Genomic DNA, 57,414 nt, shown 5'->3' on the forward strand with positions numbered 1-57,414 from the left:
CTCCGGGTCGCTCCCGCTGACCAACACCCACACCATCAATGCCTGTACGAACACGGTGCCGGCGAGCACCACCACGAGCACGGCGCGCAGCGCACTTACGGTCAGCTTTCCCATCGTCCATCCTTCCATCGAATTGCGATGGGAATCTATCGAATTTCGATAGATCGGGCAAGGGTCGGTGTGGAGGGTGGTCTTGAGCGGCGCCTTCCCCCGCTGCGCCCGCGGGCTCCACAGCGGTCACTGTGTTGGAGGCCGGGAGCGGTCTTCGGGTGAGGGTCAGTTGCCGCCGGCGGCCTTGAACATGTAGCTCTCGGTCGTCTCACGGCTGGCGTTCCAGTACGAGACCGCGGGGTTGTCGTCGATGTTCAGGAAGTCGGCCTCGTCGGGCAGCGGGACCTCGATCGGTCCGCTGTCCGGATCGGCGTTGGAGACGCGGCCCTGGAGGCTGACGGTCATCCTCTCCACGGCCTCGGTCGGCGCGCCGGTACGGAAGAGGAGCATGCCCGCGTACGCCTTCTTGCCCGGCCCGATCTTGACTGCCTTCATCTCGGACTCCATCGGGCCGACCTGATCCTCGCGACCGTTGTCGAAGCGGACGATCGGGTAGCGGTAGAGAGTGCATTCCTTGTCGCCGGTGTTGGTGGCCGTGAGGAGGAGGTGCCGGGCCGAGTCATGTGCGTAGAGCGTCGTAGCGATCGAGATGTTCGCGTCGCTGCAGGCGGTGGCGCTCTCGCCGACGGTGCTGCTCGACCCGCCGGAGTTCCCCGAGCCGCCGCCCGAGTCCTGCGAGCTGCCGCCCGTGCCGGTGCCCCCACCGGGCTGAGTGGAGACGGTCGCGCTCGGGGCCGTGCCCCCGCCGCCGGGCTGGGCGGAGACGGTCGCGCTCGGGGTGGCGGACGGGGCGATGGTGCCCGTGCCGTTGTTCGTGCCGGCCGGCTCGCAGGCCGTGGCGGAGAGGAGGGCGGTGAGAGCCACGGCTCCCAGGGCGTAGGTTTTCCAGCTCTTGTGCGCAGAACGCATGGTGATCCCCCGTGTGCAGTCATGTGGTCCGAATCTGCGACCAACCAATGTGATGAGGCGGCGGGCGGTCCGCGTCCGGGGCCAGCGGGTCCCTGAGGGCCATCACGGCGTGAGGTTCTGGACCGTGTTGTAGAGCAGTTGGTCGTTGTCCTCGAAGTGCGGAGCGATCATCCAGATCCCCTCGCCGCTGACGAAGTTCGGGTACTTGGTGGAGCTCACCCCGACCTGGGTGCCGGTGCCGCTGACCGGGTCGAAGTCCTGGAACCAGGGGCCGCCGCTGGCGCCGCCCGTCATGTTGCAGGTCATCTCGTAGTCGGTCTTCAGGATGAAGTCCTTCCAGGTGCTGCCGTTGCACTCGACGAGTGAGCGCCCGTCGTAGCGGTAGCGCGAAATCTGGCGGGTGGTGCCCGGTACCTGGCCCGGTGCCGGAACGGGTGTGCTGACGGTGTCCCAGCTGCCCTCGTTGGGGTAGCCGAAGGCGAACATGGTCTGGTTGTAGGGCTGGTTGAAGGCCACGTGCTGGGAGCCCACGACATCGGTCAGGCGCACGCCGGGTCTGGTCGGGTCGGCGACGGTGAGCGCCGAGACGTCGTAGTTGAAGTTGGACAGGTTGACCGTGTTGGGGTTCAGCGTGGCGAAGTCGTTCCACTGCGCAGTGGTGTAGGCGGCGGTCGCGGGCCAGAGCCCGTAGGGGGCCTGGTCCAGGCCGACCTTGGTGCCGTCATAGCCGGGAATGAACATCCAGGCGTCGTCGGTGGCGCTCACCGAGCCCTTCTGGACGGTGCCGAGGAGCGAGCCGAGCGCGACCACGGCCAGTGGGTTGGCCACGCAGTGGCCCGCGGACAGGACGGTGCTGCCGTTGGCGCTGTCCACCGCGTTCGCCGAGCACTCGGTGGGGTAGGCCACGGTGCGGACCGTGGTGGTGGTCCCGTCCGCGACAGCGGTCACCGTCGTGGTGTCGTTGAAGATGTGCTGCGCGGTGGTGTCGGCCGGTACATAGGCTCCGGTGGAGTCGACATGGAACCACTGCGTCGAGTCCACCGTGCCGATCGCGTCGCCCGGCCGGCTGGGTCGGGTGGTGGTCGGCCAGGTCAGCGTCTGACGGTAGTACAGTCGCCCGACTGTCCGGTGCACGGCACCGGGGCGGCTCCAGATGCGGCCCTCGTCGAGATTGCTGTAGTTGGGGCCGTCGACGCCGTAGTCCGTGTTGTTGGCGTTCCACAGGGCCATGTCCTCGCTGGTCCAGTACGCGATCACGGCGTTCTGCCGGTCGATGCCGGTGGCCCAGGCCGCCTGGTTGACCGCGACCGGCGGTCGCACCGTGGCCGAGTCGGTGTCGGCAGCCTGCACTTCCCCGGCACCGGCCGCCAGCGTGCCGAGCGCGAGTGCTGCTGCCACGAGCGTTCTGATCGTTCTCTGGATTCGTCGCATTGGGTGTTCTCCCTATCTGCCATGCGATGGCAGGTCGGCCGGGTTGGCCGCCGAGGTAGCCCCGCCCGAGGCGATGTTGCCCGGGTGTATGAAAGCTAGCCGGAAGGGCTGTTCCCTCTCGCCCAACCATGGGTTGAACTGCGTCTGCAACCAGGGTGGTTGGCGCTGTACAACCTGGGGTGTAGCTGTGGCGGAATGCGGGGTGGAGCGGTCGCTCGGGGCCTACGCTCGGACGATGTTCGCGCAGCGCATGTGGAGCGGGACGGTTCGCCAGGCCTTCCCACAGGTGGCGGACATCGTCTACGCGGTGGTGTCGGTCTGGATCTCGAGCACCGCGCTGCGCAACCTGCCCGACCCGCACGGCTACTGGCGGCAAACCGACGTATGGGCCTACGTGCTGATCGCCCTGGACTATCTGCCGCTGGCCGTGCGCCGCCGGGCTCCCTTGACCGTGTTCATCAGCACGGTGTCCTGTGTGCTGTGTTACTTCACCCTGGCCTACTACCACGTGGTCGTCGTCAGCGGACTGGGCCTGGCGCTCTACACCGTCGCGGCGCAGTGCCCGCGCAGGGTCGCGGCGCAGTGCGCCGCCGTATCCCTGCTCGTGCTGCTGTGGGGCGCACGGCTCGCCGAGCCCGGGAGCGGCCCGTTCAGTGTGGCCTTCGTGACCGTGATGGTCGCCGTCGCCTGGGTGACCGGCGACCGGGCCCGCCGGCTCGTGGAGCGCGGCGAGCGCCTCGCGGTGCTCACCGAGCAACTGCGCATGGAGCAGGAGGAGAGGGCCCAGCGGGCCGTCATCGCCGAGCGCATGAAGATAGCCCGTGAACTGCACGACGTCATCGCCCACCACGTATCCGTGATCTCCGTGCAGACCGGCCTGGCCGGATACGTCTTCACCTCCGATCCGAAGACAGCCCGCGAGGCGCTGGAGACCATCGCGGGCAGCGCCCACGAGGCCATGGCGGAAATGCGCCGCATGCTGCTCGTGCTCAGGGAAGGAACCGAGCGCGCACAGGAGGAGGAAGGAGCGGGCGACCACACCGCGACCCCCGGACTCGGGCGACTGGACCAGCTGGCCCGGCGCGTCGAAGCCGCGGGCGTCTCCGTCGACGTCCGGATCACGGGCGCCCCGTTCGCGCTGCCGCCAGGCGCCGACCTGTGCGTCTACCGAGTCATCCAGGAAGCTCTCACCAACGTCATGAAGCACGCGCCGGCGGCGAACGCGAGCGTCACGGTGCACTACGACGAGGCCGCGGTCCGCGTCCGGGTGATCGATGACGGACAGGAGGCAACTCCCGTCGGCACCACCGCGGGGCCCGCCGGCCATGGTTTGATCGGCATGCGCGAGCGGGCCGGTATCTACGGCGGGACGGTGACCGCCGGCCCCGGCCCGCAGGGCGGGTTCGAAGTCGCACTGACCGTCCCCGTGTCCCGCGACAGGTGAACAGGAAAGCCGGGTGGAGCGGTCACTTGGGGCCTACGCTCGGACGATGTTCGCGCAGCGCATGTGGAGCGGGGCGGTTCGCCAGGCCTTCCCACAGGTGGCAGACATCGTCTACGCGGTGGTGTCGGTCGGCATCATGGGCGCCATGCTGCGCAACTGGCCGAACTCGCAGGGCTACTGGCGGCAAACCGATGTATGGGCGTACGTGCTGCTCGCCCTGGTCTATCTGCCGCTGGCCGTGCGCAGGCGGGCTCCCCTGACCGTGCTGGTCAGTACGGCGGCCTGCACGCTGTGCTATATGACCCTGGCCTACTACCACGTGGTCGTCGTCCCCGGACTGGGCCTGGCGTTCTACACCGTCGCGGCGCAGTGCCCGCGCAGGGTCGCTGCGAAGTGCGCCGCGGGATCGCTGCTCGTGCTGCTGTGGGGCACACGGCTCGCCGAGCCCGGGATCGGCCCGCAGAGTGTGGTCTTCGTGACCGTGACGGTCGCCGTCCTGTGGGTGACCGGCGACCGGTCCCGTCGGCTCGCGGAGCGCGGCGAGCGGCTCGCGGTGCTCAGCGAGCAACTGCGCCTGGAGCAGGAGGAAAAGGCGCAGCGGGCCGTCATGGCCGAGCGCATGAGCATAGCCCGTGAACTGCACGACGTGGTCGCCCACCACGTGTCTGCGATCTCCGTGCAGACCGGCCTGGCCGGCTATGTCTTCACCTCTGATCCGAAGACCGCCCGCACGGCGCTGGAGACCATCGCGGGCAGCGCCCATGAGGCCATGGCGGAAATGCGCCGCATGCTGCTCGTGCTCAGGGAAGGCACCGAACGGGCCCAGGAGGGGGCGGGCGACCACAACGCGGCCCCCGGTCTCGGGCGGCTGGACCAGTTGGCCCGGCGCGTCGAAGCCGCGGGCGTCTCCGTCGACGTCCGGGTCACGGGCGCCCCGTTCGCGCTGCCGCCAGGCGTCGATCTGTGCGTCTACCGGGTCATCCAGGAAGCTCTCACCAATGTCATGAAGCACGCGCCGGCGGCGAACGCGAGCGTCACGGTGCACTTCGACGAGGCCGCGGTCCGCGTCCGGGTGGCCGATGACGGACAGGAACCAGTTCCGGCCGACACCACCGCGGGACCCACTGCCCATGGTTTGATCGGCATGCGTGAGCGGGCCGGTATCTACGGCGGGACGGTGACCGCCGGCCCCGGCCCGCAGGGCGGGTTCGAAGTCGAGCTGACCGTTCCGGTGGCCCGGGACAGGTGAGAAAGCGTCTCGGCTGCCGACCGGGCAGCCGCGAGGAAGGCGGAAACCACGCATGCCCACAGTGCTCGTCGCGGACGACCAGTTCCTCATCCGCTCGGGACTCGTCGCACTCCTGCGGGCCGCGCCGGGAGTCGAGGTCATCGGAGAGGCGCAGGACGGCGAGGAGGCGATCGAGTTGGCAGCGCAGACCAGACCCGACGTCATCCTGATGGACATTCGGATGCCGGGCATCAGCGGAATCACCGCCACCGAGCGCATCCTTGCCCAGGCGTCGGCCCCGCCCCCCAAGATCCTCGTCCTGACCACCTTCGACCTCGACGAGTACGTCTACGGCGCGCTGAAGGTCGGCGCCTGCGGCTTTCTGCTCAAAGACACCCCACCGGACCGGCTGCTCGCCGCCATCGACACCGTGCACGCCGGAGACATGCTGTTCAGCGCCTCAGTGATCAAAGGGCTCATCGAGACCTATACCCCTCGCCCGGCCGCACCCGAGCCGCACTCCGCGCTGGACACGCTGACTCCCAGGGAGTTGGAAGTCCTCGGGCTGGTCGGGGCAGGCATGTCCAACTCAGACATCGCCCAGCGACTCGTGCTCAGCACGGCGACCATCAAGACACATGTCCACCGCTGCATGCGCAAGCTCACGCTGAACAGCCGGGCACAAGCGGTCGTCTTCGCGTACGAGACCGGACTGACCTCCCGCGGCCCCGCAGCCTGGGGCACGGACAACACCTGAGGTGTTGGAACTGCCATCCCCTTCCCGGCATTTCGAGCCGCCGGGAAGGGGCACTTCGCGTTCTACAGCTCCACTCCGTAGTAGGTCCGGGGGTTGGCGAGTGAGGAGTTGTAGCTCGTGCAGTATGCGTAGGACGTCGTCCCGGAAGCCGCAGCGGCGCCATGCGCAGTCTTGCCGTTTTTGCACTTCGCGGCCGCGTAGAAGGTGCTGCCGGTGCACTTGATCCCGGCCGTGTTGCCGTCGTCGAACACCACTTTGCAATCGAACGCGGACGGCGCGGCGGACGCGCTGTTCGCCGTGGCCACGAGGCCGGAGCCGGCCAAGGTCAGGATGGCGAACGTACTGATGAGCAGTCGCTTCATTTCCAGTTCCCTTCAGTTCCCGAATGCAGGGGAGTCCGTCCCCAGCGGTAGTGCGGTTGCCCGCCCGGGGCGATGCTGTCCGGGTAAAGGGAAAGCTAGTTGGAAGGGCTGTCCCCTCTCGCCCAACCAGGGGTTGAACTGCGCCTGCAACCAGGGTGGTTGCCGGTGTACCACCAGGGGTGTAGCGGTGGTTGAAGGTTTGACCGCCAAGCCCCCCTGACCGAGTGACCGGTCAGACGACGCTGCTCAGCCACTGACGCAGCGATGCCGGTCGGGGAAGACCGACGTCCCCGGGCAGGCGGCCGGACCTGCGTCCGGTGGCACGCTCCAGGACCTGACGTACCGACAGCTGACGTCCGCCCGGTGCTGTATGAGGGTTGTAACCGTTGGTGCGGAAGATGCAGAAGATCCGTGGCTCGTTGGCTTCATACGGGCCAAGGCGCTGGACGTCGACCCCGCCCGAGGTGTCGGTGATGTCAAACCGCAGGTGCAGATCGTCCTGGCGAGGGTAGTTGTTGTCGTACACCCACAGCTCGACCGCCTGGCCGTTCTGCTGGTATGCGTAGGCCAGCACCTGGTGGTTCTTGCCGATATCGAGTGAATCGGTCTGGATCAGCCCGATCGGTGACAGGTGCCCCGAGTCGATGTCGTCCCGGATGCGCGGCCACTCATCGCGGCAGGTCACCCAGGCGCGGCCACGGGCCAGTCCGGCCACCTGGATGAACCCCTCATCCCCGTTGGGATAGGCCGGCGAGGAGTACCCGAGCCACCGGTGCCCGGAACCGGTGATGTCGAAGCTGTCCAGGAGCCGGTCCCGGATGAACTGGAAGACCGGGTCGGCTTCGGAGTCCGGCGCCGTCTTCTCGGCGGGCGGGAGTTCGCCGGCGGCGAAGTAGTCCATGGCGGCGAACGTCATTCCGCCGCACATCCCCGCACTGGCCTGAGTGAGGGGCAGCCATCCGTCATCAACCCGGGCGATGCCCAGGGCCTCGGCGGCGTCCCCGCCGAGTTCGTCGAGCAGCCGATTCCAGAGGAAGCCGACGGTCATCGCGGGAAGACCAGGACTCCAATGATTGGAGAACTGGAACCCGTTGACCGACGGGGTGAACCCACGAACCTGGCGACGTGCGGTCTCCCGAAGGCGGATGACGAGCCGAGCCTCGTGGCCCTGACCGCCGTTGTATGCCGCCTCGAAACCCGGCGGTGCCCAGACGTGGAACGTGTTCCCGTACTGCGACTCGATGAGCGGACTGTTGAAGTGTATGTACAGCTGCCGCCCTGGGTCGCCGTCGACGTTGTACCAGACTCTGCCCTCGGTACCGGACGTCGGTGCGACGAAGAGGTCTCCCTCGGCCCGCCACTCCGCGGTCGCCCCGGGGACGATGGTCCCGGCGCGGGAGGGGTACCACGGGTCGGTCCACTCTCCCGAGGCCAATTCGTCCCGCGCCCAGACGAGCGGCACGGGCGCCTCGTTGCGAATCTCGACTGCCATGCGAATACGCGACATTGCGATCGCCTCAACTCGCTGTCACCAAGACGCGAACGAGTCCACGTCCTGAGGGAAGGTCGGTGAGAGCCTTGCCAATGATCGCTCCGAAGGCGCGCGACCGGTCGGTCACGAGCTGGGCGTGCCCGGACCGCCCGGAGGTGGTGAGCATGTCCCCGGCGCGTATCGGATGCGTGCCGGCATCGGCCAGTGCCCACACTTTCCCCATCAGTGCCACAGGCGCGCCCTCGTCATGACGGTCCAGCACCAGGCTGGACTTCACGCCGCGGCCACCGGACACGACACCGGCGACACGTGCGTCGTACTCCTCGGTGCACGGGCGAATCCGACCAGCTTCGTCGAGGACGACGACCGTTCCCGGGGGCACCTCGTCGGACCCTGTGGTCAGTTCCTCGGCGTAGTCCGCGCCGGGCAGCACCAGGTCCCCGGTGACGACGACGTCACCCTGGAAGTGCCCGGCGGGAGCGCCCTGCCCGTAGACGCCGGGTCCAGAGTTCCCCAGTTGGAATCCCGCGACCCCGGCCTTGCCCGGCGCCTTGGCGTGTCCCTTCACGCCGTCGCCGGAGTCCTTGCCGTCGCCCCAGATTCCTGAGGCGCCCACGCTCGGGTCGGCGTTGGTCTCCCCGTACACCCCGATCCACTTGCGGCCGACCCCGGAGACACCCACGTCCCCGTCACCGCTCACTCCATGGCCGCCGGTTGTGGATGTGGTGTGCCCGAACACACCGTGCCACGTCGTCGACTCCCCGACGACTCCGGTTCCCGGACTCTGTCCGTACACACCCGGCCCGGCTCGCGGAGTGTCGTTGTCATTTACGCCGACGACTCCACCCTTGTACTCGGCGTGACTCACTCCCCGCACGCCGTCACCGATCTGTGCCTCACCGACGACGCCGGGTTCCTCCGGTTGGTCGCCCTTGCCCTGGATGCTGGTCACAGCGGTTCCCTCCTTCGGAGTAGTTCTCCTTTTCAGGGTCCAATTGCGGGGTGGGGCCCGCAACTCGGTGCTGTGTCAGGGTGCCGCGCTGGTCGGTGACTCAGCCGCGGCAGACGACGGGGAGACGGGCACACGGTTGCAACTTCCTTGGTGCGGTCCCAAGCTGGAAGAGAGCGGAAGGCACGCTTCTGACAACCCATACTCAGAAACAGGGGCATTCACGGCCCTGCTGCACCTGCTGCACCTGCTGCTCAGTGCAGAGCAACGCGACACCAGATTTGATGACGCTCAGCCAAAACTGCGGCGTTGCCTGCCCGCGTACGGGTGCCTCGGATTCACACAGCTTCGCCCGCACCGCTTGTTCAGGGCGAGGAAACCGGCCTCGGGAAGGTGGACCGATCCCTGACGCCATGTCAGCCTGCCCCGTTCATGGCTGAGCAGGGTTTGGCCGCCCGGGAGTCGGCCACCTGTCAATTCGGAAGAGACCCTTCGCTGCGGGTTGCAGCGGTGCGAAGCGCCAGAGATCAGGCCGTGCAGTGCCCTCTGCAAGGAGAGCATCATGAATGCAATCGAAGGTGTGACATCCGACCCCGGGACTCCCGGTATCAAGGGTGACAGCACGCAGTGGAACGGCGTCCTCGGGCTGAGCCACGCGGCAGGTCAGGCCGGCGTCGCCGGCGTGAACGAGGACAGCGGCAACGGGCTCTACGGTCGGGGCACGGGCAACGGCGTCTGGGGGCACGGGTTCTCCGACGCCAATGCGATCGGCGTCGTGGGAGTGAGCGATCACAACGACGGCGTCCGGGGTAACGCGTCCACCGTCGGCAAGTCCGGAGTCACCGGCGTTCACGACGGAGCCCAGGGCCAAGGGGTCTGGGGACAAGCCGACAACGGCACGGGGGTCGTAGGACTCAGCAAGATCGGCGCAGGCGTCTACGGCCGGTCGGACAACGGCGAGGGAATACGGGGAGAGTCACTGAACCCCAACCACGGTGGTGTCGTCGGCATCAGCTCGTCTGCGGGCGGCCACGGGGTGTACGGCACCTGCGACCAGGGCACCGGCGTGATAGCCGTGGCCAAGAACGGTACCGGCCTGTTCGCGAGAGCGGAACAGGGCACTGCCGGGCACTTCGCGGGAAGTGTCCTTGTAGAGGGCAACATCGAGGTGCGCGGTGACCTCGTCCTCCCAGGAGCCGACTACGCGGAGGAACTGACGGCGAGTGCTCCTGCGATCTGCCCCGGCACCGTGGTGGTCATTGACGACGAGGGTCGGATCCGGCCGTGCGAGCAGGACTACGATCCACGTGTCGCCGGGATCGTCTCAGGAGCGTGCGGGGTCCGCCCGGCACTGGTCCTGGACCGTCACGAGGGAGGCGCCCCCGTCGCCCTCATGGGCAAGCTGTGGGCGCTGGCGGACGCCTCCACCGGCCCGATCCGCTGTGGGGACCGGCTCACCACGTCCTCCAGGTCCGGCCACGCCCGTCGCGTCACCGAACACGAACGTGCCACCGGCGCGATCGTGGGCAAGGCGCTCACCAATCTGGAATCCGGCACGGGGATGGTCCGGGTACTCGTGAGTGCGGGCTGACGCCGCCGTACACCGCCCAGGTGGCGGCTGCCGACCACTTGAATCCGCTGGGTCAGGCCCCGCCGTAGGTGAGACCCTCGGCGCGCATCACGCAGGGGAACCCCGTCTGCTTCAGCCGCGACCAGGCAAGCTGACGGGTTGCTGAGTGGACGGAAATTGATGTTATCGGGCGGGGTGGCCGCCTGTCGGCTTTATTGGGAAAAGAGCGCACGCGTGTCGTCTGCGGCCTAGCGTTCCGGGTGATCGGCTGGTGGACACTTCCGGAAGGGCAGATACATGGCGGAATGGATGATCGACGGGCCGGGAATCGCTCGTCCATCCGATGCAGTGCTGCTTGACGAGGCGCGGCACGGTGCCGTCCGACGTACACCTCGTCCACGTCTGGCGATCCGGCTGCTTGAGATGGTCGTCCATGAGAACGGGCGATGGTTCGGAGAGTCTCATGTGCGCCTCGACGTACTGGTGGTCCATGGGGGCAGCGCCTCGGGGACCGAGTACGCGCCGCAGACCTTCGCCTTTCCCCGTGTCGCTGATGGTGACCGACTGCCCATCGGGCAGGGCGGACTGTTGCTGTTCCACGGCAGGCCGAAGTGGTTCCTCAGCATGTTCGTCGCCCTCTCGCGTGACGTACCGGGCGCGCCGGGCCTGCCGGCCCTCCTCAACGACATCGCCGCCTCTGACCCGGCGGTCGAGCTGCAGGCGCAGACGCTGTCCCTGGCGACCGGGTTGCCTGATCCCGACATCCTCGGCCTGGCCGTGCAGGGTACGTGGGCTGTCGGAGGTGCCGCGTTGGCTCGGCTGACCACGGAGACCCGCTCCACTATCGGGGTTTACCGGGACTCGTGGCTGCGCGGCCGTGACAGGTGGGGGGTCGGTCGTCACCCTCACGAAGGCCTGCTGAGGGCCAAGGACGTTTCGTTCGCCTTCGAGATCATCGAGGAAAACGAAGAGTGAACCACAGCGGGTCACAGCTCACCTCCTCTCAACGCCGTCGGTTCCTCCTGCTCCTCGACCTTGCCGCGACCAAGCTGCGCGACGCGCTCTCGCAGACGGAGTCGTCGGACCTCGCCGAGCTACGCAGACGGCTCCGCGCCCGCAAGAAGGGGACGGACGCCGCGGTTGTCAGCAGCTTGTGGCTGCTGAGCGCCCGGGCGGCGGAGAGGGGGTACTCGGATCTGGCCGCCTACCTGTACCAGGGGTTGGTGGAGGTGGTACCGGGTGAGGCCGATTTCTGGTACAACCTGGGCAATCAGTGGGCTCGGTCAGGCGAAAAGGACCGCGCTCTGAAGGCGTACGACGAGGCGCTTCGCCTCAACCCCGCCTTCACGTGGGCGCTGTTCAACAGGGGCTGTCTGCAGTACGACCGGAAAGCGTACGAGGCCGCTGTCAGTGACTTCCTCGACGCCGCACGCCACGGATGCGATCTGGAACAGTTCGCCTACTCAGTCCTTCGCAGACTGGTGCCCCTGCGCGGCTTCGTCACCGCACTCGACATGGTCTCCGATCCCTCATTGCCGGAACGCATGCGCGGACGGTTCGCGGGCGCCTTGGGCGAGGTGATCGACGAGGCGAGGGAGCTCGACGGCTGGTTTCTGTCGCGGTGGCCCGGTACCGCGCGGACAGCTCACGACCACGCAGCGACCCTGGTGATCCGCGCAGTGCTCGCGGATGTCCTTCGGGACAGTCCGAGGGCACCGGGCCTCTTCTTCGGCCGGGACCATGAGAGGTACGACGTCCGGGAGCTCGATGAGAGCGACCTGCGCGAGAGTCTGTGGTACTTCCCGCCCGAAGGGCCGTCTGCGCCGCCCGACCGCACAGAGCAGCTGGCCGTCCTTCGAGAAACCCTCGCGTCAAGCACCCTCACGGCGTCGGAAGCGACCTGGGCGCTGCACTACGCCAGTGGTGCCATCGCGCTCTCCCTATTGATGGACGGCGCCAATGACTGGCCTACGCCAGTGTTGCGCTTGGCGGTTCCGGGCCGGACCGTCGAGGGAGGCCGCCGTGCCGATGAAGAAGCCCGTGTCGGGCTGGAGGAGTGGATCAGCAGCAACGACGGTACTTCGGTGACCGACTTCGCCCTGGGCCACTTTCGTAGCGCTTCCGACGCCTTGACCACACTGATCCTCAGCCACCGTGAACCCGACAGCCATGTCATCATGCTCATGGGTGACGACGGTCCGCTTCTTACAGACCAGGGTGACGTGGTGACCAGGCCCGGGTCCTTGCACCTCGCTCAGGCGCTGTGGTGGCACGTTGAACCGGTGTACCGCGAATGGGTCCTTGCTGCCGCATACACCGACAGGGCGGAGGAGCGACTGGCTGCCTTGTGCCATGCACGTCGTTTCAACGCACTGGCCGCGACGGAACTGTGGTCACAACTGGCACCTGAACGCTGGCGGAGATACCGCGCCCAGATCGCCGCCTTGCACGACGCACACATCTGTCTGGCAGACATCCAAGCGGCACTCGGTGAAGAAGCTGCCCTGGTCGACCAGTACACATACGAGGTGTTCGGTGAATCCATCTCAGGACTCACCCTGACCTCCCGCGATTCCGCGGTAAAGACCCACGAGGTCAATGTGATAGGCGGCGAACTACGCGCACTGTTCGATGCGGGGATGGCTTCGCTGTTCCCCGCCGCGGGTCTGCCTCCGGCCGTCGGTCAGCCTCTTCTGCTTCCGTCGGGGCCCATCCCGAAGACCTTGTTGATCGTCCCTTACGGATACCTGCGCAAGATCCCCGTACACAGTCTCCCACTGGTGCTTCAGGCCGTGGACGACGGAACGCTCGAGCGGATCGTGTACCTGCCCACCGCGTCCTTCGCGGGCCGCCCTCACCTACCGGCCACTCGTCCGCGTCGGATCCTGTTCATCGGCCACGACCCGGCGGGCGACATCGACTACGCACACGACTTGGCGGCTCTCCGAGCCTACGGCGGCGACGTGACCGCTGTTCTGGGCCAGGAGGCCACCTGCAGCCGAGTACAAGCCGAACTGCCGCACCACGACCTCGTGCACTTCGCCTGTCACGGGGACATGGATGCGCACCTCGCCGCCGGCTACCTGAGCCTCGCAGGCGGCCGCCTGTATCCCTGGGACGTGTTGGAGGGCGCCGTTCCCGAGACCGTGGTGATGAACTCGTGTCTTGGGCTGTCCACGGAGAGGTTCGAGGCCACTTCCGACGGAGCCGTCGGCTTGCACGACGCCTTCCTTGCCGCTGGAGCGCGAAGCGTCATCGGCAGCATGTGGGCACTTCCTGAGTGGACCGGGCGAACCTTCGCTGACATCTTCTACCGCAGACTCGCTACTGGAGAAGATTCACCGCAAGCCGTCATCTCGACGCAGCGGGAGCTTCGTTCCTTGACCAAGGATCCATTCTATTGGGCCGCCCACGCTTGCTTCGGCGCTTGGCGTTCATGACGTCCGTGGCGGCAATGCGGATGATGACGGTCTCCGGGGGTTGTCCATCTGCCACTGGGTGAAGCAGAACTCATCCACTTCGCTGAACCGGGGGAGGACGTTCTCTGTCGGCCCTGGGTTCGATGACCCTGGGCAGGGTGCCCCGCCGACCCAGGTCGGCGGGGCGTACCGGTTGTGGTTACTTGCGGTTGCCGGTGTCAGAAGGTGACTGTCTGGCCCTCACGTTGGGCTTGTCGTGCGGTGTAGGAGACGCCGTGGACTTTGAGGCCGTTGGGGTCGAGGAGGGTGATGGTGCCCCCTCGGTTGCCGAGGTGGAATCCGTTGCCCGCCGGGACGGTGAGGGTGGTGCCGGGCGGGAGCTGGCCGGCGGGGAGAGGGAGGGTCTGCAGGTTCTGGTCGGCGAGGTGCCATCCCTGGAGGTTGACCGGGGCGGGCGAGGCGTTGAGTACGGTGACGGTCTCGGCCTCGGGCGCAGGGCCGAGGGGGTTGACCAGTGCGGCCATGATCCGCAGTGGTTCCTCGTCGTCGCGGGGGCGGGGTGGTGCGGTGTCGATGGGGTGGCCGGTGGTGTCGTCGGTGTGCCAGGCCTGGGACTGGAAGGCCAGGAAGACGGCGACCCAGCGGTCTTCGGCGGGCAGGTGCAGGAGCAGGGCTCCGTCCTGCCAGACTCCGTTGTCGGGGCGGAAGCGCCCGCTGCTTCCCTGGTTCATGTGGATGTCGTGGACGCCGTTGCCTGGCCGGAACCCGAACACCTTGTCGGCCTTGCCCGACTCGGGCCCCCACCGTTCTCCGAAGGCATAGACAGCAGCGGTGGGATCGGCGATGGTCCGCTGCACGTAGTGGTCGAGCAGATCGGCCAGGTCGTTGTCGGCGCCCGGAAGGTCGGGCGGGAGTGTCCGCATCGAGGCGGGATCGAAGAGGTTGCCGCGGATGAAGTCCAGGCTGGAGGCGCCCGGCTGCGACGGCAGGGCGGTCCATCCGCTGCCGGCGGGTGGAAGCAGCTCCGTCACGGGGTGGCGGAAGTTGTCGTCGGCCAGGTACAGCAGCTCCGAGGGGGCCTGCTGGGACTCGACGTTGACCGCGGCCCGGTAGTGGGTGCCGGCGTCGTCGGTGAGGTGGATCTGGTAGTGCGGGGTGTCACTGGATCCCTCCCGGCGCCGGTCGACGGCGCGGGCGGCCAGCACACCGTAGTTTTTCAAAGGCATGGCTCAACTCCGAATGCGGTGGGAACGGCACGGCCGGGGGTGATCGTGCCGACGACGGGAAAGGTCTGGGGCGTGCAGTTGCCTGCCGCGGTGGCGGAGCCGTGGCCGCACGCCGACTGACCGGCGTCGACACCGTCCTGGTCAGGGGTTGGCACGGCTTCGGCTGCACATGCAGCCTGTCGTGGAACCGCCGGGTTCCGGGCCTGGGCCCAGGACATGGCGGCCAGTGAGCGCGGATGTTTCAGGGGTAGCGGAGGGTGGCGAGGACGGGGGCGTGGTCGGAGGCGGGCTTGTCCCGGCGCTCGGTGGGATCGGCGTCGACGGACGGCAGGGGGTGTTCGGCGCCGGTGAAGGCCTGCTCGACGCGGGCCAGGAGGGCGTGGCTGACCAGGATGTGGTCGATGAGTTCCGGTTGGCCGGCGTGGACGCGGGAGTGTCGCTGGTCTTCGGGGATGCTCGGCGCGAGGTTCCAGAGCCGGGCCGCGTCGCCGTGGTCGGGGCGATCGAAGCCGGAGGCACCGATCTGGGAGCCGGTTGGGCCGAGGAGGATCTGGGTGGTGGCCGCCGCCGGCTCGTCATTGAGGTCGCCGAGCACGGCCACGTCACGGGCCTCGCCGTCACCGGCCAGGAGTTGGTCGGCCAGGCCGCGGACCGTGACGGCTTCGGCACCGCGTCGGAACAGGGCGTACGCGGCGTAGCGGGCGCGTTCGCCCTCGTCGCGAGGGTTGAAGCGGCCGTCGGGGAACGACAGCAGCTTGGATTTGAGGTGGCACACCACTACATCGAGGGGGTGTCCGGGAGCGGGTTCGAGGCGTACCGCGAGGGCACCGCGGCCCATCCTGGCGGTCGGCTCACTGTGGTCGTCGGCTTGGACCGGGGACAGCGAAGAGGGGAAGTCGGTGACGTCGGCCAGTGTGGTGAGCGGCAGTCGGCTGAGGAAGCCCACTCGGATGCCGCGCCCGTCCGGATGCGCGGACAAGGCAGTGTGCCACCGGCCATCGAGGGTGTCGGTCAGATCGGCCAGTGCCTCCGGGTCCCCGACCTCCTGGACCCCGAGCAGGTCGGGCTCGAGCCGGGTGATCGTACTGGCCAGGGCCTTGAGTTTCGCCTCGTACGCGTCCTCGTCCTTGGGTCCGAAGCGGCCGCCCGGCCGGTAGAGGTTCTCCAGATTCCAGGTGCCGATGATCGCCATTTCCTGCCCTCGCGGCTCACGGAGGAAGCCCTTGCCGACCGCCATCCACTCCTGGCGTTATCCCCGGTCCAGCCCTGGTCGGCCGGACATCGCCTGATGTTCACCCGCCTGGCGTGCCGCTCGGAGCATGGCCATGGCGTCCGGCTTCGCGACGGTGACCAGGGGCGGCCCGACGCAGGCGAACGGGAACGCCTCGCCGTCGTTGTCGACAGCCGGCCGAGCTCGCCCCCGGTGTGCCGGACGGCTTCCACCGTGACGATGGGCGACCGCATCGTCGAATGCGCCGACCCGGCGTTCACCGCACCACAGGACCAACTGGTCGACCGCGTGCTCCACAAGGGCGATCTAGACGACGTCACTCGTCGGCCGAACCGGTGGCGCAGGGTGCAAGGCGGCAACATCGTGGAAAAGCAGCACCATGGGAGAGACTTCAATGACCATGGCCACGGCTGCGGAAATCAAGATCAGCTTTTCCGGAGACGAGGCCCGCGAGGCGACCGCTGCGCTCGATCTGCAGGGTGGCGAGGGCCGCAGTCGCACCATCTACTTCTGGGACAGCCCGACGAAGGGCAGCGACGGCATCTCACTGCCCTTCCTCGAGCGCGGAGTCATCTTCCGCCTGCGTCTGGACGACCGGGACCACGGATCCAAGCTCGAAACCGACATGACCGTCAAGCTGAGGCCCTGCCCACCGCTACCGCTCGCCTGGCGGAAGAATCTCAAAGATGAGGACGAGGACTGGGAGTTCACGATCGAGGAGGACCGGACGGGTCCCACCTTCACACCCATGCCGGCCGCGTCGCTGCAGGCCGACCGGAAGGTCGAAGCGCAGCTCGTCGAGTCGGCGCTCGGGCCGGAGCGCGGGGGACTCGACCAGCTCCTCATCAAGCCGCACCGCCACCTCCTGCAGGACGTCGTCGGGTTGGAGGCGGGCGACCTTGAGGATCTGAGGGCGCTCGGCCCGGTGCGCGCTGTCAAGTGGAAGCCCGACTGGGACACTCTCCCTGGCCCCGTGGTCATCGAGGAGTGGACCACCAAGAACCTGCGCTTCCTCGAGGTCTCGGTGCGGACGAGCATGGCCGACGCGACCAAGACCGAGAAGCTGCTCGCACAGGCCCTGCGCAAGCGCAACGTCGAGCCGCCGCGAGTCGGCGAGAGCAAGACCAAGGCCGTGATGACCGCCCTCGCCCACGATCTGGCGCTCTGACGGCGCCGCGCCGGGTTGTCGTCGCCGACTGTGGCTTTCCCGAAGCCGCAGGTCGAAACGGGCGGTGTTGAGGCACTCAGCAAGGGTGCGGTCGAGGCAGGGTCGCTGAGCGCGGGCCGTTCAGTGGCTGGCGTTCCTCGCGGGACCTGTCCGTCGCTGCCATGTCAGGTCACCGTGCTTCCGGCGGTGTGCCACGGCACGAAGGCGTTCGTCAGCCCCGTGAGAGCCGTACGCAGCTCCGGGTGGTGGCGCAGCAGCACCGTGATCATGGAGTTGTCGTCGATCCAGGCCATACCGGCCTTGGAGTACACCTCGGGGGTGTAGTACTCGGTGAAGAAGCGGTCGCTGTTCAGCCGGCGTGAGGCCATCAGGATGAAGATGCGGAACGCCGTGTCGCTGAAGGCGAATCCGGCCGGCAGCTTCTCCGCGTACAGCCCGACCATGAGGTCGACCTTCTCGATGTCGTCGTCGTAGAGCCGTTGGATCTGCTCGGCCCACGCCCGGTTCTCCGTCAGCTCCAGGAAGTTCGCCGCGGGCTTCAGCCGCAGCAGCCGCCGGAACTCGTTGTAGCGGGGGACACCCAGCTCCCGGGAGCGCAGGATGTCGGTGGCGGCGAGGTCCTGCAGTTGCCCGTCGGGGCGCTCGAACTCCTGCAGGAACCTGGGGAAGTTGTGCAGGGTGACCAGTCCGGGGTGGAGCGTGCCGAAGCTGTAGAGCAGATCGGCCATCTCGGTGGTCTCCAGGACCTTCAGCGCCCCGGGGCCCGAGATGTCGCGGAGGGTGCAGTGGCGCAGGCTCGTGTCGTCGGCGGCGGCGCGCAGATGCCACTCGTCGCGGATGAGCGGGTGCATGCGGTAGACGGCCACGAACTCCTCGGTGAGGGAGTACGGGACGCCGTAGTGGTCCGTCTCGCCGCCGGGGATGCCGCTGACGACCTCGCTGTCGCTGATCCGGCCGAAGAGGTTGTGGACGCGCTCGCCCGCGAGGCCCCACCAGTTGGCGCGCAGTGCCTTGACGGTGGTGGGGTGGCTGATCACGGCCGGTGTCCACTCCACGGTGTGGATCTTCGCGAGGAGCGCCGCGTTGACGAGCCGGGCGCGCTGGAAGAGTTCCTCGTCGTTCCAGGACGGGTACGCGCCGTGCAGGTGGTCGCAGATGGCGTTGTGCTCCCGCGCGAACAGGTCGTGCATCATGGCGAGGCCCAGCCAGAAGCCGGGGATGTGCGAGGGGTCCCGGGAGGGGTCCGAGGGGATCGGGGACTGCTCGTCGTCCCACAGATGCAGCTTGCCCAGTTCGCCGGCGCGCATCAGACGCTGCTCCGACTCGTTCGTCCCGTAGATCTGCGACGCGTCCCACCAGTGGGAGGACACGTTGACGCGAGTGTCGGGCGTCCCTGCGGGTGCCTGCGGGTCGCGGGTCGGGTCGTCCGGTGTCCGCATGATCCGCATGGGGTGTTCCGGCCACGGGTCGTCGTCCATGAGCGGTACTTCCCAGGGCCGTTCCGTGGGGCTGGTCCCGTGGCTGAACCAGTCGCGGACCATGAACTGAAGCCAGGCGGCGACCAGGGAGTTGACCGATTCGGCGGGGGTGAGCTCGTCGCGGGTGAGCAGGGCGCGGCTGACCTCGCGCGGGCTCGGCGCGGACAGTACGTCCCCGGGGGTGGCCGGTGCGATCCGGTCCAGCGGGATGTTCCGGCCGAAGCGGGTGCCCGCCATGCCCATCCGAGGCTCGTCGAGGTCGTTGTGGCTGCCGTCGGCGGTCCGGTTGACCTTGTGGGTCCCGGAGGGGGGCGCGGGATCGGGCAGGTTCACCGAGGGCAGCCGGCCGGTGTCGTGGAGGTTCTCCTGCCGGAGCTTGACGCGCAGCCCGAGGAGCGTCAGCAGGCCCGGCAGGACGGGAAGTCTGTCCCAGCCGACGCGCCGGTCCACCGCTTCGGCGCCGGCGGTGACGATCCGCCAGAACAGCGATGTACGGTATCCGGCCGCCGAACGTCGTGCTTCGCGTCGTTGCTTGCTCATCGCGGTACTCCTTGGGCGGTTGCTCCTTGGGCGGTTGCGAGGATCACGTGGATGGAGGCGGCGACCCCTCGGCCGTCGTCGACAGCGCGTTCCGGGTGCGCGGAGTCGACCGCCTGCGGATCGTCGACGCCTCGGTCTTTCCCCGCATTCCCGGATTCTTCGTTGCAGCGTTCCAGCCGCTCGAAGTGGCGGCGCATGGCCGTGCTGTGCCACGTCGCGTCGCCGGTCTCCTCTGCGATGGCGTCCCAGTCGCGGTTGTACGCGACGTAGTCGAAACCCGTCTCGGCCGGAGGAACGGCACCGGGCCCTCCCGTCACTTCCGCTTGCCCTTCACCGAGTTGGCGAGCGAGGTGGCGGCCAGGACCGTGTTGGCGGCCGAGATGAGCGTGGTCAGCGCCGCGGTGCGCGGCGGAAGCCGGCCGCTCAGGCCCAGGGCGGCCGCCGTCGCGGTGTCACTGCCGTGGATCAGGACACCGTCGCGCAGGTTCTCCCGCAAACGCTCGTCGCGGTTGGTCAGCAGATCGAGGCCGAGCAGGATCGTACGGATCCCGAAGAGCCGGAAGGCGTACACGGCCGCCGGACTGGGCGGCTCACGATCGGGGTCGAGGCGCCGGATGAGCAGGTCGGGTGCGAGCAGTCCGGCGGCCCCGTTGAAGAGCCGGATGCCGGCGAGTGCGTAGACCGAGACAGCACGAGGGTCGGCTTTCCGGGTGGCCATCATGTCTCCTGACGGTGCGGTGATTCTTGCGGTGACGGGAACTGCCACCGACCCCCCGGCGAGGGAGAAAAACACCCCGGAAACGCTCTGATTACAACATTATGGGAACCGTGGCTCCCCTGCACCTTGACCCGGTGACGCTTGCGCCGCTCGCCCGATCGCTCAGGTCTCGTCGGTTGCAGGGACCGCGCGCTGCTGATCGTGGGTGGCCGCCCAGGTCGCCAGCAGGCGCAGGCCGTCCTCGGATGCGGTGCCTGGCTCGGCGCCGAAGGCGAGGAGGGTCAGGTCGTCGTCGGTGACGAGTGCCATGGCCTCGAAGGTGAGGTGGAGGGTGCCGACGGCGGGGTGGCGGAGGTGTTTGAAGCCGGTGGTGTGTCGGCGTACGTCGTGGCGGGCCCAGCGGGCGCGGAAGTCCGTGCTGCGGGTGGACAGTTCGCCGATCAGGGCGGTCAGGTCCGGGTCGAAGGGGTTGCGGCCGGCGTGTGCGTGCAGCAGGGCCACGGCGTCGTCCGCGGCGTGGTCCCAGTTGTCCCAGAAGTCGTGGGAGCGGGCGTCGAGGTAGATGAACCTGGCGTGGTTGGGCGGGTGCGTCGTGGTGTCGTGGAGCGGTGCGAACAGGGCGCGGCCGAGTGCGTTGGTCGCCAGGACGTCGGTGCGGCCGTTGATGACGGCTGCCGGGGTGTCGGTCATCGAGTCGAGGAGGCGCTGGACGTTGGGGCGCACGCTCTGCGGGGCCCTGGTCGGTCTGCGTCGGCGCGGACTCGTTCCGGCGGCGCGGGCCAGGTCGTGGAGGTGGGCCCGCTCGGCGTCGTCCAGGCGCAGGGCGCGGGCGATCGCGTCCAGGACCGTGTCGGACACCCCGGTGAGGTTGCCGCGCTCCAGGCGGGCGTAGTACTCGACGCTGACCCCGGCGAGCTGCGCGGCCTCCGCGCGGCGCAGCCCGGGGACCCGGCGGGTGCCGTAGCTGGGCAGTCCGGCCTGGTCGGGGGTGATCCTGGCCCGGCGGGAGGTCAGGAACTCGCGGATCTCGCTGCGGTGGTCCATGCCTTCCAGGCTGGGCAGCCGCAGGGCCGGGTGGGGTGCCCCGCCATGACACCTTTCAGCGGTGACTCCCTCATGCGGCGATGCGGCGGTTGCATGGTCGTCGGCTCGCGCGCACCGCATGGTTTCGGACCGGCTCCGCGGGCTTGGTTTCACCCCGATCGGGGGAACGGCGGTCTCCCGGCCTTTTCCCGGACAGATCAGCGAAGGACATCACCGTGCAGAACGTCACCTTCGACAACGCCGGCGTCACCATGGCCGGGAACCTCCACCTCCCGGACGGCTTCTCCGAGGACCGGTCGTATCCGGCGGTCGTGTCCGTCCACCCCGGTGGCGGCGTCAAGGAGCAGACGGCCGGCCTCTACGCCGCCAAGCTCGCCCGCGAGGGCTTCGTCACCCTCGCCTTCGACGCTTCCCACCAGGGCGCGAGCGGCGGAACGCCCCGCCACCTCGAAGACCCCGCCTCCCGGGTCGAGGACGTGCGGGCCGCCGTGGACCACCTGTCCGCGCTCGGCTTCGTCGACGCCGACCGCATCGGAGTGCTGGGCATCTGCGCCGGCGCCGGGTACGCCGTCAACGCCACGATGACCGATCGCCGTATCAAGGCCGTCGGCACCATCAGCCCGATCGACATCGGAGCCGCCTACCGCCTGGGCTGGGACGGCGCCGAGCCCGTCGCCACCCAGCTCGCCACCCTCGACGCGGTCGCGGCCCAGCGAGCCGCCGAGGCCCGGGGCGCCGACGCCGCCGTCGTGCCGTACGTGCCCGAGACCGTGGACGAGACCACCGTCCCCGACATGGCCGAGGCCCACGACTACTACCGCACACCCCGCGCCCAGCACCCGAACGCCGACAACCGCATGCTCTTCACCAGCATCGCGAACATCTACGCCTTCGACGCGTTCCACCAGGTCGAGACGCTGCTCACCCGGCCGCTCCTCATGGTCGCCGGCAGCAGGGCGGGCTCCCTGTGGCAGGCCGAGCAGCTCCTGCCGCGGGTGAACCCTCCCAAGGAGCTGGCCCTGATCGAGGGTGCCGGGCACGTCTCCCTCTACGACGCTCCCGAGTACGTCGACCAGGTGACGGCCCACCTGACGCCGTTCTTCACGAAGTACCTCTGACCCGGCGGCGCCCCGTCGGTCGGGGCCTCGGACGCCGGTGACGGCGTTGACGTAGGTGAGGTCCGCGAGTCCGAAGGCGGTCCGGAATCCCGGGCACTCCCGACGATCACGATGGTGGTCGCCTGCCCGTCGTGGTCGTCGGTCACCCCTTCACCGGGGTGAAGGAACAGACCGCCGGCCGGTACGCCCGCCGCCTGGCCGAGCAGGGCTTCATCGCCCTGGCCTACGACGCCGCCTACGGAGGCGAGAGCGAGGGCGAGCCGTGCGGCCTGGGCTTGCCCAGCGCCTCCTCGGTGCGCAGCGCACCGGCGCCTGCTCGATCGACGCGATCTCCCCGCGGCCACTACTGATGATCGTCGGTTCGGAGGCGGACACCGCCTGCTTCAGCCGCGAGGCCGTCGCGAAGGCGGGCGAGCCGAAGGAGTTCTTCGTCATCGACGGTGCCACCCATGTCGACCTGCACGACAGGGACGAGTACGTCATCCCGGCCGTCGCCGAGCTCGCCGACTTCTTCGCCAGGAACCTGTCCGCCTGACGGTCCGCAACCTCCCTCGAAAGCGAGCGAGCGCCCCGCCGCCATTCGAGTGCGGCGATCGGGGTGCCGGTGGTGTTGGTGGCGAAGCAGTTCAGCCGCAGTCCGTCGGCGTCGGCATCGGCATCGGTGAAGCGCAACTGGGCACCGGGGTACGGACGTTCTTTGCGGACGATGAGCCGCATTCCCTTGGGTCGGATCGTCAGGAATTCTCAGTCGAGTCGGGTAATCCAGACGCCGTCGCGTATCTCGCCATCGGGCTCGATGGAGGGGACTCAGGTTGGGGGCCGGAGAACGGAGTGGTGAATCTGCTCGGTGACGGTCATGCCCACCGAGTACGGCAGCCAGCTGCCGCGCTTGACGAGCCAGGCGGTGAACTCGTGGCGCCGCCGCCGGAGTTCCTCCGTCGATCAGGCCGCCGCCGGGACCAATTCACCGGCCCACGTACGCTGCGGGAGCATAAGCATTTGCGTGGTCTGGGAAGAAGGACGGGGCGGAATGATTGGGACGGTCTTCAGAAGCGACGACGTTTCTGCGGAGCACAGGTTCGACTACTGGCGGGAGTTGACCCTCCGGGCGATCGCGCCGAGCGACATGAGCAGCGAGCACGCCGCCGATTTCTGGGCTCGACAGCGACTGCTGGAACTGGGGCCGGTTCTGGTGTGGCCGACGTCGCACCTGTCGACGCGATTCAGGCGCACCGAGAAGATGGTGCGGCAGTCCGACCCCGAGATGTATCACCTTTCGCTGGTGCTCGGTGGAGGGCTGAGCCTCGACCACGCAGGGCGGTCCGACGGGTACGGCCCGCGCGACATTTGGGTGAGTGACACCGCGCGGCCGTACGACGTGCGCCCCCTGGTCGGCAGCAGCCGCCATCACGTGATCACGGGGGTGGGCGTGGACTTCCCCAAGGTGCTGCTGCCCCTGCCCCCCGACCGGGTCCGGGAGTTACTGGGGAGACGGCTGTCCGGGCGGGAAGGCATGGGCGCCCTCCTGACGGGGTTCCTCACCGGCCTGGACCGGGAGTCCGACTCCCTGGAGCCGTCCGACGCGCCACGCCTGGGCACGGTTCTGCTCGACCTGCTGTCCGCCTGGTTCGCGCAGGCACTGGAGGCGGAGGACGCCCTCCCGCCGGAGACCCGCCAGCGGGCCCTGGCCATGCGCATACAGGCGTTCATCCGCCAGAACCTGCACGACCCGGCACTGACGCCGCCCGTGATAGCGGCCGCGCATCACATCTCTGTGAGTTACCTGCACCGGCTCTTCCAGAAGCACTCCACCGGGGAAACGGTCGCGGCCCGGATCCGCAGCCAGCGCATCGAGGGCGCCCACCGTGATCTGGCGGACCCCGCGCTGAATTCCACCCCCATCCACACCATCGCCGCCCGCTGGGGGATCCTGCGCGCCTCGGACTTCACCCGCGCCTTCCGCGGCGCGTACGGGCTCTCGCCCAACGAGTACCGCGTACAGGCGCAGTCCGCGCGCGAGCCGGAATAGGGCCGGCATGGAGCCGGCGTAGACGCAGTACCAACACACCTGTGGACTCGCTGTTAACGACAGCCTCGGCAGTCGCCCCGCATTGTGATCCGCGGGGGTGATCGTAATGGCGGGTTTACCGGGATGACATGTGGGCCGCGCAGGCATCGGAGCCTGGCTTCACATGTTTTCGTGCTGCTCGCGCGGCATCTGGAGGTCGATCTTTCATTGACCTTTCGGTGACCTTTCCATTGTCTTTCGGCTGTCTTTCGGCTGCCTTTTGACTTCCCTTCGAATCTCGCACGAACCGCTTTTCATCGCTGCCCGACCCGCACTTTTCTCCTGCCCGTATACAGCAATCAGGGGACACGAATGCGCTTACGCACGAAGAAAGACGACCCGAACAAGGACGACCCGAAGAAGAACGCGGGCTCCCGGAGACGGAGAGCCCGGAGAACGGCCGCGGTCACCGCTCTGGTGACCCTCGGTCTCGGCGCGCTCGGCACTGCTCCGGCCCAGGCCGACGCACCGACCACCGGGAGACAACTGGACTACCGGGGACACCGGTTCACCGTGCCGAGCTCCTGGGAGGTGGTCGACCTCGCGAAGACCCCGAATGCCTGCGTGCGATTCGACCGGCACACGGTGTACCTCGGCCACCCCGGCGCCGACCAGGACTGCCCCAGCCACCTCGTGGGACGCACCGAGGCCCTGCTCATCGAGCCGGCCGACAACCCGGCCGACCGGCGGGGCACCGTGGCCGAGCCCCTCGAGCGCGAGTACCGCGCCAAGGCGGCCAAGGTGAGCGTCACGGCGACGTACAGCACGGACCCGGCGCTCGTCCGGAACATCCTGAGCGGAGCCGAGATCCCGGCCACCGCTCCCCGCACCCAGGAATCCGCTCAGGCCGGGGCGTCCTCGCCGTCCTCCCCGCTTCTCACCGCGCAGGCCGACGCCCTGCCGGCGACCGCCACCAACTTCACCGGCAAGGGCTTCGACGCCTGTGCCGCCCCCTCCGCCGCCGCCATGAGCGCCTGGCAGACCAGCTCGCCCTACAGCGCGGTCGGGATCTACATCGGCGGCTCGCAGCGCGCCTGCAGCCAGCCCAACCTCACGGCGAGCTGGGTACAGCAACAGGCCGACGACGGATGGCGGTTCATCCCGATCTACGTCGGCACGCAGGCCTCGGGCATCACCTCGCCCGCCAACCAGGGCATCAGCGCCGCGAACGCCGCCATCAGCGACGCCGTCGCGCTCGGGTTCAGCCCCGGTTCGACGCTCTACTACGACATGGAGGCGTATTCCTCGTCGCTCAGCTCCAAGGTGCTGGCCTTCGAGTCCGCCTGGACCGAGCAACTCCACTCCCGGGGCTACCACTCCGGGATCTACAGCAGCAGCGCCTCCGGCATCAAGGACCTGGTCGACAACTACAACGGCTACACCATGCCGGACGTGATCTTCGACGCGCTCTGGAACGGCGTCGCGGACACCGCCGATCCGGTGGTGCCGAGCTCGCGCTGGAGCAACCACCAGCGGATCCACCAGTACTCGGGCGGCCACAGTGAGACCTGGGGCGGCGTCACGATCAACATCGACCAGGACTACCTGGACGTCCAGATCTCCACGGCCGCCGCTCCGCACGGCCGGGTGTGGGACCGGTCCCGGCCGGACGGCGGCCCCTGGGACACCAACGCCGAACTGATCGACACCAACGACGCGATCAACTCGGTCTCCGCGTCCGCACTGCCCAACGGCACGGTCCACGTCCAGAGCCTCGTCGGCGGTGAGATCTGGGACCGCACCCGCGCTGCCAACGGCACCTGGAGCAACGCGACGAAGATCGACGCCCACGGCGCCATCACGGACATCGCCTCCGCCGCACTGCCCGACGGCACCCTCCATGTCCAGGCCGTCGTGAACGGCGAGATCTGGGACCGCACGCGGGCCGCCAACGGCACGTGGAGCAACTCCACCCAGATCGATGCGGGCGGTGCCGTCACCGATGTCGCCTCCGCCGCCCTCCCCAACGGGACCCTGCATGTGCAGGCCCTGGTCAACGGGGAGATCTGGGACCGCACGCGGGCCGCCAACGGCACCTGGGGCGGCAGCACGATGATCGACGGCAATGGCAGCATCAAGGACGTGGCTGCTGCTGCTCTGCCCGACGGGACCCTGCACGTGCAGGCCCTGGTGGGGGGCGAGGTCTGGGACCGTACCCGTTCCGAGGGCGGGTCCTGGGGCAACTCCGCCAAGATCGACGCCGGCGGCGCGGTGAAGCAGATCTCCTCGGCCGGCCTGCCCAACGGCGACCTCCATGTCGAAGCCGTCGTCAACGGCGACGTCTGGGACCGCGTCCGCAAGGGCACCACCGGCAACTGGTCCGTCAGCAGCCTGGTCGACGACAACGGCGCCATCTTCGGCACCTACGCCGCCGCCACCCCTGACGGCACCCTCCACGTCGGCACCAACGCCTGACCGACGTCTCTCACCTCACCTCGCTGCACCTCATTCGCCAACTCCCTTAGGAGAACTGTGTCCTTCACCATGTTCAAACACCGCGGCAGAGCCGCCGCCGTCGGCATGGCCGTCGTGGCGGCGAGCCTCCTGGGAGCCGCCCAGACCGCCGGGGCGGCCCCCGCGGGGGGCGTGTCCGCCGCCGCGGACGCCGACCACGGCAGCAGCGGACAGGGCCCGGTCACACCGGTGGCCGGCAGCGCCTCCGACAGCCGCGCCGCGGCCGTGGCCTCCCCGGCCATCACCCGCGACGAGGTCATACGCCGGGCCAAGAGCTGGGTCGGGATCGGCCTCGACTACAACCAGTCCGGCTACTACCAGGGCTGGCGCACCGACTGCTCCGGCTATGTCTCGATGGCCTGGAACCTGGGCTCGTCCCTCACCACCAACACGTTCATCCCGGAGGACGTGGCGGAGTGGAGCACCAAGGACAGCCTGAAGACGGGTGACGTCCTGCTGAACGAGGCCAGCGGCAGCAGCGGGCACGTCGCCCTCTTCTCCTCGTGGACGGACTCCACCCACACGGAGTACATGGGCTACGAGTTCACCGGTTCCGGGGTCCACTACCGCCCGATCCCGTACCCGTACTTCTCGGGGTACGGAACCTTCAAGCCCGCGCGGCTGAAGAGCATCGTCGGTGAGACGAGTCGGCCCGCCGGGCGGGTCTGGGACCGCTCGCGTCCGGACGGCGGCCCCTGGGACGCCACCGCCGACCTGATCGACGCCGGCGGGGCCGTCAACGCGGTCTCGGCGGCCGGTCTTCCCAACGGCACCCTGCACGTCCAGGCCCTGGTCAACGGGGAGATCTGGGACCGTACGCGTGCCGCGGGCGGCACCTGGGGCGCCTCGTCGAAGATCGACGCCAACGGCAACATCAGTGATGTCGCCTCCGCCGCCCTGCCCGACGGCACCCTGCACGTCCAGGCGTTGGTGAACGGCGAGATCTGGGACCGCACCCGCGCTGCCAACGGCACCTGGGGCAATTCCACGAAGATCGACGCGGGCGGCGCCATCACGGACATCGCGTCCACCGCGCTGGCCGACGGGACCCTGCACGTGCAGGCGGTCGTGAACGGTGAGATCTGGAACCGTACGCGGGCCGCCAACGGCACCTGGGGCGGCAGCTCCCGCATCGACGCGGGCGGCGCCATCACGGACCTCTCCTCGGCCGCCGGGGCGGACGGGACCCTGCATGTGCAGGCGCTGGTGAACGGCGAGATCTGGGACCGATCTCGCGCCGCCAGCGGTGCCTGGGGCGGCGCCACGAAGATCGACGCCGGCGGCGCGGTGAAGCAGCTTTCCTCCGTCGGCCTGCCCAACGGCGACATCCACGTCCAGGCCGTCGTCAACGGCGACGTCTGGGACCGGGTCCTCAAGGGCACCACCGGCAACTGGTCCGTCAGCAGCCTGATCGACGACAACGGCGCGATCTTCGACACCTATGCCGCCGCCACCCCTAACGGCACGCTCCACGTCGGCACCAACGCCTGACGGTACGTCAACTCTCTAGCACCGTCAGGTTCTTGAACCACCACCCCGGTGCCCGGCACCGCCCGGGCACCGGGGTTTCCCATGTCCTTCTCACCATCCTGGAGGCCTTCAGTGTCCACCCGCAGACTCACCGCCGCTCTCCTGGTGTCGGCCGCTGTCATGGTCCTGACCACCGCGCCGGCGAGCCCGGCGCAGGCCGCTTCGGTCGCCACCTGGGACAAGGTCGCCGAGTGCGAGAGCGGCGGCAACTGGAGCATCAACACCGGCAACGGCTATTACGGCGGGCTGCAGTTCAGCCTCAGCACCTGGAACGCATACGGGGGCGACGCCTACGCGACCTATCCGCACCTGGCGACCAAGAAGGAGCAGATACTGACCGGCGAGAAGGTCCTCGCGGGGCAGGGCGAGGGTGCCTGGCCGTCGTGCGGGCCGCTGGCCGGGCTGGGCAGCGACCACGCCGACCCGTACCCGCCCGCCGCTCCGCAGGGCGGCCGGGTGTGGGACCGGACGCGACCCGACGGCGGCCCGTGGGACGCCACCGCCGACCTGATCGACGAGGGCGGCGCCGTCAACAGCGTCTCCGCGGCCGGTCTGCCCAACGGCACGGTCCATGTCCAGACCCTGGCAGGCGGCCAGGTCTTCGACCGCACCCGCGCCGCGGGCGGCGGCTGGGGCAACGCGACGAAGATCGACGGCAACGGCAACATCACCGACGTCGCCTCCGCCGCCCTGCCCGACGGCACCCTCCACGTCCAGGTCGTCGTGAACGGCGAGATCTGGGATCGTACCCGCGCCGCGGGCGGCACCTGGGGCGCCTCGTCGAAGATCGACGCGGGCGGCGCCGTCACCGATGTCGCCTCCGCCGCCCTCCCCAACGGGACCCTGCATGTGCAGGCGCTGGTCAACGGGGAGATCTGGGACCGTACCCGGGCCGCCAACGGCACCTGGGGGGCCTCGTCGAAGATCGACGGCAACGGCAGCATCAAGGACGTGGCCTCCGCTGCTCTGCCAGACGGCACCCTGCACGTCCAGGCCCTCGTCGGCGGCGAGGTCTGGGACCGTACCCGTTCCGAGGGCGGGGCCTGGGGCAACTCCGCCAAGATCGACGCCGGCGGCGCGGTGAAGCAGATCTCCTCGGCCGGCCTGCCCAACGGCGACCTCCATGTCGAAGCCGTCGTCAACGGCGACGTCTGGGACCGCGTCCGCAAGGGCACCACCGGCAACTGGTCCGTCAGCAGCCTGGTCGACGACAACGGCGCCATCTTCGGCACCTACGCCGCCGCCACCCCTGACGGCACCCTCCACGTCGGCACCAACGCCTGAGTCATGACGCCGACGGCTCGTAGCCCGACCGTGTGACGTGCCGTGCCGAAATCGGGGGCACAGCGTGCCGGTCGGACTCGCCCTCGGCGCAGGGTGCTTTCGTCTGGAGGCCGGGTGTGCCACGGCTCCTGTGTCTGTCCCGGCGGCCGGCCGGACCCCGGCCTCCCTCATACGCGTCGCCCGTTCCTGCGGCGTGCCGTCCGAAACGCCCAAGGAGAGATCGTGGTGGCAGCGAAAGTCGAGAATCGCGGGACGACGTCCGCGCAGCTTCTCAGGGGCCAGAAGGCGCTGGTGACCGGTGCCAACTCGGGCATCGGTCTGGCGACCGCCATTGCCCTGGGGCGGGCCGGGGCGGACGTCGTGGTGAACTACGTCGTCGGTGCGCACGAGGCGGACAACGTTGTGAAGGAGATCGAGGGCTTCGGGGTCCGCGCCTACGCCCATGAGGCCGACGTGTCCGACGAGGACCAGGTGATCGCCATGGTCGCGCGGATGGTCGAGGAGTTCGGCACCGTCGACATCATGGTGGCCAACGCGGGCCTCCAGCGGGACGCGCCCCTGACGGAGATGACGCTCGCCCAGTGGCAGAAGGTCATCGACGTCAACCTGACCGGTCAGTTCCTGTGCGCGCGCGAGGCCGCCAAGGAGTTCATCCGGCGCGGTGTGGTGGAAGAGGTCTCCCGGTCGGCGGGGAAGATCATCTGCATGAGTTCGGTCCACCAGATCGTCCCGTGGTCGGGGCACGTGAACTACGCCTCCTCCAAGGGCGGTGTGGGCATGATGATGCAGACCCTCGCCCAGGAGCTGGCCCCCCATCGGATCAGGGTCAACGCGGTGGCGCCCGGCGCCATCCGCACGCCGATCAACCGCGACGCCTGGTCCACCCCCGAGGCCGAGACCGAGCTGCTGCGCCTGATCCCGTACCGCCGGGTGGGCGACCCGGACGACATCGCCGACGCCGTCGTCGCCATGGCCTCCGACCTGCTCGACTACGTCGTCGGCACCACCCTCTACGTCGACGGCGGAATGACGCTGTTTCCCGGCTTCGCCACCGGGGGCTGATCTCCGATGCAGGATCACGTCACGCCCCGCCGGGTGGTGATCCTCGGCGGGGGGTTCGCCGGGCTGTTCGCCGCCCGCGCCCTGCGGAAGTCGCCGGTCGCGGTGACCGTGGTCGACCGCCGCGCCCACCACCTCTTCCAACCGCTGCTGTACCAGTGCGCCTCCGGAATCCTGTCCGAGGGGCAGATCGCCCGACCGCTGCGCGGGGTCCTGCGGCACCACCACAACGTGCGCTGCGTGCTCGCCGAGGCCACCGACGTGGATGCCGGGGCCCGGCTGGTCCACGCCCGGCGACCCGACGGCGGAGCCCTCGCGCTGCCGTATGACGATCTGATCGTCGCGGTGGGCATGAGCCAGTCCTACTTCGGGCACGACGAGTTCGCCGCGCACGCCCCCGGAATGAAGACCCTGGACGACGCGCTGGACATCCGCCGACGGATCTACCGGGCGTTCGAGATGGCCGAAACGGCCGCGGACGACCGGGAACGGCACCAGTGGCTCACCTTCGCACTCGTCGGCGGCGGCCCGACGGGTGTCGAACTCGCCGGACAGATCCGGGAGATCGCCGGCCACACGCTCGAACGGGAGTTCCGGAAGATCGATTCCGCCAACGCTCGGGTGCTGCTCTTCGAGGGATCCGACGCGGTGCTGGGCGCGTTCGGCCCGCCGCTCGCCGCCCGTGCGGCCCGGACCCTGCAGAGCCTCGGTGTGGAGCTCCACCTGGGCAAGGTGGTCACCGACATCGACGAGCACGGCCTGACGGTACGAGACAAGGGCGGGGCGACGACCCGGTTCGACGCCCGCACCGTGCTGTGGACGGCGGGCGTCGAGGCACCGCCGATCGCAGCCGCGCTGGCCCGGGCGACCGGTGCCGAACAGGACCGGGCCGGACGCATCCTCGTCGAACCCGACCTCACCCTCCCCGGCCATCCGGAGATCCGCGTCACGGGCGACGTGATGAGCCTGAACCGGCTGCCGGGACTGGCCGAGGTCGCCATGCAGTCGGGTGCGTACGCGGGCCGGAGTGTGCGACACCAGGTCGAAGTCAGGACGAAGAAGCCGAAGCCCTTCACGTACGTGGATCTCGGCAGCGCCGCCTACATCGCCCGCGGCCGGGCCGTCGTCAAGGTCGGGCCGCTGCATCTGTCGGGCTTGACCGGCTGGCTCGCCTGGCTCTTCATCCACCTGGCCTTCCTCACCGGCTTCCGCAGCAGGCTGGGAGCGGTGCTCAGCTGGTCCGTCGCCTTCGCCACCGGCTCGCGCCGCGAACGCGCCTTCACCCTGCCCGATACGAGGCGCACATGATCAGCACCGCAGTCCTTCTGGCGAACAGCACCCCGGCCCAACTCCTGCCGGCCCGTGAGCTGATGGCCTTCACCCTGGCCTCGCACATCCTGCTGGTCCCGTTCGGCGTGGCACTGCCGTTCATCACTCTGCTGATGCACCACCGGGGGCTGCGCCGCAACGACCCCGTGGCCCTCACCCTCGCCCGCCGCTGGTCGGCGGTGATGGCCGTCCAGTTCGCCATCGGCATCATCACCGGCACCGTGCTGTCCTTCGAGTTCGGCCTGCTGTGGCCCGGCCTGATGGGCCGCTGGGGTGATGTGTTCGGCCTCGGGTTCGGCATCGAGGCCTGGGCGTTCTTCCTGGAGGCCATCCTGATCGCGATCTACCTCTACGGCTGGCGCCGCCTCAAACCCTGGACCCACTTCTGGCTCGCCGTACCGCTGCCGCTGGCCGCCCTGATGGGATCGTTCGGCATCATCGCGGCCAACTCCTGGATGAACACCCCGCAAGGGTTCCGCCTGGACGCCCAGGGCGATCCGGTCGACGTCAATGTGCAGCAGGCGATCTTCACACCGATGTTCGGCCCGGAGTACTGGCACTTCGTGGTCGCGATGCTCCTGACCGCCGGCTACGTCGTCGCGGGTGTGTACGCGGTCGGCTGGCTGCGCGGACGCCGCGACCGCTACCACCGGCTCGGCTTCACCGTCCCGTTCACAGTCGCCTCGATCCTCACACCGGTCCAGTTCATGCTCGGCGACTCCGCCGCTCGCGCCGTCTTCCACAAGCAGCCGATCAAGTTCGCCGCCACGGAGATCGTCTGGAAGACCGACACCCATGTGCCCGAGTACATGTTCGGACGACTGAACAGTGACGGCACGATCTCCGGCGGACTCAAGATCCCCCAGCTGGACTCGATCCTCGCCGGCTTCAAACCGAGCACCCAGGTGACCGGGCTGACGTCGGTGCCGGCCGCCGACCGCCCCACCGTCGTCCAGGCCACCATCGCCCACTGGGCCTTCGACATCATGGTCACCGTCGGCAGCCTGCTGATCCTGCTCGCGCTCTGGTACGCCTGGTCCTGGTGGCGACACCGGGACAACCCCGGCGGCCGCTGGTTCTATCGCTGCGCCGCGATCGCGGGAGTCGCCTGCCTGGTCACCGTGGAGTGCGGCTGGATCACCACGGAGGTCGGCCGCCAGCCCTGGATCGTCTACCAGCACATGAGGGTCTCGGAGGCGGTGACCAGCACGAGCGCCGGATCGCTGTGGGCGATGCTCGGCATCGTCATCGTCGTGTACGTGGCCGTTTTCGGCGCGTTCCTCGCGGTCGTCCTGAAGATGCGCATCCGCTGGCGCGTCGCCGACGAGGGCTTGGCCGCCCCGCGCGGCGAACTGCCCCCGGAGACCGACACCCCGTACGGGCCCAGAAGCGAGCCCGAGCCCGCAGCCGCCCGGGCCGCGCCCGGCGGCGGGTCCGACCACACCCCTGGCGGTGCGTCGTAGTGGCCGCATTCATCGCATGGGTACTGGTGCTCGCGATCGCCGCCTACGCCTGCGCCGGAGGCACCGACTACGGCGCGGGCCTCTGGGACCTCCTGGCCGGCGGCGCGGAGCGCGGCAAACGGCCCCGCTGGCTCATCGACCACGCCATGGCACCGGTCTGGGAGGTCAACAACGTCTGGTTGATCTTCGTTCTGGTCATCATGTGGACCGGCTTCCCGACGATGTTCCAGGCCGTCTTCTCCGCGATGTGGCTGCCGCTCGCCCTCGCCGCCGTCGGCCTGGTGCTCCGCGGCGCCGGGTTCGCCCTGCGCAAGCCGTCCCGCCGACTGGCCCAACGACGGGTCTACGGCGCGATGTTCGCCGTCGCGTCCCTGGTGACGCCGTTCTTCCTCGGGACGGTGCTCGGCGGCATCGCCTCCGGCCGGGTCAAGGTCGGCACGACCGCCTCCGCGGATGCCTGGGCCAATGGAACCTCCGTCCTCGTGGGATTGCTGGCCATCGCGGCCACCGCCTTCCTCGGGGCGGTCTTCCTCTGCTCCGACGCCCTGCGGTTCGGCGCGCACGATCTCGTCGACTACTTCCGCGCACGGGCGCTGATCGCCTTCGGCGCCGTCGTGGTCCTTGCGCTCATCGGCCTGCCCGTCACCCACAACGACGCCCGGTACGTCTGGGACGGCCTCACCGGGGGCCTGGGCCTGCTGCTGATCGTCCTGGCCGCCGTCTGCGGTATGGCCACGGTGCTGCTTCTGCTGCGCCGGTCCCACGGCTGGTCCCGCTACACCTCGGTGGCGAGCGTCGCCCTGACCGTCGGCGCCTGGGGCTTCGCGCAGCGGCCCTATGCGCTGCCCACCTCGCTGACGGTGGCCGAAGCGGCCGGCGCGTCCCACACCCTGCGCTGGCTGGTGATCGTCACGGTCGTCGCGATCGTGCTGGTCGGTCCGGCGCTGGTGCTGCTCTACCGGCTCGACATGATGGGTGAGCTGGAGGAGCTCACCGACGCCGACACCCGGGCCGCCAGAACGCCGGGGGACAACGTGTAGCGAGGCGCTCGTCAGTTCAGCCGGTCGGCGATGTGGTCGCCGACCCGCAGGGCGTTGGCGATGGCGGTCAGGGACGGGTTCACGGCGCCGATGCTGGGGAAGAAGCTGGTGTCCACGACGTAGAGGTTGTCGAGGTCGTGGGCCTTGCAGTTGACGTCGAGGGCCGAACTCCTCGGGTCGTCGCCGAACCGCACGGTGCCGGCCTGGTGCGCGGTGGCGCCGATCGGCATGCCCTTGTGCAGATAGATGCTGTGATCCAGCAGGTGGTGCTCGTGCATGCCCAGGTGCCCGAGCATCCCTCGCAGCTTGTGCTGCAGGCGCTTCAGCCCGGCGATGTTGTTCTTCTCGTCGAGGGCAAGGTGGATGGCGTCGTCCTTGTCGAGGGTGACCCGGCTCTCGGCCAGCGGGAGGTCCTCTCCGCACAGCCAGAAGTCGACGGCATGGTGCGCCAGTACCTCGAAGGGCATGTCGGGCGTGACGGCACCGGCCCAGCGCGGCGCCTCGCCGTGGATCTGGTCGGCGTCCGACTTGCCGAGCATCTGGATGCCGCCGAGCGGATACTCCCAGTCGTCCGCGCCCAGGTACCAGTCGTTCAGCGCCAGGGTCTTCTGGAACCTGGTCGGGTTCGGTTCCTTCGACACCGCCATGAGCGCGAGGTTGTTGTGACGCATGTAGTGGCGTCCCACCACGTCCGAGCTGTTGGCCAGGCCGCCGGGGTGCTTGTCGTTGGCCGAACGCAGCAGCAGGACGGCGGAGTTGACCGCACCGGCCGCGACCACCACGATGTCGGCGCTGAATGCCTCGGTCACTCCGTTCCTGAGCTCGGCGACGACCCTGGTGACGGTGCGTCCGGTCGGGTCGGTCTCCAGGCGGCGCACATGGGCGTTGGTCACCATCGTGACGTTGTCGTACTTGAGCGCCGGGTCGACGCAGATCACCTGTGCGTCGGACTTCGCGCCCACCAGGCAGGGGAAGCCGTCGACCCGGTCGCAGCGGATGCAGACGCTGTCATGGGTGGCCCGGCCGTTCTCGTCCTGGGTGAGGTTCACGCCGATGGGCAGGTGGAAGGGGTGCAGACCGGCCTTGCCCAGATCGTCGCTGAGCTGCTGGATGCGCGCCTCGTGCTCGACCGGCGGGTAGGCGTACTGCGCGCTGGTCGGCCCTCCGGTGGGGTCCTCGCCGTGCCGACCGTGCACCAGGTAGAGGTGCTCGGCCTGGGTGTAGTACGGCTCCAGGTCCTCGTAGCGGATCGGCCAGGCCGGTGAGACGCCGTCGTGGTGGCGCAGTTCGCCGAAGTCCTCGGGCCGGAGCCGGAAGAGCGCGGCGCCGTAGAACTTGGTGTTGCCCCCGACGTAGTAGTTGACCTCCGGGGGGAACTGGTTGCCGTGCTTGTCGTACCAGAACTCGGGAGCACGGTACTTGCCCTTGACGAAGACGGCGGTGGAGTCCCAGTTGTCCCGCTCCCGCGGCAGGTAGCCGCCGCGCTCCAGGATCAGGATCCGCTTGCCGGTGGGGGCGAGCCGGTGCGCGAGCGTACCGCCGCCCGCTCCCGTACCGATGACGATGACGTCGTAGCGCTGATCGTCGGCCATGAGAGGGTCCCGTTCTAGGAGTCATGCAATCGGGTCACAGGACGGCTGTCGGGTTGACCGGCGAGCCGGTGGCGTCCGGCAGCCTCAGCGGGGCGATCACACAGAGGAACGACCAGCGTCCCTCCGCCTCGCAGACCGGTGCCAGGTCCTCGAACTGCAGGTAGTCCAGCAGATGAAGGCCCATGGCGTGGACCGCCAGCACATGCACGGGGAAGTCGACGCCCTCGGTGGAGCTCGGGGCTGTGTCGTTGTTCCCGTCGCCGCCGAGCACGGCGACCCGCCGGTCCGCCAGGAACTCCAGCGCGGACGGATGGAGCCCCGCGCGCGCGTCCGCCGCGTGCCACGCGCCCAGTTCGGCGCGGCGTCGGCGATGGCCGACCCGGACGAACAGGAGGTCGCCCTCGGTCACGCGGACACGCTGTGCCGTCTCGGCCGCGGTGAGGTCGTCGGCGCTGACGTGATCACCCGGTTCGAGCCAGGGCACGCCGCGCAGCCGAGGGATGTCCAGCAGCACGCCGCGTCCGACGATCCCGTCGCGCGCCGCCTCGATGGAGAGCGCCGTGGCCCCGCCCGCCGTGACGCTGCTCGCGGACACGCCGCCGTGCAGTGTGCCGTCGTAGATCACATGGCAGAGGGCGTCGATGTGGCTGTCGGCGTCGCCGTGCACGTTCATCGCGAAGCTGTCCCTCGCGAAGTGGAGCCCGCCCGGGGCGTCTGCGTCCGGCTGCCCGCTCATCCGGTGCCGCGCGGGCTCCGGATTGTCCGGGCCGGGCAGCGTTTCCACCGGCGCCGCGAGCGTGACCGTCCGGCCGGTCCGCACCTCGCGGGTGGCGGCCAGCACCCGGGCGGGAGTGAGTGCGTCCAATGCGCCCCGGTCACCCGCGGCCCAGGCGGCGCGCGAGCGCAGCCGCCGGTACAGCACGCCGAACTCGTCCTCGGTCAGCGGCGGCGGTCCTGCCGGACGGGCATGCGTGACCATGGGTCAGCGCCCGCTCTCCGCGTCGAGCGCCTCGTCGAGGGTGGTGGCCGCCATGATGAGCGACAGATGGGTGAACGCCTGGGGGAAGTTGCCCAGTTGCTCCCCGCTCGGACCGATCTCCTCGGCGAAGAGCCCGACGTGGTTGGCGTGGGTCTGCATCTTCTCGAAGGTGTAGCGGGCCTGGGGCAGCCGCCCCGCCCGGGCCAGCGCGTCGACGTAGAGGAAGGTGCACAGACTGAACGTGCCCTCCGAACCGCGCAGCCCGTCCGGCGATGTGGCAGGGTCGTAGCGGTAGACGAGGCTGTCGGAGACGAGCTTGCGGTCCATGGCGTCGAGCGTGGAGAGCCAGGCCGGGTCCTTCGGGGCGATGAATTGGACCCTGGGCATGAGCAGCAGGGAAGCGTCCAGGACATCACCGCCGTAGTGCTGGACGAAGGCGCCCTCCTGCTCGCTCCAGCCGCGTTCCATCACCTGCTCGAGGACGGCGTCCCTGGCGCTGCGCCACTTCTCCAGGTCGGCGGGCCTGCGGAAGTGCTCGGCCAGGCGCAGCCCGTGGTCGAAGGCGACCCAGCACATCACGCGGCTGTACGTGAAGTCCTGGCGGCCGCCGCGGGTCTCCCAGATGCCCTCGTCCGGCCGGTCCCAGTGGTCGGCGAGCCAGTCCAGCGTCCCGGCCATCGTCTTCCATCCCCGGTACGTGGTCTGCTGCGCGATCCCGAGGCCCTGGGACACCGCGTAGAGGGCCTCGCCGTAGATGTCCAGCTGGAGCTGGTCGGCGGCGCCGTTGCCGATGCGGACGGGGGAGGAGCCGCGGTAGCCCTCGAAGTGTTCGAGTGTCTCCTCCGGCAGGTCGGGGTTGCCGTCGATCCGGTACATCGTCTGGAGCGGCTCTTCCTCCTTGCCTTCGCGCTCGTGCAGTCTGTCGACGAGCCAGTGGACGAAGGCAGTGGCCTCCTCGACGAAGCCGAGGTCCAGCATGGCCCGCACGGACAGCGCGCCGTCGCGTACCCAGGTGAACCGGTAGTCCCAGTTGCGCTCGCCGCCGACCTGCTCGGGCAGGCCCATGGTGGCCGCCGCGATCAGCGCGCCGGTGGGGGCGTAGGTGAGGAGCTTGAGGGTGATGACCGAGCGGTGCACCAGCTCGGGCCAGCGGCCCCGGTAGCGGGACTGGTGCAACCAGGTCTGCCAGAAGCGGCTGGTGTCATCGACCTGTGCGGTGAGCCCGTCGACCGTGAGGGGTGCGGGTGCCTCGCCGCCGGACGCGCAGACGGTGAACACGGCGCCGCCGGCTTCGCCGGCGCTCAGCGTCACCCTGCCGCGTACGTCCTGGCCGTCCCGCTCCAGGGGGAAGGAGGTCTGCAGATGCGCGTCCATCCCCGGGGACCGGAACAGGCCGGTGTTCTCGCCGAGCTCCAGCCGGTGCTCGGCCCGGCCGTAGTCGAAGCGCGGCCGGCACTCGAGCGTGAAGTCGACGGTTCCCCGCACACAACGCACGACGCGTATCAGGGTGTGACGGTCGGTGGCGGTGTGGGGCCGGTCCGGAGGCATGCAGTCGACGACCTCGCCCACTCCGTCCGGCGACATGAACCGGGTCACCAGAATGGCCGTGTCGGGGTAGTAGAGCTGCTTGCAGGTCGCGTCGGGGTGCTCGGTGGACAGTCGCATGTACCCGCCGCGGTCGTGATCGAGCAGCGCGGCGAAAATACTGGGAGAGTCGAACCGGGGAGCGGCGAACCAGTCCACGACACCCTGCGACGAGACGAGCGCGGCGGTCTGCAGGTCGCCCACCAGGCCGTGTTCGGCGATGGGAGGGTAGCGGTCCATGGCTGCTCCGAGTTCTCGGACAAGAGCCCCCTACGTCCACTATCGGCCACTCGGGTGGCCCTTGCGCGTCGGAAGCGGTCCACGATCGGTCGCTCACCGCAACCGGTGACGACGGTCCGGCGGCCGACGGACCGGGAACTCTTCCGCCGCAACGGTGACCTGCCACAGGCCCGTCGCAGCCGAGGGCCTCGGCCGGGCGACCGAAGCGACCGGGGCGCCGGAGCCGAGCACCGCATCCGGCTTGCCGACCCCCGCCCATCGGGCGTTACTGGCCGCATGGAGATGATCCACGTCCGGCTGGTGAGCCCCCCTGATCTCACCCCCCGGGCGGTCGGGCTGCTGACCGACGACCGCTATGTCTTCAACCTGGTCGTCCTCGCCGAACTGGCGCACAACCCCGACGGCGACGCGATCGAGTGCGACATCCTGGCGGGCGCGGCCAACACCGTGCTGCGCGGTCTGCGTGAACTGGAACTCGACCGTCGCGGATCCATCGTCATCGAGCCGGTCGAGATGGCCTTCTCCGGTACCGCGGCCGCGGCGGAGCAGCAGCAACTCGGGGCGCTTGCGCACGCGCCGGTCTGGGAGGAGGTCGAAGCACGCATTCGAGCCGAGGGCACCTATCTGCCGAGCTTCTACATCTACCTGGTCATCGCAGGCGTCATCGGGGCGGTGGGAATCATCACCAACTCCCAGATCCTGATCGTCGCGGCGATGGTCGTAGGACCGGAGTACGGCGCCATCACCAGCATTGCGCTGGGCATCGACCGCGGCAACGGCACCAGGATCCGGCAGGGCCTGTTCGCCCTGACCGTGGGATTCCTGCTGGCCGTCCTGGTGACCTTCCTGTTCTCGTGGGCGATCCGGGGTCTCGACTTTCAACCCAGGGCATTCGACCTGGGCTTCAGACCGGTCTCCACGCTGATCGACGCCCCCAACTTCTTCTCCGTGGTCGTCGCGGTGCTGGCCGGCATCGTCGGGATCATGTCCCTGACCCAGGCCAGGACGAGCGCGCTGCTCGGCGTCTTCATCTCCGTCACCACCATCCCGGCCGCCGCCGACATCGGCGTCTCCTGCGCGTTCTCCAGCTGGCACGAGGCGCGTGGATCCCTGATCCAGCTCCTGCTCAACATCGTGCTGCTGATCCTGGTGGGCGTGCTGATGCTCAGATTCCAACGGGCTGTCTGGCGGAGCATCGGCCGTCGCAGCAGGCGCACGGGCAGCGGGTGACGCCGCGACCCCCGTCCGTGAGACGGCACGAGCGCCCGTGCGTCGACCGCCGCCCGCTCCCGCCTGTGGCCCCGGCGGGCGAACCTGCCCGGCGATTGCGCCGACGGGAACGTGTTGCGCTTGACCGGGTCCATGAGGGGCCGCACGCTCCCGACGGGAGGGCCGGCACCCCGGGCCACCACTACGTCGGCGTCCGAGGACGCCGACCGGGCGGACGAGGAGGCCACGCGTGCAGCAAAGCCGCACCGGACGGCAACTGACCCTCCGTCACGGCACGCACAGCGCCGTCGTCGTCGAGCTGGGCGCGGCCCTGCAGTCGTACGCGGTCGGTGAGCGCACCGTGCTCGACGGTTTCGCCGAGCAGGACCGGATCACCGGCGGGCGCGGCCAGATCCTGGTGCCGTGGCCCAACCGCATCCGCGACGGCCGATACCCCTGGGACGGGCAGGAGCAGCAGCTGCCGCTCACCGAGCCGACCGGCGGCAACGCCATCCACGGCCTGCTCCGCTGGGTCGCGTGGCGGGTCGTGGAGGCGAGCGACAGCCGCGTGGTCCTGGAGGTTCCGCTGTGGCCGCAGCCGGGCTATCCGTTCCACCTCCACGTCCGCGCCGAGTACGCCCTGGGCGACAGCGGACTCGAAGTCGCCGTCACCGCGCGCAACCTCGACACGAGCGCCGCACCCTACGGCTTCGGCCAGCATCCCTACGTCACCGCGGGCACCGCCGTCGTCGACCAGGCAGTGCTGACCGTCCCCGCACGGACATGGCTGCGCACCGACGAGCGCGGCCTGCCGGTCGCCGCCGAGCCGGTCGCCGGGACCGCGTACGACCTGCGAACGCCACGAGTCGTCGGTGCGCTCCGGCTGGACACCCCTTTCGGCGACCTCGACCGGGACGCGGACGGGCGGGCCGTGGTGCGCCTGGCCCACCCGTCGGGCGCGTTCGGCACGGACGTGTGGCTGGGTGAGGGCGCCGACTACGTACAGCTCTACACCGGCGACACCCTGCCACCGGGGGAGCGCCGTCGCGCGGTCGCCGTCGAGCCGATGACCTGCCCGCCGGACGCCTTCCGCAGCGGCGCCGGGCTGGTCAGCCTCGGCCCGGGCGAGCAGCACACCGTCCGCTGGGGGATCACACCGTGGGGGGAGTGACGGCACCACGCATCGAAAGGGCCACTTGTGACGACGGACCAGGTGCTCATCGGCGTGGGACTGATCCTGGTCCTGGCCGTCGGATCGCAGGTCCTGGCCGCCCGCCTGCGCGTCCCCGCCCTCATCGTCCTGCTGCCGGTCGGCTTCGCCGCCGGCGCGCTGATCGACGACGTCGACCCCGAGCAGCTGCTGGGGGCGGCGTTCTCACCGCTGGTGTCGCTGGCCGTGGCCGTGATCCTCTACGACGCGGGCCTCGGGCTGGACCTGGCCAGGCTGAAGGGCCACACCCGCCGTGTCGTCGTCCGGCTGATCTGGATCGGTGTCCTGGTCACCTGGCTGCTCGGCGCGCTCCTCGCCGCGCCGCTGCTGGGCATGTCCTCACGGGCGGCCGTCATGATCGGCGCGATCCTCGTGGTCTCGGGGCCGACGGTCGTAGGGCCGCTGCTGGGCTTCGTACGACCGAAGGACCGGCTCCAGCGCATCCTGATCTGGGAAGGCTCGCTCATCGACCCGGTCGGCGGTGTCCTGGGAGCACTGGTCTTCCACGCGGTCGTGGCGAGCTCGGACCACCACCTCGGCAGTGGGGCGTTGCAATTCCTGGCCAGCGTGGGCATCGGAGCGGCCGGAGGAGCGGTCGGGGCGGCTCTGCTGTGGGTGCTGCTCCGGGTGCTGCGACTCAGCGAGATCCTCGGTACCACGGCGCAGCTTGCCTCGGTGGTCGGCGTCGCGGCGCTCTGCGATGTCCTGCGCGACGACACGGGACTCATCGCCGCCGTGGTGATGGGCCTGGCCGTCGCCAACCTGCCCGGCATGAACGCACCCGCGCGTCGGCCGTTCTTCGAGACCCTGGTCAGCCTGATCCTCGGCCTGCTCTTCATCTCGATCTCGGCCACCGTCACCCCGCACTCGCTGCGCCATGTGTGGCTGCCCGCGCTCGGGCTCGCCGCCTTTCTGGTGCTGGTCGTCAGGCCGCTGGTCGCGGTCGTGTCCACCCTGGGCACCGACCTGACACGCGGCGAGCGGGGCTTCATCGGCTGGATGGCGCCGCGCGGGATCGTCGCGGCCGCCACGGCTTCGACGTTCTCGGCCGGCCTCGTGGCCAAGGGGATCGGCGGCGCGTCGAAGATCCTTCCGGCCACGTTCGTGGTCATCGTCGCGACCGTGACGCTCTACGGTCTGACCGCCTCGACCGTCGCCCGGCGCCTGGGCGTCGTGCGCCCGTCCCGCTCGCGGCCCCTGCTGGTCGGCGGCGACCCCTGGGTGGTCGACCTGGGCGTGGCCCTGAAGTCGGCAGGGCTGGAGGTGCTGATGTGGGCAGGGGAAGAGGAACAGCGCGAGCGGGTCCGGCAGGCCGGGATCGAGCTTGCGCCGGGTGAGCTGCTGGGCGCCGCCACGGGTGGGGCCGCCGAGCTGGAGGGCATCACGGAGGTGTACTTCCTCACCGCCGAGGACGACTTCAACGCACTGGCGGCGGTGATTCTGCGAGGCGGCGTGGAGGGTACGGTCCACCGCCTCAACGCACCGGCCGACAGCCACGGCGTGGTGGCGCCGTTCATCGGCGGCGAGGTTCTGTTCGGCCCGGATCTGACCTGGCCGACGTTCTCCCGCAGGTACGAGGAGGGGGCAGCCGTCCTGGGGCAGCCCGCCGGCGACGCCCTGCGGCCCGGCAGCGATCTGCTGTTCCTCGTACGGCGGGACGGCCGCCTCGATCCGGTCACGGCAGGCAGCACGCCACTGCCCCGGCCGGGGGACACGGCCGTCCTGCTGGCCCCGGGCCGACGGGGTACCGAGAGCCCGCCCCAGTAGGCCGACTTTCACGTCACCCGCATGGACAGTCCGGGTGGCACGTCGACCTGTACCGGTGCTTGCTGGTCTTGGCCGCCCGCCGGGCGTCCGCGCGAGGCTGCACCGGACGGGGGAAGACGAGGGACCGTCGCCGACGAGGACACACCGGCTGGGAGAGGAAGCGAAAGACCGCCCATGGAGAGGAAGCTTCAGGCGCTGCGCACTCCACGAGCCGCTGGACTGGTGGGGATCGTCTTCGCCCTCCTGCTCGCCGCGGCCATCGTTCTGATCCGCGTAGCGGTACCGGACGAGCCCAGCAACGTGGGCAACAGTTGGATCATCGACCCCTCGCGTCGGCGTACCGTACAGACGGCGCTCAACCTCATTCCCTTCGCAGGCATCTTCTTCCTGTGGTTCATGGGCGCCGTGCGCGCACGCATCGGGGAAGCCGAGGACCAGTTCTTCGCCATGGTCTTCCTGGGCAGCGGTCTGCTGTTCGTGGCGACTCTTTTCGGGGCCGCGGCGGCGGCCGGCGGCCTACTGGTCACGGCCGATGTGTCCGGGTCCGGCTCCAGGCTGCAAGGGTGGTCATTCGGCCGTCACGTCACTTACAGCCTCCTGACGACCTACGCGATGCGCATGGCCGCGGTATTCGTCTTCTCCACCTCCACCATCGGGCATCGGCTCGGAGTCTTTCCGCGCTGGCTTTCCCTTTTCGGCTATCTCGTCGCCCTGGCGCTGCTTCTCCTGTCGGGCAACTTCGCCTGGTTCGAGCTGGTCTTCCCCGTATGGGCACTTGTCGTCAGCCTGCATATTCTCGTGGCCAGTTTCCGACCGAGGGCCGGACCTGTCGGTGCGTCCTGATCAATTCCCCCCATCAAGGCCGCGGCGACGCCGGACGACGTGCTCAGCCGACTCGCGGCCCGAACGCAGGAATCCCCGGTCCCTGTGGCAGCAACTCCGTGGTCACGAACGACACGACGACGGCCAGCACGATCACGGGCACCGTTTCCGAGTTGCCCACCATCAGGACGACCAGCACCACCGTGCTGACGGGCAGCCGCAGCGCGGCGGCGCACGCGGCGGCCATGCCCGCCGCCATACCGGCTACGACGCCGAGTCCCGGCAGGGGCGACAGCAGGACGCCCACCGCCCCGCCCAGGAACAAGGAGGGGAAGGTCGGACCGCCGCGAAGGCTTCCCAGGCAGAGCGCGTACGCGACGCCCTTGAACGCCAGGACCGCCACCAGACTGCCGACCGACCACGCGTGGGGGTGCTGGGCGAGTTGCGCCAGAGCGGCCTGGCCGGACAGGGAGACCTCGGACGGCGAACGGCCGGTGACGACCGCGTAGAGAGCCGCGCAGCCCGCCGCGGCGAGTGCGCAGAGCACCGTGCTGCGCAACGGGTGTGCGGACACGAAGCGCGCTGCGATCCGTCCGCCCACCATGACCCCGTGGACGGCCACCCCGATGACGGCTGCCATCAGCGCCGACCACAGCACGTCCCCGGTGTCGAGGAGAGGCGGAGCGGGCAGCCCGATGTCGAGGCTCCCGGTCTTCAGTCCGGTCCAGTGGTCGAAACCGGTGAACACGATGGCGCCGATCCCGCTGGACAGCAGGGCGGGGAGCATCACCGCGAACAGTTGCGGCCCGCCGACTCCGGCCACTTCCATGAGCATCACGGCCGCCACGAGCGGACTGCCGAAGATCGCGGAGATGGCTGCCGCGGCACCGGCGGCGCCGAGCAGCGCCGTGCTCGCCTCGGTCGCGGGAGCGCGTACGAGATCCCGGAAAACCAGCGCCAGACCACCGCCGAGGGCGATCAGCGGGGCCTCGGGCCCGAGAACGGCACCCAGCGGGAGGCTGGCCAGCGCGGCGAGGACCACACCGGGAACAGCGGCTTTCGACGCCCCTCCGGAGTGCAGGCCCGCCGCCGGGATGTGTCCTCCTCGGCCCGGAAACCGCAGGACGACCAGGGCGACGACCGCACCGGACAGCAGAGCCGGCGGAAAGGGCCACCACCACGGCGGATCCGTCCACCCGAGATCGTGCGGCCAGTCCACCCAGATCAGATTCTCCAACTGATGGAGCAGGACGAGAAACCAGAACGCGACCAACGACACCGGGATCCCGATCAAGCCGCAGAACACCAACGCCCGCCGGTACTCGGGCCGACGCAGCATGGTCCTCAACTGGTCGGCCTCTTGGGGCTGGTTTCCCGGAGCGGTCCCAGCCTTTCCGGGCTTCTGCTCGGCGATGGCTCTTCTCCTGAGTCTGCTGGGAGGCAATTCGGCCAGTGGCAGCGCGAGATTACCCACCGGATCGGGCGATACCTCCCCGAGCCCACGGCAACATGTCAAAACCCCTCCGGATGGACGCGCAGCGCTGGTGGGTTCGTCCTCGTCGTGGAGTGACTGGACGGAAGAGGTTTTCCGGGCGGCGCTCGCGCCGGAGGCGCTGGGCGTCCTGCGAGTCGCACCTGGTCATGGCAAGAAGTCTTGACACATCAACGACCCGTTCCTACCTTGAGTCGCATGTCCAGTCAGCAACGCATAGACATTCAGAACCCCGTCGGCGAGGAACCCGTCTACGGAGCCGGTGTCTGGCACTTCGCCACCTACGTCGATCGCTACGCCACGGACGGATACGGTGATCCGCGCACCGTTCTCGATGCCATCAAGCTCGCCGGAGCCGTCGAGGACCTCTCCGTCCTCGATCTGAACTGGCCCTTCCCGCCCGGGAACATCAGCACGGCCGAGGTCCGGCAGGCGCTGGCCGAGCAGAACCTCCGCGCCATCGCCGTCACGCCCGAGTTCTACACCGGCAAGTTCGCCAAGGGCGGCTTCACCAACCCCGACCCCGCCCTGCGCCGCCAGGCCATCGACCTGGTCGCCGGCGCGGCCGAGGTCGGCCGCGAACTCGGCGTGGACTACGTCAAGCTCTGGCCGGGGCAGGACGGCTACGACTACCCCTTCCAGGCCGACTACACCGACCTCTGGAGCAAGTCGGTGGGGGCCGTGCGCGAGCTCGCCCAGGCGTTTCCCGACCTGAAGTTCGCCATCGAGTACAAGCCGCGCGAGCCGCGCAACCGGATGGTCTTCTCGTCCGTCGCCCGCACGCTCCTCGCGATCCAGGACATGGGCGTGGACAACGTCGGCGTCCTTCTCGACTTCGGCCATTCCCTCTACGGGGGTGAGACCCCGGCCGAGGCGGCCCGGATGGCGATCGCCCGCGACAAGCTCTTCGCGATCGACGTCAACGACAACTTCCGGGGCTGGGACGACGACATGGTCGTCGGCTCGGTGCACCTGCTGGAGACCTTCGAGTTCTTCTTCGCGCTGCACGACGCGGGCTGGCAGGGCGTCTGGCAGCTGGACCAGTTCCCGTTCCGCGAGGACCCCGTCGAGGCCGCGCGCACCGGGATCCGCACCATGCGCGCCTTCCACCACGCACTGGGCTACCTCGACCGCGAGGAACTCGCCGCCGCCCAGTCGGCGCAGGACGCCCTCGGCGCCCAGCGCATCGCCAAGCGGGCGCTGTTCCGTGCGCTCGCGGAGAGTGAGTCCGAGTGACCGCGACCGTGGTGACCACAGCCCCGTTGCGGACCGACGAGGCCGCCGCCGACACCTACCACCGGCGCGGCGCACGGCTGCGCGAAGCCTCACCGGCCGAGGCCGCGGCGGAGCTCGCCGGGATCTCCAGCGCCGTCCGGCGCGACATCCTGACCACGATCCAGGCGGCCGGCATGGGCCACGTCGGCGGTGACCTGTCGGTGACCGACCTGCTGGTCACCGCCCTGTGGGGGACCCTGCGGATGGAGCCGACCGCGCCCGACCACCCCCAGCGGGACCGCTTCGTGCTCAGCAAGGGGCACTGCGCCGCCGCCCTGTACTCCACGCTCGCCTCGTGCGGGTTCTTCCCGCGGGAACGGCTGAGCGAGTTCATGGCACCGCTGTCGCCGCTCAACGGCCACCCCGCCCGGCTCAAGGTCCCCGGCGTGGAGACCAACACCGGTCCCCTCGGCCACGGCTTCCCCGTCGCCACCGGTATCGCGCTCGGAGCGCGGCTGCGCGGCGAGACATGGCGGACCATCGTCGTGCTCGGTGACGGGGAGATGCAGGAGGGCAGCAACTGGGAGGCGGCCATGACGGCCGCGCACTACGGGCTGGCCGACCTGACGGCCGTGGTGGACCGCAACCGGCTGCAGCAAGGCGCCCGCACCGAGGACACCACAGCCCTGGACCCCCTGGACGAGAAGTGGGCGAGCTTCGGGTGGGAGGTGCGCGTCATCGACGGCCACGACCACCGGGCGATCAAGGAGGCGTACGCCCCGTCGACGACGGGCCGCCCCGTCGCGGTGATCGCCGACACTGTCAAGGGCAAGGGTGTTTCGTTCATGGAAGACCGCGTCGAGTGGCATCACAAGGTGCCCACCGACGAGCAGGTCGTTCTCGCGCTCGAGGAGCTGAACCGATGACCGTCGTGGCCTCCGAGGTCCCCACCTTCGACTGCCGGGCGGACTTCGCCGACGAACTCTCCCGGCTGGCCCGCACCGACGAACGGATCGTCGCCGTGTGCAACGACTCGGTCGGCTCCAGCAACCTCGTCAAGTTCCGCGAGGAGTTCCCCACCCGTCTGATCAACGTCGGCATCGCCGAGCAGGACATGGTCGGCGTCGCCGCCGGCCTCGCCAACTCAGGGTTCATCCCCTTCGTGTCCGCCGCGGCGCCCTTTCTGACCGGCCGTGCCCTGGAGCAGATCAAGGCCGACGTCGCCTACAGCTACCGGCATGTCGTCCTCTGCGGGCAGAGCCCCGGCATGGCCTACGGGGAACTCGGCCCCACCCACCACTCCATCGAGGACCTGTCGTGGATGCGCGCGGTCCCCGGACTGGAGATCATCGTGCCGGCGGATCCCTCGGAGACCCGCAGCGCGGTGCGCTGGGCGGTGGAGTCGGGCAAGCCGACCTACCTCCGTGTCCCGCGGTTCAAGGTCCCCGCCGTCACTCCCGAGGGCACCCCGTTCGAAGCCGGCCGGGCCACGCGTCTCGTGGACGGAACCGACATCACTTTGATCGCCGTGGGAACGATGGTCTCGCGCGCCCTGGAAGCGAGCGAGGTCCTCGGCCGGCAGGGCGTCTCGGCCCGGGTTCTCAACATGACGTTCGTCGAGCCGCTGGACGTCGCGGCCGTGCTGGCCGCCGCCCGGGAGACCGGAGCCGTCGTCACCGCGGAGGAGGGACTCCTCTCCGGCGGTCTGGGGGCCGCCGTCGCCAGGATCGTCGCCGAGCACCACCCCGTCCCCGTACGGATGGTGGGGGTCCCCGCCTTCGCCCCGACCGGCAGCACGTCCTTCCTGCTCGACCACTTCGGTCTCACCGCCGAAGGCATCGCCCGAGCCGCGCTCGAAACCCTGGGACGGGAGTGATGGAGCCGTACGTCCTTGCCGTCGATCAGGGCACCAGCTCCACGAAGTCGCTGCTCCTGGACGCCTCCGGTGAGGTCGTGGCCCGGGCGAGCGTGCCCCTGTCGCAGACCTACCCGGGCCCCGGCCTGGTGGAGCAGGACGCCTTGGCGATCCTCGCGAGCGTCCGCGAGGCGGTCACCGACTGTCTGAAGGACATCGACCCCCACAGCGTGGCCGGCATCGCGCTCAGCACCCAACGGGAGTCGGTCGTCCTGTGGGACGCGGCGACCGGCACACCCGTCGCCCCGCTCGTCAGCTGGCAGGACCAGCGCGGCTCCGAACAGGCCGCTCGGCTGCACCAGGCGGGCATGGGCGAGGAGATCCGGCGACGCACCGGCCTCCCGCTGGACCCGATGTTCTCCGCGCTGAAGATGGCCGCGCTCCTCGACCGGCACGATCCCCCGCGCACCCGGAGCAGCACCGGCGCACTGCGCCTCGGCACGGTGGACGCCTTCCTCCTGCACGCGCTCACCGGGAACCCGGTCACCGAGATCGGCAACGCCTCCAGGACCCAGCTGCTGAACCTCGCGACGGGCGACTGGGACGACGACCTGCTCGAAGCCTTCGGCATCCCGCGCGCGGCGCTGAGCGAGATCGTCGCGTCGACCGGCCCCTTCGGCGGGGTACGGGCGCTCGCCCCCCTGACCGACGGCACCCCGGTGCTCGCGGTGATGGGCGACTCGCACGCCGCGCTGTTCTCGCACGCGGGTTGGCGGACGGGAGTCGTCAAGGCCACCTACGGCACCGGCTCGTCCGTCATGACGGTGGCGGACTCTCCCGCACCGGCCGACCGTGTCTGCACCACGATCGCCTGGTCCACCGGCCGGCCCACCTTCGCCCATGAGGCCAACATCCGTTCCGCCGGACGCACCCTCACCTGGTTGGCCGAGTTGCTCGGGACCTCGCCGGACGAACTCATCGCGCTCGCCGCAGGCGCGGACGCCGGCGACGTGACCCTCGTACCGGCCTTCGGCGGCATCGGAGCGCCCTGGTGGGACAGCCAGGCCGTACCCGTACTGGCCGGATTCGACCTGGGCACCGGCCGTGCCCAGATGGCCCGCGCCGCACTGGAATCGGTCGCCTACCAAGTGGGAGACGTCCTCGCGGCACTGCCCGGCCTGCGTCAGGTCGTCGCCGACGGCGGACTGAGCCGCAGCGACGCACTCATGCAACTACAGGCGGACGTCGCCGACGTCTCCGTGGCCCGCACCACCCATCACGACCTGTCCGCCGCCGGGGCCGCCCAGCTGGCCGGGCTCGGTCTCGGACTGTGGACGACCACCGAGCTGGAAACGCGTGCCGACACCGATCTGCAGGTCTTCACCCCCACCTGGCACGAAGAGACGCGCCGTCCTGCCGTCGAGCGATGGCATCGGCGTCTCACGGCCGCCCGCGACCTCGGGACACGCGGAAAGCAGGGGACGACATGACAACAGCGGAACCCGCGCGCGTAAGGAGTGGCGCGGCTGACCGCCGCAACGGCGGACCCTCGGCCGCTCCACCCTCCTCGCCCTCGTGCTCCTCGTCGTCGCCATCGGGGCGACGACGACCTACCGCTCGGACAGCGAAGCCACCGCCGGCGCGAAGCCCGAGTTCGGCCTCCTGCAGGTGACCGTGCCCGGTCTGGGCAAGACGCGCGTCTCCGTGCAGATCGGCCCCGTGATCAACGGCAGCGCGCTGCGCGACGCCCCCGGCGAAGGGTGACTACGTCGAACTCACCGGCAAGGAGTCCGACACCGACGACGGCGTCCGCTCCAAGGGGTACTCCGATGTCATCTCCCAGTACCCCGACATGAAGAGAGTGGCCCAGCAGACGGCGAACGGGGATCAGCAGGAAGCCTTCAGCAAGACGGAGACCATCCTCCAGCGCTACCCCAAGATCAAGGGCGTCATCGCCGGCAACGACACCATGGCCCTCGGCGCGGTCGCCGCGCTGAAGTCGGCCAAGCGGACCGGCGTCGCCGTGGTCGGCTTCGATGGCCCGCCAGTGGGCCCCACCACCGGGCCGCCTGGGTGAAATGCGCAGGCAGGACCGGGCCTGACGGAACACCGGGCAAGATCAGCGTTTGTACACCGCAGCGATAATCTAAGGATTTACGGATTGACGGTAATCTGCGGGTCGGCATCCGGCCCGCACGCCGAGATTGAGGAGGATGGAGGCACGGTGGCGGTAACGACCACTCCGAGCCCTGACCACGTGCGACTCCTGGTCAAGGTGGCCCGCATGTACCACGAGCGCGGAATGCGGCAGCCTGAGATCGCCGCACACCTCAACATGTCCCAGCCCCGGGTCTCCCGCCTCCTGAAGGAAGCGGTCGATCGCGGTGTGGTCCGCACCGTGGTGGTCTCCCCCGAGGGGGTGCACGCCGAGCTCGAAGACGCCCTCGTGGAACGGTACGGACTGCGTGACGCCGTCGTGGTGGAGGTGGAAGGGGCGGGACTCGACGTGATCCCCGCCCTCGCCGCGGCGACCGCCGCCTACCTCGACGCCACACTCAAGGGAGGCGACGTCATCGGCGTCTCCTCCTGGAGCGCCACCCTTCTGGAGTCCGTCAAGGTCATGCGCGCCAAGACGCCCTCCGTGGCGGAGAAGGTCGTGCAGATGATCGGCGGATCCGGCAGCCCGGAAGTCCAACTGCACGCCACGAGGCTCACCAGCCGGCTGGCCGAACTCACCGGCGCGCGTCCCGTGTTCGCCCCGTCGGCCGCGCTGGTCGGCAGCAGGGAACTGCACGACCTGTTGTCCAGGGAGCCGGCGATGGCCGAGGCCATGCAGGCATGGTCCTGCCTCACCCTGGCCGTCCTCGGTATCGGCACGCTCGAGCCCTCTCCGCTGCTGCGCCGCTCGGGCAACGCCATTTCCCCCGCGGATCAACGACAGTTGGAGGAACTGGGGGCTGTCGGAGACGTCTGCGCCAGGTATTTCGACGAGGACGGGAGCCCCGTCGACGCCCCGTTCAACGACCGCATCATCGGCATTGACCCGGACCGACTGCGCGCGGTGGAACGCCGTATAGGCGTCGCGGGCGGGTTGAACAAGGTGGCGGCGATTCGGGGAGCGGCGCGTGGCGGATGGATCAACATCCTGATCACCGATGTCGAGGTGGCACGGGACCTTCTGGCCGACTGAAGCGGCATCCAAGTGGCGATCTTGGGCATCAGGGGCCGACGGCTGAGCTTTTCGCAGGTCAGCGCATCCTTTTCGAGGCGGACCATGGCCTGGTACAGATGGGCAGGCCTGGGGGAGCGTAGGGAGCCGGCCATGCGCAGCAGGAGTGGGATGTCCGTCAGGTCGCGTCGGCGGTCTCCGAGATGAGCCCCTGGAGGAAGGTGGCGATCGCGGCCTCGAAGGCCTCGGTGAAGGCCGGGTGCATGAACGCCAGGCTCGAGTCGGCCTGGAAGGCGGCGAGCAGTGGGGGAGCGGGACGGCTGCGGGTCCACAGGGCGCCGACGAGGATGATGACCATGTGCGCCGCGCGGAGCGCCCGCTCGTCGTCGAGCTCGGGGAGCAGGTCGCGGAGCTGCGCGGCGAGCCAGCGGATGGCGTCGCGTGAGGACCTCTTGTACCTGGTCGCGACGTCGACGGAGATGTTGTGCTCCAGGATCGCGTGTTGCACGCTCAGCAGTTCGCACAGCATGGGGTGGGCGGCGAACGTGGCGGCCAGCCGTGCCGCGACCTGGCGCGCTCTCACCGGAGCCGGTGCGGACGGGTCGACCCACTCGGGGAACGTCTCGGCGGTCTCGGCCCGGTAGCGGGCGGCCGCCTCGGAGAGCAGGTCGAGCAGCACCGCTTCGCGCGACTCGAAGTAGAGCGTCACGGCGGACTTCGACAGCCCGACCCGCCGGCTGAGTTCGTTGAGGCTCACCGCTGCGACCGGCATCTCGTCCAGCATGCCGGCCGCGGTGTGCAGGATGCTCTGCCGCCGTACCGCGCGCTGCTCCTCGCTGCGTGCCCGATGGAAGGTTGCCACCCCACGAGGATAGTCGACCGCCGGTCCATTGACTGTGTACCGGCGGTACATTAAGTTCAATGTACCGCCGGTCCACTATTGGTGAGCGAGGCGGGTCATGACACCGTCGACCGAAGGAAGGGACACGCCATGAAGGCCACGGAGGCTGTCGACTGGGTCGACCCGGCCCGCTGGCGGGCCACGCCGGCGGCAGAGCGGCTGAGGCTGCTTCGTCTGGTCCAGGCAAATGTCGACCGGTACTTAGACGAGCTGGTGGCGGCGGACTGCCACGCGAAGGGCATCGACCCCGCGAACCCGGCCGACGCCCACCAGGTCGGCACCAGCATGCAGCGCGTCCTGGTGCCGCTGCCCTCGAACGTCGCGGCCGCCATCGACCTGTACGAGGGCCTGGTCCGCGGCCGCCCGCTCCAACCGCTCGCGGTCACCCCTGCCGGGGACGGCCGCTTCGACGTCCGGGTCTCCCCGCGCGGGAAGGACCGCCTGCTCAACGGCGACCGGACCGACGTGCTGCGCGTCGTCGGCGAGCCTCGCAGGGTGGACCCCTACGCGAAGCCCGGCGGCATCGTGGCCGTGCTCGGGGCGGGGAACGTGGCGTCGTCGTTCGAGATGATCCGGGCCCTCTTCGTCGACGGCTACGTGGTCGTCCACAAGCCCCACCCCCTCAACGAGGACGCCGACCGGGTGTGGGAGAAGGTCCTGCAACCGCTCGTCGACGTCCACGCCGCCGCCTTCTGCCCTGCCGACGAGGGTCGAGACTTAACTCGCGACCCTCGCCTCTCCAAGATCTACTTCACCGGCGGGACCGGCTCCGCCAAGGCCATCATGGAGGCCACCGACACCGAACTGGTCTCCGAGTGCGGCGGCAACAACCCGTGCATCGTGGTTCCCGGCGACCGCCCCTGGACCGAGCGGGAGATCCGCCACCAGGCGCTCCAGATCGCCACCATCGTCACGATCAGCGGCGGCTCGATCTGCGGCCGGACGCAGACCCTGGTGACGAGCCGGCACTGGCCGCAGCGGCGACAGCTCCTGGACGCGATCACCGTCGCCCTGCGGGACCTCACGCCCGGCTCCAGCACCAGCTACCCCGGGGTCGACAAGACCTTCACGGCCTTCCGCGACGCCTATCCGGGCGGGCGGATCGTCCAGCCCGTGGACGGCCGCCCCGCTTCGCAGGTCATGGTGATCGAGGACGTCGGCACCGAGGGCTTCGCCCTCGAGAACGAGGCGTTCTGCCAGGTCATGAGCGAGGTCGCGCTCGACGTCGCACCCGACGCCGGGACGTTCCTTCCCGCCGCGACGGAGTTCGCCAACGAGAAGCTCCTCGGCACCCTGGCCGCCACGATCCTCATCGACGAGGACACCAGGAAGGCCCACGTGGCCACCGTCGATCGCGCGGTCACAGAACTCCGCTACGGCGCCATCGGCGTCAACACGATGCCGCCGGTGGTGTGGACGAACCCGTACCTCATCTGGGGTGGGAACGAGGAGGGCCGCGAGTTCGTCTCCGGTCGCGGCAACTTCGGGAACCTCCTGGGGTACGAGAACGCCGAGAAGTCGATCGTGGTCAGCGGCTTCACCTCGCCGGGCCACTTGATCATGACGAGCAAGCGGGGCTGGCTCGACCTGTCGACGCGCTTCGCCCGGTACGCCGTCCGCCCCACGTGGCCACGGCTGTTCGCCCTCGCCCTCGCCGCGACGCGCGCGGGTTTCCGCCGCGCCGGTTCCTGACGTCGACATCAGTTCCGCAAACTGCGTGCCACTTCGGGCGAGGGGCCCCTACGGCGACCAGGCCGAGGCCATCGCCGTGTCGCTGGACAACGGCTCCCGGCCGGACGCGCCCATGACCTCGCCCCCCGACGTCGTGGCCCGCGTCGTGGCCCGAGCCGCCACGTTCCGCCCCCGGTCGCGCTTCGCCATGGCCGGCGTCGACGACGTCGACGACGTAGAAAACGGAAAGAAGGACAATTCACATGGGGACATCGGTTCATGGGCGCGCCGTGGTGATCGGGGCCTCGCTCGCGGGGCTGCTCACCGCGCGGGCGCTGCACGAGACCTTCGAAGACGTCGTCGTACTCGATCGCGACACGTTGCCGGAGCGCCCGGAGCCGCGCCGCGGGGTGCCGCAAGGCGGCCATGTACACGGGCTGCTGACGCGCGGTATGCAGGAGATGGACGAGATGTTCGAGGGGCTGACGGCCGAGCTGATCGACCTCGGTGCGCCGGCCTTCGACGTGCAGGACGAGATGCAGTGGTGGGCGAACGGGCGGCCCCTGGCCACAGGGCCTTCCGGCATGATCGTGCTGGGAGCCGGGCGCCCGCTGCTCGAGACGGCGATCCGGCGCCGGGTCGCCGCGCTGCCGAACGTGGACATACGTCCGGAGGTCGCCGTCACCGAACTGGTGACGACGTCGGACGGCGGAAGGGTCATCGGCGTGCGGGCGATCGCCGCCGGTGAGGAGATCACCATCGACGACGCGGCTGTGGTGGTGGATGCTTCCGGGCGCGGCTCGCGCACCCGCCACTGGCTCGGCCGGCTCGGCTACCCGGAGGTCGAGGAGCAGCGGATCGAGACCCAGGTGACATACGTGACGCGCCGCTACCGACGCACGCCGGACCAGCTCGACGGCCGATACGGCACCGCCATCGCCGCATACCCGGGAAGTACGCGCGGTGGTTTCGCCCTCGCCCAGGAGAACGACGCCTGGGCCCTCAGCATCAGTGGTTCGTTCGGTGCGGTCCCGCCGATGGACGACGACGGCATGATCGCATGGGCGGCAGAACTGGACTGCCAGGATGTCGCCACGCTCCTGCGCACCTCGGCCCCGCTCGGCGACCCGGTGAAGATGCGCTACCCGGCAAGCGCCTGGTGGCGCTACGACCGGATGAGTCGTTTCCCGGCCGGCTTCCTGGTCACCGGCGACGCGATGTGCTCGTTCAATCCGATCTACGGCCAGGGCATGACCGTGGCCGCGCTGGAGGCGACCATCCTCGGCCGCCTGCTGAGAGACGGCTCCGACGACGTGGCTGCCCGGTTCTTCACCGAGTCGGCGGCTGTCATCGACGTGCCGTGGACCACGGTCGCGGCCAATGATCTGCGCTTCCCGGACGCGGTCGGCGATCGATCCGCACTCGACCCGGAACGGGGTGCCTACCTGGACCGCCTGCGCGCCGCCGCGGTCACGGATCCGGTGCTGACCACCGCGTTTCTCCGGGTCACCCAACTGATGGACACACCGGCGGCCCTCTTCAAGCCCGAAATCGCCGCACGCGTCCCGGCGTGAGACCAACCAAGGAGTGCGGAGGAGTTCTCGTGCGTGGTCAGCTCGAAGCCTTGGAAGGCGGGAGCTTTCCGGTCCATGTGAGCCCGGGCGGAGCGGCCCGGGGTCGGTCGATCGCAGACCAGGCACGCCACCGAACCCGGCACCCCCGACTACGACGCCCTGCTCCTACTGGACATGACCGCTCCCGACCCCCGGCAGGCGACCGGCCATGAACGACGTGCCCCAGCCTCACGCATCGCCCTGATCCGGAACCGGGGCCCGTAGGCCACGCCGGGGCACACACCCGCCAGTACATACCCATAAAAAGACGGGCAAAATAGACGCATGGAGCGCGCAGTGGAGAAGGCCAAGGGCCACACGACGGGTGCCACGAGCGACCTCGGCGCCTATCTACGCGCCCGCCGTGCACAGGTGACCCCCGAGCAGGCCGGGCTGACCGCAGCCCCCGGCCTGCGCCGCACGCCGGGCCTGCGCCGGGAGGAGCTCGCCACGCTCGCCGGGATCAGCATCGACTACTACGTACGCCTGGAACGCGGCAAGGAGACCCACCCCGGCCCCACGGTCGTCGACGCCCTCGCCCGCGCCCTGCTCCTCGACGCGTCCGAGCACCGGCACCTGCGCGAGCTCGCTTCCCGCGCCGCCTACGCCCCCGAGGCGCCGCCCGCACCCGGCCACACCGTGAGACCACAGCTGATGGTGCTCCTCGAGTCCGTGCGCCCGAACGCTGCCTACGTGGTCAGCCGCACCCTGGACCTGCTCGCCTTCAACCCCGGTGCGCTCCGGCTCTTCGCCGGCCTGGCCGACTGGCCGCCGCCGCGCCGGAACTTCGCCCGCTACGCCTTCCTCCACCCCCTCGCCCGCGACGTACTCGACGACTGGGACGAGCAGGCCCGCGCCTGCGTCGGCCGGCTGCGCGCACTGGCCGGCACCGAACCGGACGCCCCGGACCTGGCCGACCTGGTCGACGAACTCCTGGCGAAGAGCCCGGACTTCGCCGACCTGTGGAACCGCTTCGACGTCAAACCGCACGCTCCGGACCCCAAGACCTTCCACCACCCCGACGTCGGCGACCTCGACCTCGGCTATGAGTCGATGCCGCTGGAGCACAGCCAGAAGCAGCGGTTCGTCGTGTTCTTCGCCGAGCCGGGTACCTCCGACCACGACAAGCTCATCCTTCTCGACGCGGAACACGGCCGGCTGGGATCCGGGACGGGCGACAAGAACGCCGGCCACCCGCGGCTGATGACTTGAGGCGCACCCCAGCGAGTCCAGCCAGAGCGGCGCCGTGCCGAACACCGCGTACGGGACGGTCGTGACGATCAGCAGTCGGCCGGTATCAACTGGGCCCTGTACGCCGACGTGACGGGTAGCGACCCACTGCGGTGTGGATGAGCCAGCCCGCTGCCGCACCGACTGCGTACCAGAACAGGTCGGGTGGATTGAAGGTGGAACCGAGCACGAAGCGGGCGACGGTGCTGCGCTGGGAGAGCTCCGCCGTCACCTCGCTGAGCTGCAGGAACTCGACCCCCCAACTGACGGTCAGGGCGCTTGCGGCGGCTGTCAGGGGCGTGATTCGTGGCGCCAGCAGAACGACAAGGGCGACAAGCAGGACGGTGTACAGCGCGTCTCCGCCGTACTTGGCCAGGTTCCCCGCGGCCCCCGCCCGGAGTGTCAGCCCCGCGCCGACGGTCACCACCGCGGCCCCGGCCGCC

At 69.5% G+C, this 57,414-nt stretch carries 48 protein-coding genes and 3 pseudogenes (1 of these 51 only partly in view); 33 read left to right on the forward strand and 18 right to left on the reverse strand.

Annotation, left to right across the window (positions count from 1 at the left end; translation table 11 throughout):
• The 3 genes and pseudogenes from ABZ725_RS45260 to ABZ725_RS45270 form a co-directional block, all read right to left on the reverse strand.
• A pseudogene (locus ABZ725_RS45260) lies at positions 1-114 on the reverse strand (DUF2975 domain-containing protein); the annotation flags it as partial.
• A gap of 162 nt (positions 115-276) precedes the next feature.
• Complete coding sequence (locus ABZ725_RS45265; protein WP_358808207.1) at positions 277-1,020, reverse strand: DUF4232 domain-containing protein; 744 nt, start codon at positions 1,018-1,020, stop codon at positions 277-279.
• Between the two features lie 102 nt (positions 1,021-1,122).
• A complete protein-coding gene (locus ABZ725_RS45270) occupies positions 1,123-2,418 on the reverse strand; it encodes a hypothetical protein (protein WP_358808208.1) in 1,296 nt (431 codons plus the stop codon).
• Positions 2,419-2,686: 268 nt separating this feature from the next.
• Between ABZ725_RS45270 and ABZ725_RS45275 the strand changes: the two genes are divergently transcribed.
• Genes ABZ725_RS45275 through ABZ725_RS45285 form a run of 3 tightly spaced genes read left to right on the forward strand, consistent with a single transcriptional unit; the run spans position 2,687 to position 5,880 of the window.
• A complete protein-coding gene (locus tag ABZ725_RS45275) occupies positions 2,687-3,895 on the forward strand; it encodes a sensor histidine kinase (RefSeq protein WP_358808209.1) in 1,209 nt (402 codons plus the stop codon).
• A gap of 46 nt (positions 3,896-3,941) precedes the next feature.
• Complete coding sequence (locus ABZ725_RS45280) at positions 3,942-5,144, forward strand: sensor histidine kinase (RefSeq protein ID WP_358808210.1); 1,203 nt, start codon at positions 3,942-3,944, stop codon at positions 5,142-5,144.
• 52 nt (positions 5,145-5,196) lie between these two features.
• Positions 5,197-5,880, forward strand: coding sequence for a response regulator transcription factor (locus tag ABZ725_RS45285; RefSeq protein ID WP_358808211.1), 684 nt, complete (start codon positions 5,197-5,199; stop codon positions 5,878-5,880).
• A 62-nt stretch (positions 5,881-5,942) separates the two neighbouring features.
• Here ABZ725_RS45285 and ABZ725_RS45290 read toward each other — a convergent pair whose 3' ends face one another.
• The 3 genes from ABZ725_RS45290 to ABZ725_RS45300 form a co-directional block, all read right to left on the reverse strand.
• A complete protein-coding gene (locus ABZ725_RS45290; protein ID WP_358808212.1) occupies positions 5,943-6,242 on the reverse strand; it encodes a hypothetical protein in 300 nt (99 codons plus the stop codon).
• Positions 6,243-6,474: 232 nt separating this feature from the next.
• Complete coding sequence (locus ABZ725_RS45295; protein WP_358808213.1) at positions 6,475-7,734, reverse strand: hypothetical protein; 1,260 nt, start codon at positions 7,732-7,734, stop codon at positions 6,475-6,477.
• A gap of 25 nt (positions 7,735-7,759) precedes the next feature.
• A complete protein-coding gene (locus tag ABZ725_RS45300) occupies positions 7,760-8,686 on the reverse strand; it encodes a hypothetical protein (protein WP_358808214.1) in 927 nt (308 codons plus the stop codon).
• A gap of 559 nt (positions 8,687-9,245) precedes the next feature.
• Here ABZ725_RS45300 and ABZ725_RS45305 point away from each other — a divergent pair.
• The 3 genes from ABZ725_RS45305 (at position 9,246) to ABZ725_RS45315 (ending at position 13,693) form a co-directional block, all read left to right on the forward strand.
• Positions 9,246-10,274, forward strand: a complete 1,029-nt coding sequence (locus ABZ725_RS45305) for a hypothetical protein (RefSeq protein ID WP_358808215.1) — start codon at positions 9,246-9,248, stop codon at positions 10,272-10,274.
• Positions 10,275-10,550: 276 nt separating this feature from the next.
• Positions 10,551-11,228 (forward strand): hypothetical protein, encoded by a 678-nt coding sequence (locus ABZ725_RS45310; RefSeq protein ID WP_358808216.1) that lies wholly within the window; start codon positions 10,551-10,553, stop codon positions 11,226-11,228.
• Entirely contained in the window at positions 11,225-13,693 is a 2,469-nt protein-coding gene (locus ABZ725_RS45315) for a CHAT domain-containing protein (protein WP_358808217.1), read from the forward strand. Before ABZ725_RS45310 ends, ABZ725_RS45315 begins: the two co-directional genes overlap by 4 nt.
• A gap of 197 nt (positions 13,694-13,890) precedes the next feature.
• On the opposite strand, the gene ABZ725_RS45320 is transcribed toward ABZ725_RS45315, so the two are convergent.
• Together ABZ725_RS45320 and ABZ725_RS45325 are read right to left on the reverse strand one after the other, a co-directional pair.
• The gene (locus ABZ725_RS45320; protein WP_358808218.1) at positions 13,891-14,898 is read right to left on the reverse strand and encodes a DUF2278 family protein; all 1,008 of its coding nucleotides are present in this window, start codon (positions 14,896-14,898) and stop codon (positions 13,891-13,893) included.
• A gap of 241 nt (positions 14,899-15,139) precedes the next feature.
• On the reverse strand, positions 15,140-16,135 hold the full coding sequence (locus tag ABZ725_RS45325; protein WP_358808219.1) for an endonuclease/exonuclease/phosphatase family protein: 996 nt from the start codon (positions 16,133-16,135) through the stop codon (positions 15,140-15,142).
• Positions 16,136-16,523: 388 nt separating this feature from the next.
• Between ABZ725_RS45325 and ABZ725_RS45330 the strand changes: the two genes are divergently transcribed.
• Positions 16,524-17,297 (forward strand): hypothetical protein, encoded by a 774-nt coding sequence (locus tag ABZ725_RS45330; RefSeq protein WP_358808220.1) that lies wholly within the window; start codon positions 16,524-16,526, stop codon positions 17,295-17,297.
• Between the two features lie 164 nt (positions 17,298-17,461).
• On the opposite strand, the gene ABZ725_RS45335 is transcribed toward ABZ725_RS45330, so the two are convergent.
• Positions 17,462-19,315: a peroxidase family protein gene (locus ABZ725_RS45335; protein WP_358808221.1), complete on the reverse strand. Its 1,854-nt coding sequence runs from the start codon at positions 19,313-19,315 to the stop codon at positions 17,462-17,464.
• Between ABZ725_RS45335 and ABZ725_RS45340 the strand changes: the two are divergent.
• Positions 19,264-19,425: pseudogene (locus ABZ725_RS45340) on the forward strand (hypothetical protein); the annotation flags it as partial. The gene ABZ725_RS45335 and the pseudogene ABZ725_RS45340 overlap by 52 nt on opposite strands.
• A 203-nt stretch (positions 19,426-19,628) precedes the next feature.
• Here the strand turns inward: ABZ725_RS45340 and ABZ725_RS45345 are convergent.
• Complete coding sequence (locus ABZ725_RS45345) at positions 19,629-20,033, reverse strand: hypothetical protein (protein ID WP_358808325.1); 405 nt, start codon at positions 20,031-20,033, stop codon at positions 19,629-19,631.
• A 162-nt stretch (positions 20,034-20,195) separates the two neighbouring features.
• Entirely contained in the window at positions 20,196-21,077 is an 882-nt protein-coding gene (locus ABZ725_RS45350; RefSeq protein WP_358808222.1) for a helix-turn-helix transcriptional regulator, read from the reverse strand.
• A gap of 215 nt (positions 21,078-21,292) precedes the next feature.
• Here ABZ725_RS45350 and ABZ725_RS45355 point away from each other — a divergent pair, with 215 nt between their 5' ends.
• From ABZ725_RS45355 to ABZ725_RS45405, 11 genes are all read left to right on the forward strand, one after another.
• A complete protein-coding gene (locus ABZ725_RS45355; RefSeq protein WP_358808223.1) occupies positions 21,293-22,195 on the forward strand; it encodes an alpha/beta hydrolase in 903 nt (300 codons plus the stop codon).
• A gap of 131 nt (positions 22,196-22,326) precedes the next feature.
• Complete coding sequence (locus ABZ725_RS45360; protein WP_358808224.1) at positions 22,327-22,545, forward strand: alpha/beta hydrolase; 219 nt, start codon at positions 22,327-22,329, stop codon at positions 22,543-22,545.
• Entirely contained in the window at positions 22,545-22,730 is a 186-nt protein-coding gene (locus ABZ725_RS45365; protein WP_358808225.1) for an alpha/beta hydrolase, read from the forward strand. The genes ABZ725_RS45360 and ABZ725_RS45365 overlap by 1 nt, the downstream gene beginning before the upstream one ends.
• 495 nt (positions 22,731-23,225) lie before the next feature.
• Positions 23,226-24,224 carry a helix-turn-helix domain-containing protein gene (locus ABZ725_RS45370; protein WP_358808226.1) on the forward strand — a complete coding sequence of 333 codons (999 nt, stop codon included), beginning with the start codon at positions 23,226-23,228 and terminating at the stop codon, positions 24,222-24,224.
• Positions 24,225-24,575: 351 nt separating this feature from the next.
• Complete coding sequence (locus ABZ725_RS45375; RefSeq protein WP_358808227.1) at positions 24,576-26,678, forward strand: glycoside hydrolase domain-containing protein; 2,103 nt, start codon at positions 24,576-24,578, stop codon at positions 26,676-26,678.
• Positions 26,679-26,735: 57 nt separating this feature from the next.
• Entirely contained in the window at positions 26,736-28,208 is a 1,473-nt protein-coding gene (locus ABZ725_RS45380) for a hypothetical protein (protein ID WP_358808228.1), read from the forward strand.
• A gap of 111 nt (positions 28,209-28,319) precedes the next feature.
• On the forward strand, positions 28,320-29,531 hold the full coding sequence (locus tag ABZ725_RS45385) for a transglycosylase family protein (protein ID WP_358808229.1): 1,212 nt from the start codon (positions 28,320-28,322) through the stop codon (positions 29,529-29,531).
• A gap of 225 nt (positions 29,532-29,756) precedes the next feature.
• Complete coding sequence (locus ABZ725_RS45390; protein WP_358808230.1) at positions 29,757-30,593, forward strand: SDR family oxidoreductase; 837 nt, start codon at positions 29,757-29,759, stop codon at positions 30,591-30,593.
• Positions 30,594-30,599: 6 nt separating this feature from the next.
• Positions 30,600-31,898, forward strand: a complete 1,299-nt coding sequence (locus ABZ725_RS45395; RefSeq protein WP_358808231.1) for an NAD(P)/FAD-dependent oxidoreductase — start codon at positions 30,600-30,602, stop codon at positions 31,896-31,898.
• Positions 31,895-33,382: a cytochrome ubiquinol oxidase subunit I gene (locus ABZ725_RS45400; protein ID WP_358808232.1), complete on the forward strand. Its 1,488-nt coding sequence runs from the start codon at positions 31,895-31,897 to the stop codon at positions 33,380-33,382. Before ABZ725_RS45395 ends, ABZ725_RS45400 begins: the two co-directional genes overlap by 4 nt.
• Positions 33,382-34,422, forward strand: a complete 1,041-nt coding sequence (locus ABZ725_RS45405) for a cytochrome d ubiquinol oxidase subunit II (protein WP_358808233.1) — start codon at positions 33,382-33,384, stop codon at positions 34,420-34,422. The genes ABZ725_RS45400 and ABZ725_RS45405 overlap by 1 nt, the downstream gene beginning before the upstream one ends.
• A gap of 11 nt (positions 34,423-34,433) precedes the next feature.
• On the opposite strand, the gene ABZ725_RS45410 is transcribed toward ABZ725_RS45405, so the two are convergent.
• From ABZ725_RS45410 to ABZ725_RS45420, 3 genes are read right to left on the reverse strand one after another with little or no spacing between them, the layout of a single operon-like run.
• Positions 34,434-36,014 (reverse strand): GMC family oxidoreductase, encoded by a 1,581-nt coding sequence (locus tag ABZ725_RS45410; protein ID WP_358808234.1) that lies wholly within the window; start codon positions 36,012-36,014, stop codon positions 34,434-34,436.
• A 34-nt stretch (positions 36,015-36,048) separates the two neighbouring features.
• Positions 36,049-36,993: a cyclase family protein gene (locus tag ABZ725_RS45415; protein WP_358808235.1), complete on the reverse strand. Its 945-nt coding sequence runs from the start codon at positions 36,991-36,993 to the stop codon at positions 36,049-36,051.
• A gap of 3 nt (positions 36,994-36,996) precedes the next feature.
• The gene (locus ABZ725_RS45420) at positions 36,997-38,817 is read right to left on the reverse strand and encodes a glycoside hydrolase family 15 protein (protein WP_358808236.1); all 1,821 of its coding nucleotides are present in this window, start codon (positions 38,815-38,817) and stop codon (positions 36,997-36,999) included.
• A gap of 276 nt (positions 38,818-39,093) precedes the next feature.
• Between ABZ725_RS45420 and ABZ725_RS45425 the strand changes: the two genes are divergently transcribed.
• The 4 genes from ABZ725_RS45425 to ABZ725_RS45440 all read left to right on the forward strand — a co-directional run bounded on the left by ABZ725_RS45425 (position 39,094) and on the right by ABZ725_RS45440 (position 43,846).
• On the forward strand, positions 39,094-40,047 hold the full coding sequence (locus tag ABZ725_RS45425) for a DUF389 domain-containing protein (RefSeq protein WP_358808237.1): 954 nt from the start codon (positions 39,094-39,096) through the stop codon (positions 40,045-40,047).
• A 229-nt stretch (positions 40,048-40,276) separates the two neighbouring features.
• The gene (locus ABZ725_RS45430) at positions 40,277-41,197 is read left to right on the forward strand and encodes an aldose 1-epimerase family protein (protein ID WP_358808238.1); all 921 of its coding nucleotides are present in this window, start codon (positions 40,277-40,279) and stop codon (positions 41,195-41,197) included.
• A 27-nt stretch (positions 41,198-41,224) separates the two neighbouring features.
• Positions 41,225-43,003, forward strand: a complete 1,779-nt coding sequence (locus ABZ725_RS45435; RefSeq protein ID WP_358808239.1) for a cation:proton antiporter — start codon at positions 41,225-41,227, stop codon at positions 43,001-43,003.
• A gap of 174 nt (positions 43,004-43,177) precedes the next feature.
• Positions 43,178-43,846 (forward strand): hypothetical protein, encoded by a 669-nt coding sequence (locus ABZ725_RS45440; RefSeq protein ID WP_358808240.1) that lies wholly within the window; start codon positions 43,178-43,180, stop codon positions 43,844-43,846.
• Between the two features lie 43 nt (positions 43,847-43,889).
• Here the strand turns inward: ABZ725_RS45440 and ABZ725_RS45445 are convergent, their stop codons facing one another.
• Entirely contained in the window at positions 43,890-45,164 is a 1,275-nt protein-coding gene (locus tag ABZ725_RS45445) for a chloride channel protein (protein WP_358808241.1), read from the reverse strand.
• A gap of 351 nt (positions 45,165-45,515) precedes the next feature.
• On the opposite strand from ABZ725_RS45445, the gene ABZ725_RS45450 reads away from it, so the two are divergent.
• The 7 genes and pseudogenes from ABZ725_RS45450 to ABZ725_RS45480 all read left to right on the forward strand — a co-directional run bounded on the left by ABZ725_RS45450 (position 45,516) and on the right by ABZ725_RS45480 (position 51,577).
• The gene (locus ABZ725_RS45450) at positions 45,516-46,553 is read left to right on the forward strand and encodes a sugar phosphate isomerase/epimerase family protein (RefSeq protein ID WP_358808242.1); all 1,038 of its coding nucleotides are present in this window, start codon (positions 45,516-45,518) and stop codon (positions 46,551-46,553) included.
• Positions 46,550-47,458 carry a transketolase gene (locus ABZ725_RS45455; RefSeq protein WP_358808243.1) on the forward strand — a complete coding sequence of 303 codons (909 nt, stop codon included), beginning with the start codon at positions 46,550-46,552 and terminating at the stop codon, positions 47,456-47,458. Before ABZ725_RS45450 ends, ABZ725_RS45455 begins: the two co-directional genes overlap by 4 nt.
• Entirely contained in the window at positions 47,455-48,408 is a 954-nt protein-coding gene (locus ABZ725_RS45460; RefSeq protein ID WP_358808244.1) for a transketolase C-terminal domain-containing protein, read from the forward strand. Before ABZ725_RS45455 ends, ABZ725_RS45460 begins: the two co-directional genes overlap by 4 nt.
• Positions 48,408-49,877 carry an FGGY family carbohydrate kinase gene (locus tag ABZ725_RS45465; protein ID WP_358808245.1) on the forward strand — a complete coding sequence of 490 codons (1,470 nt, stop codon included), beginning with the start codon at positions 48,408-48,410 and terminating at the stop codon, positions 49,875-49,877. Before ABZ725_RS45460 ends, ABZ725_RS45465 begins: the two co-directional genes overlap by 1 nt.
• Before the next feature lie 85 nt (positions 49,878-49,962).
• Complete coding sequence (locus ABZ725_RS45470) at positions 49,963-50,151, forward strand: DUF2291 family protein (protein ID WP_358808246.1); 189 nt, start codon at positions 49,963-49,965, stop codon at positions 50,149-50,151.
• 25 nt (positions 50,152-50,176) lie between these two features.
• Positions 50,177-50,464, forward strand: a pseudogene (locus ABZ725_RS45475) (substrate-binding domain-containing protein); the annotation flags it as partial.
• 180 nt (positions 50,465-50,644) lie between these two features.
• Positions 50,645-51,577 (forward strand): sugar-binding domain-containing protein, encoded by a 933-nt coding sequence (locus tag ABZ725_RS45480; RefSeq protein WP_358808323.1) that lies wholly within the window; start codon positions 50,645-50,647, stop codon positions 51,575-51,577.
• A 157-nt stretch (positions 51,578-51,734) separates the two neighbouring features.
• Here the strand turns inward: ABZ725_RS45480 and ABZ725_RS45485 are convergent, their stop codons facing one another.
• Positions 51,735-52,418 (reverse strand): TetR family transcriptional regulator, encoded by a 684-nt coding sequence (locus ABZ725_RS45485; RefSeq protein WP_358808247.1) that lies wholly within the window; start codon positions 52,416-52,418, stop codon positions 51,735-51,737.
• A 129-nt stretch (positions 52,419-52,547) separates the two neighbouring features.
• On the opposite strand from ABZ725_RS45485, the gene ABZ725_RS45490 reads away from it, so the two are divergent.
• Positions 52,548-54,149, forward strand: a complete 1,602-nt coding sequence (locus tag ABZ725_RS45490) for an aldehyde dehydrogenase family protein (RefSeq protein WP_358808248.1) — start codon at positions 52,548-52,550, stop codon at positions 54,147-54,149.
• A 48-nt stretch (positions 54,150-54,197) separates the two neighbouring features.
• Here ABZ725_RS45490 and ABZ725_RS45495 read toward each other — a convergent pair whose 3' ends face one another.
• The gene (locus ABZ725_RS45495; protein WP_358808249.1) at positions 54,198-54,338 is read right to left on the reverse strand and encodes a hypothetical protein; all 141 of its coding nucleotides are present in this window, start codon (positions 54,336-54,338) and stop codon (positions 54,198-54,200) included.
• Between the two features lie 53 nt (positions 54,339-54,391).
• Between ABZ725_RS45495 and ABZ725_RS45500 the strand changes: the two genes are divergently transcribed.
• Both ABZ725_RS45500 and ABZ725_RS45505 read left to right on the forward strand, forming a co-directional pair.
• Positions 54,392-55,702 carry an FAD-binding protein gene (locus ABZ725_RS45500; protein ID WP_358808250.1) on the forward strand — a complete coding sequence of 437 codons (1,311 nt, stop codon included), beginning with the start codon at positions 54,392-54,394 and terminating at the stop codon, positions 55,700-55,702.
• A gap of 324 nt (positions 55,703-56,026) precedes the next feature.
• Entirely contained in the window at positions 56,027-56,953 is a 927-nt protein-coding gene (locus ABZ725_RS45505) for a helix-turn-helix transcriptional regulator (protein ID WP_358808251.1), read from the forward strand.
• 85 nt (positions 56,954-57,038) lie between these two features.
• On the opposite strand, the gene ABZ725_RS45510 is transcribed toward ABZ725_RS45505, so the two are convergent.
• Positions 57,039-57,414: the 3' portion of a DUF2809 domain-containing protein gene (locus ABZ725_RS45510; RefSeq protein ID WP_358808252.1), read on the reverse strand. It continues 59 nt past the right edge of the window; the window shows 376 of its 435 coding nt (coding positions 60-435); its start codon lies beyond the right edge, outside the window; the stop codon is at positions 57,039-57,041.

The sequence above is a fragment of the Streptomyces sp. NPDC006872 genome (assembly GCF_040635845.1).
Lineage (GTDB): Bacteria > Actinomycetota > Actinomycetes > Streptomycetales > Streptomycetaceae > Streptomyces.

What these genes read in the sequence shown, in the direction of transcription:
- ABZ725_RS45265 (WP_358808207.1), bottom strand. Translation starts at nt 1,020, where the DNA reads ATGCGTTCTGCGCACAAGAGCTGGAAAACCTACGCCCTGGGAGCCGTG.
- ABZ725_RS45275 (WP_358808209.1), top strand. Translation starts at nt 2,687, where the DNA reads ATGTTCGCGCAGCGCATGTGGAGCGGGACGGTTCGCCAGGCCTTCCCA.
- ABZ725_RS45280 (WP_358808210.1), top strand. Translation starts at nt 3,942, where the DNA reads ATGTTCGCGCAGCGCATGTGGAGCGGGGCGGTTCGCCAGGCCTTCCCA.
- ABZ725_RS45285 (WP_358808211.1), top strand. Translation starts at nt 5,197, where the DNA reads ATGCCCACAGTGCTCGTCGCGGACGACCAGTTCCTCATCCGCTCGGGA.
- ABZ725_RS45290 (WP_358808212.1), bottom strand. Translation starts at nt 6,242, where the DNA reads ATGAAGCGACTGCTCATCAGTACGTTCGCCATCCTGACCTTGGCCGGC.
- ABZ725_RS45295 (WP_358808213.1), bottom strand. Translation starts at nt 7,734, where the DNA reads ATGGCAGTCGAGATTCGCAACGAGGCGCCCGTGCCGCTCGTCTGGGCG.
- ABZ725_RS45305 (WP_358808215.1), top strand. Translation starts at nt 9,246, where the DNA reads ATGAATGCAATCGAAGGTGTGACATCCGACCCCGGGACTCCCGGTATC.
- ABZ725_RS45310 (WP_358808216.1), top strand. Translation starts at nt 10,551, where the DNA reads ATGGCGGAATGGATGATCGACGGGCCGGGAATCGCTCGTCCATCCGAT.
- ABZ725_RS45320 (WP_358808218.1), bottom strand. Translation starts at nt 14,898, where the DNA reads ATGCCTTTGAAAAACTACGGTGTGCTGGCCGCCCGCGCCGTCGACCGG.
- ABZ725_RS45325 (WP_358808219.1), bottom strand. Translation starts at nt 16,135, where the DNA reads ATGGCGGTCGGCAAGGGCTTCCTCCGTGAGCCGCGAGGGCAGGAAATG.
- ABZ725_RS45330 (WP_358808220.1), top strand. Translation starts at nt 16,524, where the DNA reads ATGACCATGGCCACGGCTGCGGAAATCAAGATCAGCTTTTCCGGAGAC.
- ABZ725_RS45335 (WP_358808221.1), bottom strand. Translation starts at nt 19,315, where the DNA reads ATGAGCAAGCAACGACGCGAAGCACGACGTTCGGCGGCCGGATACCGT.
- ABZ725_RS45345 (WP_358808325.1), bottom strand. Translation starts at nt 20,033, where the DNA reads ATGGCCACCCGGAAAGCCGACCCTCGTGCTGTCTCGGTCTACGCACTC.
- ABZ725_RS45350 (WP_358808222.1), bottom strand. Translation starts at nt 21,077, where the DNA reads ATGGACCACCGCAGCGAGATCCGCGAGTTCCTGACCTCCCGCCGGGCC.
- ABZ725_RS45365 (WP_358808225.1), top strand. Translation starts at nt 22,545, where the DNA reads ATGATCGTCGGTTCGGAGGCGGACACCGCCTGCTTCAGCCGCGAGGCC.
- ABZ725_RS45370 (WP_358808226.1), top strand. Translation starts at nt 23,226, where the DNA reads ATGATTGGGACGGTCTTCAGAAGCGACGACGTTTCTGCGGAGCACAGG.
- ABZ725_RS45375 (WP_358808227.1), top strand. Translation starts at nt 24,576, where the DNA reads ATGCGCTTACGCACGAAGAAAGACGACCCGAACAAGGACGACCCGAAG.
- ABZ725_RS45395 (WP_358808231.1), top strand. Translation starts at nt 30,600, where the DNA reads ATGCAGGATCACGTCACGCCCCGCCGGGTGGTGATCCTCGGCGGGGGG.
- ABZ725_RS45400 (WP_358808232.1), top strand. Translation starts at nt 31,895, where the DNA reads ATGATCAGCACCGCAGTCCTTCTGGCGAACAGCACCCCGGCCCAACTC.
- ABZ725_RS45410 (WP_358808234.1), bottom strand. Translation starts at nt 36,014, where the DNA reads ATGGCCGACGATCAGCGCTACGACGTCATCGTCATCGGTACGGGAGCG.
- ABZ725_RS45415 (WP_358808235.1), bottom strand. Translation starts at nt 36,993, where the DNA reads ATGGTCACGCATGCCCGTCCGGCAGGACCGCCGCCGCTGACCGAGGAC.
- ABZ725_RS45420 (WP_358808236.1), bottom strand. Translation starts at nt 38,817, where the DNA reads ATGGACCGCTACCCTCCCATCGCCGAACACGGCCTGGTGGGCGACCTG.
- ABZ725_RS45425 (WP_358808237.1), top strand. Translation starts at nt 39,094, where the DNA reads ATGGAGATGATCCACGTCCGGCTGGTGAGCCCCCCTGATCTCACCCCC.
- ABZ725_RS45440 (WP_358808240.1), top strand. Translation starts at nt 43,178, where the DNA reads ATGGAGAGGAAGCTTCAGGCGCTGCGCACTCCACGAGCCGCTGGACTG.
- ABZ725_RS45445 (WP_358808241.1), bottom strand. Translation starts at nt 45,164, where the DNA reads ATGCTGCGTCGGCCCGAGTACCGGCGGGCGTTGGTGTTCTGCGGCTTG.
- ABZ725_RS45450 (WP_358808242.1), top strand. Translation starts at nt 45,516, where the DNA reads ATGTCCAGTCAGCAACGCATAGACATTCAGAACCCCGTCGGCGAGGAA.
- ABZ725_RS45460 (WP_358808244.1), top strand. Translation starts at nt 47,455, where the DNA reads ATGACCGTCGTGGCCTCCGAGGTCCCCACCTTCGACTGCCGGGCGGAC.
- ABZ725_RS45465 (WP_358808245.1), top strand. Translation starts at nt 48,408, where the DNA reads ATGGAGCCGTACGTCCTTGCCGTCGATCAGGGCACCAGCTCCACGAAG.
- ABZ725_RS45490 (WP_358808248.1), top strand. Translation starts at nt 52,548, where the DNA reads ATGAAGGCCACGGAGGCTGTCGACTGGGTCGACCCGGCCCGCTGGCGG.
- ABZ725_RS45495 (WP_358808249.1), bottom strand. Translation starts at nt 54,338, where the DNA reads ATGGCGAAGCGCGACCGGGGGCGGAACGTGGCGGCTCGGGCCACGACG.
- ABZ725_RS45500 (WP_358808250.1), top strand. Translation starts at nt 54,392, where the DNA reads ATGGGGACATCGGTTCATGGGCGCGCCGTGGTGATCGGGGCCTCGCTC.
- ABZ725_RS45505 (WP_358808251.1), top strand. Translation starts at nt 56,027, where the DNA reads ATGGAGCGCGCAGTGGAGAAGGCCAAGGGCCACACGACGGGTGCCACG.